The sequence below is a fragment of the Thermoleptolyngbya sp. PKUAC-SCTB121 genome (assembly GCF_016919485.1).
GTDB classification, from domain to species: Bacteria; Cyanobacteriota; Cyanobacteriia; order Elainellales; family Elainellaceae; genus Thermoleptolyngbya; species Thermoleptolyngbya sichuanensis.
Window position 1 is genome coordinate 1382065 of record NZ_CP070366.1, and the last position, 57671, is coordinate 1439735.

45 protein-coding genes, 1 tRNA gene and 1 pseudogene (2 of these 47 only partly in view) are annotated in these 57671 nt (G+C 55.1%); 14 read left to right on the forward strand and 33 right to left on the reverse strand.

Translation table 11 applies throughout. The features are described from left to right. Together psbB and JTM80_RS05745 are read left to right on the forward strand one after the other, a co-directional pair. A protein-coding gene (gene psbB, locus JTM80_RS05740; RefSeq protein ID WP_172357619.1) for a photosystem II chlorophyll-binding protein CP47 crosses the window boundary here: on the forward strand, positions 1-121 show its end. 1412 nt of this gene lie to the left of the window's left edge; the window shows 121 of its 1533 coding nt (coding positions 1413-1533); its start codon lies beyond the left edge, outside the window; it ends in the stop codon at positions 119-121. Positions 122-281: 160 nt separating this feature from the next. Continuing rightward, positions 282-386, forward strand: coding sequence for a photosystem II reaction center protein T (locus JTM80_RS05745; protein WP_172357618.1), 105 nt, complete (start codon positions 282-284; stop codon positions 384-386). Positions 387-608: 222 nt separating this feature from the next. Here JTM80_RS05745 and JTM80_RS05750 read toward each other — a convergent pair whose 3' ends face one another. Together JTM80_RS05750 and JTM80_RS05755 are read right to left on the reverse strand one after the other, a co-directional pair. Further along, positions 609-2255 carry a CTP synthase gene (locus JTM80_RS05750; protein WP_172357617.1) on the reverse strand — a complete coding sequence of 549 codons (1647 nt, stop codon included), beginning with the start codon at positions 2253-2255 and terminating at the stop codon, positions 609-611. Between the two features lie 409 nt (positions 2256-2664). Next, positions 2665-3078 (reverse strand): PPC domain-containing protein, encoded by a 414-nt coding sequence (locus JTM80_RS05755; protein ID WP_172357616.1) that lies wholly within the window; start codon positions 3076-3078, stop codon positions 2665-2667. A gap of 411 nt (positions 3079-3489) precedes the next feature. Between JTM80_RS05755 and JTM80_RS05760 the strand changes: the two genes are divergently transcribed. Continuing rightward, positions 3490-3861, forward strand: a complete 372-nt coding sequence (locus tag JTM80_RS05760) for a hypothetical protein (protein ID WP_172357615.1) — start codon at positions 3490-3492, stop codon at positions 3859-3861. A 69-nt stretch (positions 3862-3930) separates the two neighbouring features. Here JTM80_RS05760 and JTM80_RS22620 read toward each other — a convergent pair whose 3' ends face one another. Next, positions 3931-4779, reverse strand: a complete 849-nt coding sequence (locus JTM80_RS22620) for a D-alanyl-D-alanine carboxypeptidase family protein (RefSeq protein WP_225906768.1) — start codon at positions 4777-4779, stop codon at positions 3931-3933. A gap of 167 nt (positions 4780-4946) precedes the next feature. On the opposite strand from JTM80_RS22620, the gene JTM80_RS05770 reads away from it, so the two are divergent. Then, positions 4947-5921 (forward strand): AEC family transporter, encoded by a 975-nt coding sequence (locus JTM80_RS05770; protein ID WP_172357614.1) that lies wholly within the window; start codon positions 4947-4949, stop codon positions 5919-5921. A gap of 95 nt (positions 5922-6016) precedes the next feature. Here JTM80_RS05770 and JTM80_RS05775 read toward each other — a convergent pair whose 3' ends face one another. The 4 genes from JTM80_RS05775 to JTM80_RS05790 all read right to left on the reverse strand — a co-directional run bounded on the left by JTM80_RS05775 (position 6017) and on the right by JTM80_RS05790 (position 9240). Next, on the reverse strand, positions 6017-6454 hold the full coding sequence (locus tag JTM80_RS05775; RefSeq protein ID WP_205370764.1) for a hypothetical protein: 438 nt from the start codon (positions 6452-6454) through the stop codon (positions 6017-6019). A 463-nt stretch (positions 6455-6917) separates the two neighbouring features. Beyond that, positions 6918-7748, reverse strand: a complete 831-nt coding sequence (locus JTM80_RS05780; RefSeq protein WP_172357613.1) for a carbohydrate ABC transporter permease — start codon at positions 7746-7748, stop codon at positions 6918-6920. A 175-nt stretch (positions 7749-7923) separates the two neighbouring features. Further along, on the reverse strand, positions 7924-8727 hold the full coding sequence (locus JTM80_RS05785) for a transglutaminase family protein (protein ID WP_205370765.1): 804 nt from the start codon (positions 8725-8727) through the stop codon (positions 7924-7926). Between the two features lie 27 nt (positions 8728-8754). Next, the gene (locus tag JTM80_RS05790; protein WP_205370766.1) at positions 8755-9240 is read right to left on the reverse strand and encodes a hypothetical protein; all 486 of its coding nucleotides are present in this window, start codon (positions 9238-9240) and stop codon (positions 8755-8757) included. A 224-nt stretch (positions 9241-9464) separates the two neighbouring features. Between JTM80_RS05790 and aroA the strand changes: the two genes are divergently transcribed. Continuing rightward, positions 9465-10808 (forward strand): 3-phosphoshikimate 1-carboxyvinyltransferase, encoded by a 1344-nt coding sequence (gene aroA, locus JTM80_RS05795; RefSeq protein WP_172357608.1) that lies wholly within the window; start codon positions 9465-9467, stop codon positions 10806-10808. 99 nt (positions 10809-10907) lie between these two features. On the opposite strand, the gene JTM80_RS05800 is transcribed toward aroA, so the two are convergent. From JTM80_RS05800 to JTM80_RS05825, 6 genes are all read right to left on the reverse strand, one after another. Then, on the reverse strand, positions 10908-12176 hold the full coding sequence (locus JTM80_RS05800) for a glutamate-5-semialdehyde dehydrogenase (protein WP_172357606.1): 1269 nt from the start codon (positions 12174-12176) through the stop codon (positions 10908-10910). A 375-nt stretch (positions 12177-12551) separates the two neighbouring features. Next, complete coding sequence (locus JTM80_RS05805) at positions 12552-12959, reverse strand: hypothetical protein (protein WP_172357604.1); 408 nt, start codon at positions 12957-12959, stop codon at positions 12552-12554. Positions 12960-13650: 691 nt separating this feature from the next. After that, positions 13651-13722: transfer RNA gene (locus JTM80_RS05810), tRNA-Gly, on the reverse strand. Between the two features lie 129 nt (positions 13723-13851). Next, a complete protein-coding gene (locus JTM80_RS05815) occupies positions 13852-14247 on the reverse strand; it encodes a YidH family protein (protein WP_172357603.1) in 396 nt (131 codons plus the stop codon). 17 nt (positions 14248-14264) lie between these two features. Next, on the reverse strand, positions 14265-14927 hold the full coding sequence (locus JTM80_RS05820; RefSeq protein ID WP_172357602.1) for a zinc metallopeptidase: 663 nt from the start codon (positions 14925-14927) through the stop codon (positions 14265-14267). Between the two features lie 210 nt (positions 14928-15137). Next, positions 15138-15782, reverse strand: a complete 645-nt coding sequence (locus JTM80_RS05825; protein WP_205370767.1) for a DUF4203 domain-containing protein — start codon at positions 15780-15782, stop codon at positions 15138-15140. Positions 15783-15988: 206 nt separating this feature from the next. Between JTM80_RS05825 and JTM80_RS05830 the strand changes: the two genes are divergently transcribed. After that, positions 15989-17161: a transposase gene (locus JTM80_RS05830; RefSeq protein ID WP_172353422.1), complete on the forward strand. Its 1173-nt coding sequence runs from the start codon at positions 15989-15991 to the stop codon at positions 17159-17161. A gap of 93 nt (positions 17162-17254) precedes the next feature. Here the strand turns inward: JTM80_RS05830 and JTM80_RS05835 are convergent, their stop codons facing one another. From JTM80_RS05835 to JTM80_RS05885, 10 genes are all read right to left on the reverse strand, one after another. Further along, positions 17255-17836, reverse strand: coding sequence for a chemotaxis protein CheW (locus tag JTM80_RS05835; RefSeq protein ID WP_172357600.1), 582 nt, complete (start codon positions 17834-17836; stop codon positions 17255-17257). After that, complete coding sequence (locus tag JTM80_RS22625; RefSeq protein WP_225906770.1) at positions 17799-21212, reverse strand: hybrid sensor histidine kinase/response regulator; 3414 nt, start codon at positions 21210-21212, stop codon at positions 17799-17801. The genes JTM80_RS05835 and JTM80_RS22625 overlap by 38 nt, the downstream gene beginning before the upstream one ends. A gap of 67 nt (positions 21213-21279) precedes the next feature. Further along, on the reverse strand, positions 21280-24771 hold the full coding sequence (locus JTM80_RS05850; RefSeq protein ID WP_205370768.1) for a methyl-accepting chemotaxis protein: 3492 nt from the start codon (positions 24769-24771) through the stop codon (positions 21280-21282). A 72-nt stretch (positions 24772-24843) separates the two neighbouring features. Next, positions 24844-25353 (reverse strand): chemotaxis protein CheW, encoded by a 510-nt coding sequence (locus tag JTM80_RS05855; protein ID WP_172357597.1) that lies wholly within the window; start codon positions 25351-25353, stop codon positions 24844-24846. Beyond that, a complete protein-coding gene (locus JTM80_RS05860) occupies positions 25350-25736 on the reverse strand; it encodes a PleD family two-component system response regulator (RefSeq protein ID WP_172357595.1) in 387 nt (128 codons plus the stop codon). The genes JTM80_RS05855 and JTM80_RS05860 overlap by 4 nt, the downstream gene beginning before the upstream one ends. Before the next feature lie 95 nt (positions 25737-25831). After that, the gene (locus tag JTM80_RS05865) at positions 25832-26887 is read right to left on the reverse strand and encodes a response regulator (RefSeq protein WP_172357593.1); all 1056 of its coding nucleotides are present in this window, start codon (positions 26885-26887) and stop codon (positions 25832-25834) included. 516 nt (positions 26888-27403) lie between these two features. Then, entirely contained in the window at positions 27404-29986 is a 2583-nt protein-coding gene (gene bcsA / locus JTM80_RS05870; protein ID WP_225906771.1) for a UDP-forming cellulose synthase catalytic subunit, read from the reverse strand. A gap of 14 nt (positions 29987-30000) precedes the next feature. Next, positions 30001-32280, reverse strand: a complete 2280-nt coding sequence (locus tag JTM80_RS05875) for a cellulose biosynthesis cyclic di-GMP-binding regulatory protein BcsB (RefSeq protein ID WP_225906772.1) — start codon at positions 32278-32280, stop codon at positions 30001-30003. Between the two features lie 241 nt (positions 32281-32521). Then, positions 32522-34801 (reverse strand): tetratricopeptide repeat protein, encoded by a 2280-nt coding sequence (locus JTM80_RS05880; protein WP_172357591.1) that lies wholly within the window; start codon positions 34799-34801, stop codon positions 32522-32524. Positions 34802-35557: 756 nt separating this feature from the next. Continuing rightward, positions 35558-35872, reverse strand: coding sequence for an RNA-binding protein (locus JTM80_RS05885; RefSeq protein WP_068511627.1), 315 nt, complete (start codon positions 35870-35872; stop codon positions 35558-35560). Between the two features lie 279 nt (positions 35873-36151). Here JTM80_RS05885 and JTM80_RS05890 point away from each other — a divergent pair, with 279 nt between their 5' ends. Beyond that, complete coding sequence (locus JTM80_RS05890; RefSeq protein ID WP_172357590.1) at positions 36152-37462, forward strand: cell wall metabolism sensor histidine kinase WalK; 1311 nt, start codon at positions 36152-36154, stop codon at positions 37460-37462. Between the two features lie 397 nt (positions 37463-37859). Here the strand turns inward: JTM80_RS05890 and JTM80_RS05895 are convergent, their stop codons facing one another. The 3 genes from JTM80_RS05895 to JTM80_RS05905 all read right to left on the reverse strand — a co-directional run bounded on the left by JTM80_RS05895 (position 37860) and on the right by JTM80_RS05905 (position 39955). Continuing rightward, a complete protein-coding gene (locus JTM80_RS05895) occupies positions 37860-38387 on the reverse strand; it encodes a hypothetical protein (RefSeq protein ID WP_172357589.1) in 528 nt (175 codons plus the stop codon). Between the two features lies 1 nt (position 38388). Then, positions 38389-38817: a hypothetical protein gene (locus JTM80_RS05900; protein WP_172357588.1), complete on the reverse strand. Its 429-nt coding sequence runs from the start codon at positions 38815-38817 to the stop codon at positions 38389-38391. A gap of 77 nt (positions 38818-38894) precedes the next feature. Further along, positions 38895-39955 (reverse strand): ISKra4 family transposase gene (locus tag JTM80_RS05905; RefSeq protein ID WP_172353248.1). Its coding sequence is split into 2 segments (ribosomal slippage): positions 38895-39799 and positions 39799-39955, totalling 1062 coding nucleotides; the frame shifts between segments, so codons are not numbered across the junction. Between the two features lie 285 nt (positions 39956-40240). Between JTM80_RS05905 and JTM80_RS05910 the strand changes: the two are divergent. After that, positions 40241-41043, forward strand: a pseudogene (locus JTM80_RS05910) (IS630 family transposase); the annotation flags it as partial. Positions 41044-41053: 10 nt separating this feature from the next. Here the strand turns inward: JTM80_RS05910 and JTM80_RS05915 are convergent. From JTM80_RS05915 to JTM80_RS05930, 4 genes are all read right to left on the reverse strand, one after another. Beyond that, positions 41054-42008 (reverse strand): IS630 family transposase gene (locus JTM80_RS05915; protein ID WP_205370770.1). Its coding sequence is split into 2 segments (ribosomal slippage): positions 41054-41666 and positions 41665-42008, totalling 957 coding nucleotides; the frame shifts between segments, so codons are not numbered across the junction. Between the two features lie 256 nt (positions 42009-42264). Beyond that, positions 42265-43263, reverse strand: coding sequence for a transposase (locus JTM80_RS22630; RefSeq protein WP_225906773.1), 999 nt, complete (start codon positions 43261-43263; stop codon positions 42265-42267). A 334-nt stretch (positions 43264-43597) separates the two neighbouring features. After that, positions 43598-44401, reverse strand: a complete 804-nt coding sequence (locus JTM80_RS05925) for an S-adenosyl-l-methionine hydroxide adenosyltransferase family protein (RefSeq protein ID WP_205370771.1) — start codon at positions 44399-44401, stop codon at positions 43598-43600. Between the two features lie 716 nt (positions 44402-45117). Next, positions 45118-45507: a glyoxalase/bleomycin resistance/extradiol dioxygenase family protein gene (locus JTM80_RS05930; protein WP_068511313.1), complete on the reverse strand. Its 390-nt coding sequence runs from the start codon at positions 45505-45507 to the stop codon at positions 45118-45120. A 494-nt stretch (positions 45508-46001) separates the two neighbouring features. Here JTM80_RS05930 and JTM80_RS05935 point away from each other — a divergent pair, with 494 nt between their 5' ends. From JTM80_RS05935 to JTM80_RS05945, 3 genes are all read left to right on the forward strand, one after another. Next, the gene (locus JTM80_RS05935; protein WP_172357586.1) at positions 46002-46781 is read left to right on the forward strand and encodes a photosystem II S4 domain protein; all 780 of its coding nucleotides are present in this window, start codon (positions 46002-46004) and stop codon (positions 46779-46781) included. A gap of 467 nt (positions 46782-47248) precedes the next feature. Then, positions 47249-48037 carry a DUF1868 domain-containing protein gene (locus tag JTM80_RS05940; protein ID WP_172357585.1) on the forward strand — a complete coding sequence of 263 codons (789 nt, stop codon included), beginning with the start codon at positions 47249-47251 and terminating at the stop codon, positions 48035-48037. Between the two features lie 60 nt (positions 48038-48097). Continuing rightward, positions 48098-48733 (forward strand): cobalt-precorrin-8X methylmutase, encoded by a 636-nt coding sequence (locus JTM80_RS05945; protein WP_172357584.1) that lies wholly within the window; start codon positions 48098-48100, stop codon positions 48731-48733. Here the strand turns inward: JTM80_RS05945 and JTM80_RS05950 are convergent. The 3 genes from JTM80_RS05950 to purL all read right to left on the reverse strand — a co-directional run bounded on the left by JTM80_RS05950 (position 48730) and on the right by purL (position 53728). After that, positions 48730-49221, reverse strand: a complete 492-nt coding sequence (locus tag JTM80_RS05950) for a thiol-disulfide oxidoreductase DCC family protein (RefSeq protein ID WP_172357583.1) — start codon at positions 49219-49221, stop codon at positions 48730-48732. The genes JTM80_RS05945 and JTM80_RS05950 overlap by 4 nt on opposite strands. A gap of 274 nt (positions 49222-49495) precedes the next feature. Then, positions 49496-51133, reverse strand: coding sequence for an amidophosphoribosyltransferase (purF, locus tag JTM80_RS05955; RefSeq protein ID WP_172357581.1), 1638 nt, complete (start codon positions 51131-51133; stop codon positions 49496-49498). A gap of 216 nt (positions 51134-51349) precedes the next feature. Then, a complete protein-coding gene (gene purL / locus JTM80_RS05960) occupies positions 51350-53728 on the reverse strand; it encodes a phosphoribosylformylglycinamidine synthase subunit PurL (RefSeq protein WP_172359006.1) in 2379 nt (792 codons plus the stop codon). A 493-nt stretch (positions 53729-54221) separates the two neighbouring features. Here purL and psbA point away from each other — a divergent pair, with 493 nt between their 5' ends. The 3 genes from psbA to thrC all read left to right on the forward strand — a co-directional run. After that, positions 54222-55304, forward strand: a complete 1083-nt coding sequence (gene psbA / locus JTM80_RS05965; protein ID WP_205370772.1) for a photosystem II q(b) protein — start codon at positions 54222-54224, stop codon at positions 55302-55304. Between the two features lie 370 nt (positions 55305-55674). Continuing rightward, positions 55675-56664, forward strand: a complete 990-nt coding sequence (locus tag JTM80_RS05970; RefSeq protein WP_172357580.1) for a GNAT family N-acetyltransferase — start codon at positions 55675-55677, stop codon at positions 56662-56664. Positions 56665-56963: 299 nt separating this feature from the next. Beyond that, positions 56964-57671, forward strand: the 5' portion of a protein-coding gene (gene thrC / locus JTM80_RS05975) for a threonine synthase (protein ID WP_172357579.1). The gene runs 600 nt beyond the window's last position; 708 of the gene's 1308 nt are visible here — the first part of the coding sequence; it begins with the start codon at positions 56964-56966; its stop codon lies off the right edge, out of view.

Sequence of the window (57671 nt, forward strand, 5' to 3'; positions counted from 1 at the left end):
TCGGACGCTGTTCCGCGACGTGTTTGCGGGGATTGACCCTGACCTCTCAGAAGAGCAGGTGGAGTGGGGCTTGTTCCAGAAGGTGGGTGACAAGTCTACTCGCCGTAAGGAAGCCGTCTAGGCATCTGAATTGTGAATTGGAGGAGGGCTTGCTGACGAGTTTTGCTCTGTGAGCATTCCCTCCTTCAGGTTTGCAGGTTTGTATCTGCTGGATTCGTATCTGCTGTGCTGAGTTTTAGTCTGGTGCTACGTTTCCTTGAATAGCTTTAGGAGACTGTGTTATGGAGAGCCTGATTTACGTTTTTCTGCTGGTTTGCACGCTGGGACTGCTCTTTTTTGCGATCGCCTTCCGTGAGCCGCCTCGGATCACCCGCGACAAGGATTAGTTTTACGGATTAGGTTTTCGCTTTAATTTTGCGCTTGCAACTTTGCGCTTGCAACGATGCAAAATCGGCCGTCGAATGGGGTTCCTGCTGGGGACGACTTCGACGGCTAATTTTATAGGCTAATTTTATGGGCAGCTTTTCTCTTATAGGCAGCCCATTCTTTATAGGCAGCCCATTCTCTTTAGCTGTGGAGTAGGAGTGGAGCGCTTGGCACGCCCAGTCCTAATTCACCAGCGATTGGGGCTTGACCGGGGATTGCCCTGAAGATTGCTCTGAGTGGGCGATCGCCGCCTGCACAAACCCTCGAAATAGCGGGTGAGGCGCGTTTGGACGCGACTGAAATTCGGGGTGAAACTGGCTAGCGATGAAAAACGGATGGCTGGGTAGCTCGATAATTTCCACCAGGCGACCATCGGGGGAAGTGCCGCTAATCATATAGCCCGTTTCCAAAAACAGCGTGCGATAGGCATTGTTGAACTCATAGCGGTGGCGATGGCGCTCGTAGACCACCTCTTCGCCATAGAGCCGCTCGGCCAGCGTGTTGGGTTGCAGCCGACAGGGATATAGCCCCAAGCGCATCGTGCCGCCCAGATCCACCACATCCTGCTGTTCAGGCAACAGGTTAATGACGGGGTTGCGGGTCTGCGGGTCAAACTCGGAGCTATTGGCATGTTCCATGCCGGCCACATGCCGCGCCCACTCGATCACCGAACACTGCATCCCCAAACACAGCCCCAGAAACGGAATCTGGCGATCGCGCACGTATTGGATGGCGGTAATCTTGCCGTCGATGCCACGGCTGCCAAAACCACCGGGTACGACAACCCCGTGGATGCCTTGGAGTTGCTCGGCTACCGTTAGTGGCTCGATGTCTTCAGAGTTGATCCAGCGAATCCGCAGGTCGCCGCCCGTAGCCAACGACGCATGGCGCAGCGCCTCCACCACCGACAAATAAGCGTCGTTCAGCCGCACATACTTGCCTACGATGGCGATTTCCAGCGGACAGCCGGGGCGATGCAGCCGCTCTACCAGTTCTTCCCACTGGCGGAGGTCAGGATCTCGCTGCTCCAGTTGCAGCAGGTCGAGTGCTTGGTGTGCCAGGCCTTCTTTTTCCAGCGTCAGGGGCACTTCGTAAATGCTGCTGGCATCCTGTGACGTAATCACGCATTCCACAGGCACATCGCAAAATTCCGACAGCTTTTCTTTAATTCCCTTTGGCAGGGGACGATCGCACCGACAGACGAGAATATCCGGCTGAATCCCAATCGAGCGAAGTTCTTTGACCGAGTGCTGCGTCGGCTTGGTTTTCATTTCGCCAGCCGAAGCAATCCACGGCACCAGCGTCACATGCATATACAGCACATTGCGCCGCCCCACAGCTTTGCGAAACTGGCGAATCGCCTCCAGAAACGGCAGCGACTCGATATCGCCCACTGTGCCGCCAATTTCTGTGATCACCACGTCAGGGTGGGTATTGGTGGCAACACGCAAGATGCGTTCCTTAATTTCGTTGGTGATGTGGGGAATCACCTGCACCGTGCCGCCCTGATAGTCACCCCGCCGCTCTTTGTTCAGCACGGCTTGATAAATCGACCCCGTGGTGACGCTGTTCAACCGCGACATGGAGGTGTCGGTAAAGCGCTCATAGTGTCCCAAGTCTAGGTCGGTTTCTGCACCGTCTTCCGTTACAAAAACTTCCCCATGCTGAAACGGACTCATTGTGCCGGGATCGACATTGATGTAGGGGTCAAGTTTCAGGATCGAGACGGAGTAATCGCGCGACTTGAGCAGTCGCCCCAGGCTAGATGCCACAATGCCTTTGCCGATGCTGGAAACAACACCGCCCGTTACAAATACAAACTTTGTCATAGGTGGGGAGAGAGCGTGGGGGAAAGAGCGAGAAAACTGAAAAGCTGAGGGCGATCGCCAGACTGCCAATTTGACCGAATCCATTCTGACACAAGCTGCCCCCTTCAATTCGCTCTGAGCCGTTCCCCAGACGCTATAAACCAATCCCCGAAAACAAACGGCGCATCTCGATGAGGTGCGCCGCGCCAGAAGCGTTATAAAGAACTGTTCCAAAGAGCATCGCAGAGCAGCAATGCGCCAATCCTTCAGGAACGCCATTTCAGGTTGTGTCATGAGATTTTGGCCAACCTATGGGGCGATCGCCCTGTGCAGCTTTGCCTGCGTTTTGGACTGCCTCTGTTTGGGCTGCCTCCGTCGGCTCCTTGGAAGAATTTTGGAAGAATTCCAGAATTCCCCGGTGGGTTTTCTGCTATTCGGCAACCATGACCTCGACCGTGTAGCGGCCGCGGCTGCTGGCATCAAAACCGTTGGCAATCACGATGTAGGTGCCGTCGGTGGCCAACGTCAGTTCCAACTGCGAGTTCTGAGGGTTGCCGCCTGCGCTGTGGTTTTCGCCCAGCACCTCACCTTCTGGGCTGATGACCGCCAGATAGGGCTGAAATTCAGTGCTGAATAGTTTGATCGTCACCGTTTGTCCAGCTTTACCTTCAAAGGTGAACTGGTCGTACAGGCTGTTATCCGAAGGCAGCACCATGTCGCCGTTTTCCAGCACGCCTTCTTCACTTAGCAGCATTTCCTGAGCGCGGGCGATCGCCCCTGTCGCGCAGATTCCCACCGCTACTGCACCGGCCAGCACCCTGGCAAACCATTTCTGACCTGTCATAGCCCGTTCCTCAACTAAATCCAAATAGAACAAGTCGCGCTAGAGAATCCTGCGATGGTGCTTTAATGTCTCACCTGATACAGGGACTGCCAAACACAACACAACGATTCTTACACGCTCTGCTATTTGGCTTCAGGGAGAAAATGCGGAATTCACAAAAGCAAAATCATTCTCTTCTTGAAGATTACCCAGATTTGATCCCGGCCGTAACATCCATTAGGCGCACTGGATGGCGATCGCCCCTCGCCTGCGGCAAGTCTTGCAAGCCTTGTGGATGGGTCAATTTGGGGATTGGCCTCAGGAGGCGATCGCCCGCCTCAATTCGTTCACAAATCTCGCCTAACCGCTTGGAAATCCTGGGCAAAATTAACATAATGTTAATTAATGCAACGATATTTTTCAGAGGCACTCATGGCAGGACTATTCGGTTTGTTTGGCAAAAAGAATAATGCAGAGGCACCACCCTCCGCTAGCAATGGCGCAAAGCCAGGAGCCTATTTCCTGGACGCAGACGATGCCAAAACGATGGGCAACATCGAGTACATGCGCTCGAAAAAAGTCATCAAGCACAAGTTTCCCAAGACCGCAGGCAACGGTGGCGAGTTTGAAGTGGAGTACGAAGTGTCTTCTGACAATATGAAGTCGGGCAACAGTCTGCAAGTTCCAACCGAACCGACTTCCACGTCTTCTGAAGCGACACCCAAGCTAACGAACGAGCGCCGCACGGCCGACTCCAGTATGGATCTCTTCCGTAACATGGCTCGCGACATTCGCAAGCGCTAGAGCTGATCAAGAAGTCTAAGCGTGGGGGGTGGGTTCACCTGCCCCCTGACTGATTGCCAGTAGCCGAAACTACCGCTTATAAAACGTTTCGAGGCTGTGGCGATCGCCCACGAAGCGCCAGTGCCACGGTTCGTAGCTCACGCCCTGAGCGTTGTCCTGAGGGAAAGACAGCTCAAACCCAAAGCGGGCAGCATTGGCCGTCAGCCAGCGGTAGGCGGCTGTCTGATCGAAATCGGTTTCCAAGTCTGTATCTGGGCGATCGCCGTCCCCAATATCCACTGCATAGCCCGTGTGGTGTTCGCTGTAGCCGGGAGGAGCGCTGACCTGGGCCCGTTCCTGAGCCGAGAGCGATCGCTTCGCCTTCAGCGTGAAAAACAGGTAAGTCTGTTCTTCCACCGAGCGAAAGCCCGACAGCGGCACCAGCCTCACCCGCTCAGCGCGAGCCGCCCTCACCATTGCCAAAAAGCGCTCGGCAGCCGCATCACGCAGCAGGATGCTGCCATTGGGAAGCACTGGGCTGAGGGTGTCTGGAGGAGCTTCGGCGTAGGCGATATGGCCCAGCAGGCTATCGGCCGGGGTCAGCGACAGTTGAGACATCGCTGCGGACAAGCCGGCCTCGATCGGCTGATAGCCCTGTGCGGCAGAAACATTGCTAAAGAACAGGCTGCGGCTGACCAGCGCAAGCTGCACCGCCGCCACAAAGCCAATCAGCCCCCATAGCCAAACCCGCCCCCGAAAGAGCGATCGCAGCCTATCCGCCGCCGCTCGAAACCCAAACCCACCGGGGTTCAAATCGGCCTCTAAACGCGCCCCATCTCGCTGAGCAACCGGGATATCGTCGGTCAGCCCATATTGACTTTCCTGGCCAGAGACATCGGGCTGGGGCGCTGACGACTTGGGCAAACTGGCATCTTTCACGCAAACTCTCCCGCAGACTGGTTTAGTCCTGCGGGGTTATTATTGCATGGCCTTGGAAGAGCGTCATCCCCTTCGACACACGGCAAAGTAACTCAACGGTCTGCTGAACCCTTGCTCCGCAACGATAGCCTTAAAACCGTTCAAATTACTCCAACGATAATCAACCTATGGAATTTCCGAGTCTTCGCTTGCTGAGTCTCTATGTCCCGCTGATAGGGTGGAGCAGTTTGGGATTTTGGCTAGGACGGATTTGTCCGCTGTGGGTGGGCGATCGCCTCGGAAAGCTGCTGTTTTGGGTAGGGGTGCCGATTAGCGTGCTGGGGTTTCTGCGCCAGTCCGAACTCTCGGCAGCGGTGTGGCTTGCGCCCGTGGCAGCGTGGCTGGCGATCGCGCTGGGGGGGCTGCTGGGCTGGCTATGGCTGATGGCTACGCTAAAGCAAGGACAAAGACCAGAACAAAAACAACGACCTGTTTCTTCCCCCATGACTCAGAGCCGTCCTCAGCAAGGCAGCTTTTTGCTGGCGACCATGATGGGCAACACGGGCTATTTGGGGTTCCCCGTCAGTCTAGCGCTTATAGGCCCAAAGTACTTTGCCTGGGCTCTGTTTTACGACATGATTGGCACGACGCTCGGAGCCTACGGGCTGGGCGTAGTCATGGCCGCCCACTTTGGCGGCATGCAAAAGAGTCCACGGGATTTGCTGCGGGCGCTAGTGTGCAACCCGGTGCTGTGGAGCTTTGCGCTGGGGTTGGGCATCCACGACATACCGCTACCGCTCTGGCTAGACTCGTTCCTCAAAACAGTCGCTTGGACAAGCATTACCGTTGCCCTTGTGCTGATTGGAATGCGGCTCAGCCAGTTGCGTTCTTGGCGCAGTGTCCGCCTCGCCTCCGTCAGCCTGAGCGTGAAAATGCTCATTGTGCCGCTGCTAATCGGCGTGCTGCTCTCGTTCACCAGCCTTGGCTCAGCAGAAAAGCTAGCGATCGTCCTCCAGGTCAGTATGCCACCGGCCTTTGCAACCCTCGTACTGTGTGAAGCCTACGAGCTAGACCGAGAGCTAACAGTGACGGCGCTGGCCATGGGATCGATCGGGCTACTCGTCACGCTGCCCCTCTGGCTGCTGCTGTTTCCCACAAGTTAGACGCAAGTTAAATGCAAGTTAGAAATGCAAGTTATACGCAGCAGAAGCAGCCCAAATGCGGCTTCAATGTGGTCTTTTTCCTTAGACCAACGCTCCTAGCCGACCCAGCTTACGTCGCTATCTGACGAGTTCACCGGAGGCAGGGGCTTGGAAATGGGAACCTCGCGCCGGGTAGGAGTCTTTTGGGCGTTGGCCGGCGCTGCTGGCGGCACTGGCTCGACTCGTTGAGCAGGTGCAGGAATTGGGGTCAACGGCGGCTGCTGTTGGCGCTGCTTCTCTTCCCAATCTTGAAATGCTTTCTTCTCAGGCAGGATCACCTTTTTCATGATCCACTCAATCGTCTGTTCTTTGACCCAGCCGCGAGCCACCAGCACCTCGCCCAGACGCATCCCAGTTGCCTGCTGATCGTTCAGCGCCACCGTGACCTGATCCGGCGTGATCAGACCTGCATCTAGCAGGTAGCTGCCCAGGCGCTTGGGGCGCATCGGCATGGGAATAGATGTTACTCGATAGCGATCGCTCCTATCACGCATAGTCATACAACTCATAGCAGATCAGTACAGCGGTATCAAAAGCAAATCTCGGAAAATCCCGATGCTCTGCAACTTTGGAGCAGAAAACCTTTGTAAATTCACCTGTAAATCCACTATAAACCCGCATTTAAGCTCACATCTCAGCAAGTAATAACGGGCGTGTATCTTCAGAGAATTTACTGGCTCCCGATGAACAGACTGGTCTAGCGACGCTTTCCCTCCGGGATAATACGGAGATTAGCTCAAGGCGAAAGAGTTCTTTACAGTATAACAACGGAACACTGACTCTTTCTTTATCGAGCCTTTACAGGTTGTTTCAGAATATCTCACAGAGTATTTTTCGGCAATGGGGCGGAGTTAATTCTCCATAACCTAGAAAAATGAAACCCCTCAGCGCTAGGGGCTGAAACCCTTCAACAGCAAGACATTTCGCCGTTTAGCCCGGTTGAGCGGGCAGTTTTGATTATCCCTTGACCCCACTACTGGTATCCGTTGGCACGATGTAGCGCTGAAGCAGACCGAATACCAGCAAGATAGGCGCAATCGAAATCACAGACCCCGCTGCAATCAGTCTCCAGTCGAGGGAAAATGCACCCGCTAGTTTGGCAACGCCCAGGGGCAGCGTGTAATAGTCGGGCTGGTCGAGCAGGATGAGCGGCCAGAGAAAGTCGCTCCAAGCTCCGATGAAAACGAAAATCGCCAGCGTGATCAGGGCAGGGCGGACAGCGGGCAGCATCACATTCCACCAGATCCCCAGTTCCGAGCAGCCGTCGATGCGGGCGGCTTCTTCTAGCTCTTTGGGTACGCCTTGAAACGCCTGACGCAGGAGAAAAATCCCAAAGGCAGAGGCGATCGCCGGTAAGATCAGCCCTAAGTACGTATTACGCAGCCCCAGCTTCACCGCCAGGACATACAGCGGAATCATCACAATCTGAAACGGAATCAGAATTGTGGACACAATCAGCAGCAACAGCGCCTCGCGCCCGCGAAACTGGAGTCGCGCCAGGGGATAGGCCGCCAGCGAGCAAAACAGCAGATTTAGCACCACCGTTAGCACTGCGACCAGGGTGCTGTTGAACAGGTAGCGCCCGAAAGGATTGGTCTGCCATACTGTCACAAAATTTTGCAGCGTTGGAGACTGGGGCAAAAACCGGGGCGGAAACTCGAAGATATTTTCTGTGGGGGCTTTGAACGCCGTGCTGACTAGCCAGATCAGCGGCAGCAGCATGACGAGGGCGATCGCCCCCAGCAGGGCATACAAAGCGAGGGTCTTGAGCGATCGCGTCGAGGGCATTCGTCGAGGATGGGATAGAGGTTGGAGATCAGGCAAAACCCTTTCGGCGGGTTCACCCGCACCAAGGGGGAATTCTTTGAGTTTACCTGGTGAGTTTGCCTGGTGAGTTTGCCTGGTGAGTTTGCCTGGTGAGTTTACCTGGGGGCTGCACATTTCCTTGCCTAGCTGCTAACCCCTAGCCCTCCTTCACCCACACGCGCATTTCCTGAAGTGTCAGCGGGCCAAACTGGGTCGCTAGGGCCACATCGGCGGCATCACGACCATAGGCGATCGCAATTCGGTTTCCCCGTGGCTGTGGCTGCGTCGCGTCGAAGGTATACCAGCGGCCCTCGGCGGTTGACCCGTCGGGGCTGCTGAGGAATGCCTCAAACCAAGCGTGCAGATCCATCGGCTCCAGTTCGTACAAGTACCCCACCACCATCCGCGCCGGAATCGAGAGGCTGCGGCAGAGGGCGATCCCCAGATGGGCAAAGTCGCGGCAGACACCGATTTTGCTCTGGGCAGTGTCTACCGCAGATGTAGAGGAGTTGCTGGTGCCGTATTGATATTTCACCTGGGTATGAATCCAGTGGCGGATCGCCTCCACCTGGGCATAGCCCGGTTCCATGTCGCCCACGATGGCGATCGCCTCCTCATACAGCATGTCCGACTGGCAGTAGCGGCTGGGCAGCAAAAACTGCACCACGCTATCGGGCAGCAGTTCCACAGGCACATAGGCGGCATCGGGCGCAACGTCGATCTCGTCCGCTGTTTCTACACAAGCGGCGGTGTAAACCAGAAATCGTCCCTCTGGCGTAACCAAACGCTGGCAGAGATTGCCGTAGCTGTCGGTATATTCCACCACAGGCACCGACGGCTCCAGCCGATATTCCTCGCGCACCACCCACTGCCCTTCGCCGCTGCGGGGGCGCAACATCAGCAGCAGCGGACTTGGCGCTTCTGCCGAGAATAAAAGCTGACAGCCTGCTTCCAGCCGCATTTGAGAATCCTCAACCGATGGCTGGCGCTACAAGGACTGCATTTCTAAATTCAGCACATAATGCCCAAGCTGCAAGTTTTCTGTCCACAGTTCATACTCCACGCGCAGGTGACGGGGCTGGGGATCGGAAATCAGCTTCAGGTGGCGCGTATAGTTCCGCAGGCGCATCTGGTCGCTCATACCCAGGTCGCCCGACTGCGATCGCAGCCAGTAGCGGCTGATGCCGTAGACTCCTTGCTCCCAAAAGTGGCGATAGCTGATGCTGCCGTTGCCCTGCATGGTCATAATCACGCGGTAGGGGGAAATTTCGAGCCAGAGCAGGTGGGGCTGCTGGGCCTGGTCAGCCGAAGTTTCCCCTTCGGAATAGTCCATAAACAGCGGCTCCGTCAGCACGACGTGATAGCGGCCTGGCTCTTTTTCATATAGCGCGGCAGAGGCTTCCACCACCGACCAGAGCGGCGAATTCAGTGACATCCAGGACAGACAGACTGGCTGGCGATGTTCGGTGAGCATGGCTAAAAAGGGCTGGGACTAAAAAGGGCTGGGAAGATGATCTTTTTATCCAGTCAAACAGGTTCAATCTTGCCAGATCTGCGAAACAGGATGAAATAGAATCTGTCGGCAGAGAATGCAGTTCGACCAGTGATCCGGCCTTTGCACTGCTCTGGTAGCGTAGTAAACGCAGCGATGGCGCAGCACGCTCGACGAGGCAATTGCCCACCTACGGAACTATAGCAATGCAGACGGCTTCTATCACCCTCAAAACCACCGAACATCATCATGTGCTGACAATTTCGCCGCCTGTGGATTTGGCGCTGACAGGGGCGATCGCCATTCCCGGCGACAAGTCTATCTCCCACCGGGCGCTGATGCTGGGGGCACTGGCGGAGGGCACGACGGAAATTCGCGGGCTGCTGTTGGGGGAAGATCCCCTGAGTACCGCCGCCTGCTTTCGGGCAATGGGGGCAAACATTTCCGACCTGAATACGGAACGAGTGACCGTAGAGGGCATTGGACTGGGGCAACTCCAGGAACCTGCCGACGTGCTGAATGCGGGCAATTCTGGCACCACGATGCGGCTGATGCTGGGGATTTTGGCCTCCCACGCGGGGCGATTTTTCACGGTGACGGGTGACGGATCGCTGCGATCGCGCCCCATGTCTCGCGTGATTCGGCCGCTCCAGGACATGGGCGCACAGATCTGGAGTCGTGCTGGGGGCCTCGCGCCACTGGCGGTGCAGGGGCAGGCGCTTCGGCCGATTCACTACACCTCGCTCATTGCTTCGGCCCAGGTGAAATCCTGCATTTTGCTGGCGGGGCTGGCCACAGAGGGCAAAACGACCGTCAGCGAACCCGCCCTATCTCGCGACCACAGCGAACGGATGCTGCGGGCCTTTGGGGCAGAGGTTCTGGTTGATCCCGACACCTGTAGCGCAACGGTAGTCGGCCCGGCGCGGCTGATCGGGCAGCCCGTGGTGGTTCCCGGCGACATCAGTTCGGCGGCGTTTTGGCTGGTGGCCGGGGCGATCGCCCCCGGTTCTGATTTGCTCATCCAAAATGTCGGCGTGAACCCAACGCGCACGGGCATTCTCGACGCGCTGGCGCAGATGGAGGCAGACGTGACCCTGGAGAATGCTCGCGAGGTGGCAGGCGAACCCGTTGCCGATCTGCGCGTGCGCGGCCACAATCGGCTAAAGGCGGGGCACATCGGCGGCGACCTGATTCCCCGGCTGATTGACGAAATCCCCATTCTCGCGGTGGCAGCCGCCTTTGCCGAAGGGACGACCGTCATCTCCGATGCCGCCGAACTGCGGGTGAAAGAGAGCGATCGCCTCGCCGTCATGGCCACCCAGCTCAGCCGCCTGGGCGCAACCGTCACCGAGCGTCCTGATGGTTTGGAAATCACGGGCGGCAAACCCCTGCACGGAGCCGAGGTGGATAGCCACACCGACCACCGCATTGCCATGAGTCTGGCGATCGCCGCCCTCCGCGCCACAGGCCCCACCACGATCCACCGCGCCGAAGCCGCTGCGGTTTCCTATCCGGGGTTTGTGGACACGCTGAGGCAGGTGGTGAGGTGAGGGGGCGAGAGACGGAAAAAAGAAGAACGAAGAACGAAAAACGAAGAATGAAAAACAGAACCTCTTCTCTCTTCGTTCTTCTCTCTTCGTTCTTCCTCCTCAGCCGCTCCCCTGTACCACATACTTCAGCGTGGTCAGCGTTTCTAGCGTGATTAGCCCGCGCCGATGTCCTTTTTGGTTGGACATGCCGAGGGCGATGGGGCTGCCCTGCTTGGGGTTGCGATAGAACCGGGGCGAGGCGTTGATATAGGTCGTGGCGCTGTTGATATGCAGGGCAAACTGGTGGCTTTCCTGGTAGGATTCGGTCACCAGGCAGTCGGCGTGGCCGCTGCTGTAGCGATTCATCAGGGCGATCGCCTCTTCCAGTCCGCTGACCGAACGGAAGGCAATCGTGTTGTCCAGGTAGGGGCGCGGCCACTCGTCGTCTTCCGTCAGTACCAGATCCGGAAACTCCGCCACCAGCCCCGCATCGCCCCGCAGGTGAAAGCCTTTTTCGCGCAGGCTGCGCCACAGGGCTTGTAGCGTGTTGGGGTCGTGGTGAGTGCTGATCAGCACCTTCTCGATGGCGTTGACTGGATCAGGTTCGCTCTGGTGGCTGTCTAGAATCATGCTCCGGGCCAGATCCAGGCTGCCGGAGGGCGACCAGTAGAGATAGCAGTTGCCAATTGCCGTTTTTAGCACAGGCACAGTGGCCTGGCGGATCACTTGGTTCACCAGGCTCACGCGACCATAGGGAATGACTAGATTAACGTAGGCATCTTGGGTCACCAGTTCGCGGATTGAGTCGCCCTGGTCAGTCGGAATCCAGCCGAGGGCATCGGTGGGCAGGCCGGCTTCCTGGAGGGCGAGTTTCAGCGTGCTGGCGATCGCCTGGTTGGAGTTGCTGGCCTCGCTGCTGCCCCGCAGGACGATGCTGTTGCCCGTGCGAATACACAGCCCAGCGGCGATCGCCCCCAGTTCGGGAAACGCCTCATACACCAGCGCAATCACCCCCAGCGGCATCAGTTGGCAATAGGACTGAGAATGACTGAGGGAATAGGGAATCGTCAGCATTTGCTGCGTGGGGTCTGCCAGTTCCGAAAGGCGTTGCAAAATCTTGACCACCGCCTCGATCCGCTCCGGCGTGAGCTTCAGCCATTCCAGCACCAGATCGGGCACGGCCATTTCTCGGCTGGCTTCGAGATCTAGCGTGTTGGCCTCAAGAATATCGTCCTGCTGATCCTTCAGCACTTCCGCCATAATCTGGAGCGCCCGACTGCGATCGCCCCCTTTCATCGCAGCCAAATGTCCCGCCGCTGCATAAGCCCGATGAAGCGTGGTCAGCAAATCGGCTGGGGAATCTAAAGAATCCTGACTGTTAGAAAACACGGTAAAGAACTGTGAAAAACGCTGCCATTCACTGCATTAGACAATGAATTGCACAAGTATCGCCTCGATGACTCGATAATCTGTGTATTGCGCTAAATCTATTGCACTAATCTATTGCGCTAAATCCATTGCACTAATACAGCTTTAACCTGTAAGGCTCACGGCTGTAAAGCTCAAGACTGTAAAGCTTTTAGGGAATCGCTCAGTAGCACTTTGCAGTAGCACAGCGCGATCGCCCTATCCTAATCACATTTCAGTGACAGTTTGGTCAGTGACAGTTTGGTCAGTGACAGTTTGGTCAGTGACAGTTTGGTCAGTGACAGCTTGGTGACGTTGCAGCCCATGAGGGATTAGCAGGACTGGGTTTTCGGCGGACTATCGCCGACAGGCTAGCCACAGCATAAACGCCAGCATGACCGACAGCACCAGCGCCGCCACCACCCGAAACGCCACCTGAGAGGCAGCGGGTGCGCTCAGCGTGGTCAGCAGCAGCAGAAACACCAGCGCAAACATGAACAGCAGCGTCAGCGGCACATAGCCCTTTCCCAGGGATGGGTTCACCACAATCCACTGATGCCCGTTCCAGCGCCACGCCCGCTTGTAGGGATAGTTGGTCGAAAGCTGCTCAATCGTATGCCCGCTGTCTTGCACGACGAAAATTTGCTGACATCGGTCGCAGCCAAAGGCATCCGTCAGGGCGATGGGTGTCAGCTTGCCCCGACGACGACAGGGACAGGGGTAGTCGCCGTTTAGGTCGATTTTGTGGGGTTTCTGAGTTTGCACAAGCAGAGCAGCGGTGAGTGTGATGCAAGCGGTGCAGGGTCTAGCGCCTTGGGAGCCACGACCGTGAACCCAAAAGCCGCTGGGGGCGATCGCCCTTCCCGCGCAGCCGCAGACGAACCAGCGCTAAACCATGATTCATTGACTATCGTCAACCGGACTATCGTCAACCGACCCATCCTCCAACCCTCGTCAGAGAGGTTGGTTTGGGTGTGACTTGATGCGTGATCCTGGACAGGCTTCTAGGCAGCGACCCAGACTTTTCCCAGAGCTTCTGCCGGGAACTGGGGTTGCGAATACCCAGATTCAGCCCGATTCTAACATTCCTGTTTGCGGGAGTCAGTGACAGAGAACCGTGGACTGAGAAACGTGGAGTGAGCAACGTGGACAGGAGAAACACGAGCGCGATCGCCCGCTTCCCAGCCCATCCAACCCGTCGTGTCATCAGTACTGGTAAGACTCTCTAGACTCATCCTACAGGGGCAAGCTGAGAGATCAGTGGAAAATTCGCTTAAGCTTGGATAAAGCCTGCAAGCCCAGCGAAAACCGAGCAGAAAGGTGTCTTGATTCACGAAGATGCTAAAAGCGAACGCATCAGACACGCTGGTTCAGCAGCGCCTACTCAGCACAACCTTGCAGCAGATTGAACTCATTCCCAAACCACCACTGACTCTTAGCACTAGGTCGGAAACAAAGCGGGTAACGCGATTCGAACGCGCGACATTCACCTTGGCAAGGTGACGCTCTACCACTGAGCTATACCCGCAAAACACGCTCCAAAAAAGCGTAACTATTATTGTGTGTGAGAGGTCACCGTTTGTCAACCTGGGCCAAAGATTTTTGCAAATTTTTTGGGGGCGATATTCTAGTCTGCCGCGGCGAGCAAGGCAGGGGGCTAGTTCAGAGTGCTGATGATAATTCCCAGGAAGGCGAAGATGCCAATCACCATCAGGGCGATCGCCACGACCAGCGCGTTGGAGCGTCGCGGTGTGTAGAGGTAGTCGTCTCGCTGAATGCGCCGCAACTCCTGGCGATGTTCAATCGTCGCCGATAGCATGGCATACAGCCCGACCGCGATGAATGCCAGCCCAGTGATTCTCGCTAGGTACATTGTCCCCAGATAGTCAAGCCTGCGGGTTCGCTGAATCGCCGTCACAATCTGGTCAATGCCAAAGCCAAAGCCAATCAGCGAGAGCGAGGTACGAATCCATGCTAGCAGCGTGCGTTCGGCGGCGGCTCGGTTGCGCTCTTTCGCGAGTTCGTTGTTCAGGTTGCGGGGCGCGTCAGGCATGGGCGTGCGAATAGGATCTAGTAGCGGCGACGGCTGCGCTGGGTCAGGCTAACGTAGTAGAGTAGTTGCATGATAGAAGTGGCAGCAGCAGCGATGTAGGTCCAGCCTGCGGCACCGAGCATCTGTCTGGCTCCCTGACGCTCCTCTGGCGTATCCAGCAGCCCCGCATCCTCTAGCAGCTTTAGCCCCCGACGGCTAGCATCGATTTCAATCGGCACCGTCAGCAGGGAAAAGACCACCATCAGCCCAAACATGAGAACCCCAATCCACATTAGCCCCACCATGCCAAACATGAAGCCCAGCAAGAAGGCCATGTAGGAAATGGTCGGCGTGAATTGCAGCGCAGGCAGCAAGAAACTGCGGGCAGCGATCATCGGCGAACCCGTCTGGTATTGCTGTACATGCCCCAACTCATGGGCGGCGATCGCCATTGATGCAACCGACGGCTGGGCGCACACGGGTTCCGATAGCCGCACCACGTTGGTTCGCGGGTCGTAGTGGTCGGTCAGGGAGCCGCGCGTTGGCTCCAGCGGAATCGACTTCAGCGACGTGCGATTAAAAATGGTCTGAGCAACCTGCATTCCGGTGTAGCGTTCGCTGTTGGGCACTTGGCTCCACTTGGCAAAGGCGCTTTTGAGACGAGCCTGAACCAGCATGGAAATTAGTATCGTGGGTAGCATCACCCAAAGTAAGTAGATCGGATCATAAAAAAACATAGTTTCAGGGCAAGCTTAAGTAGATAAGACTTGAATCGTTTTAATCCAAATTTTTGACTTAATCCAACTTTTGAACAGTTTTGAACAGTTGGTTCCTCGACGTTCTACTTGCAGATAAGTACATGCTTGCAGATAAGCTCTCATACCTTAAGTAAACAGCCTAGCACCAGCCTCCTACATCCAAAAGCGGACAAACTCTTGCTTGGCAAACTCCACGCTGCGATAGCGCCGCAGTTGGTAGAGAAATCCGGCGATCGCCAGCCCGCTCCACAGCAGCAGCCAAAACCACGAATCCCGGAAAATGGGCAGCAGCGTGTTGCCTGCGTTCTTCAAATCCTCAATCGAGACGCGCCCATTCAGCAGCAGCAGCGACAGCACCAGCGCATTTGCTCCGCCCTGAGCAGACAGCAGCATGACAATATACTTCTGCCAGTTTCGCACGTAGGTCAAGACCCCCAGCACCAGCCCCGATCCGAGGGCCACCAGCGCGGGCAACGTCCCCTGCTGAAAGCCAAGAATAGCCATGATGCTTGATCCAAACAGCGCACCCGTAGCTCCGCCCATCAGCGCCACGCCCACTTCATAGAACTGCCAGCAAAAAATTGCCAGCAAAATTCCCAGCACCAGCCCGACCGTTAGCCCCGTCGTGGTAGCCAAAAAGCCGCCGCCTAGCAGCAGAAACACGGCCTTTGCGCCCAGCCACAGCCCCGCAAAAAACGACCAGACGGGCAGCATCACCATAAAAAAGCGGTAGCCCCCAAAGCAGAGCAGCACGCCGAAAACTGCTGAAAACAGCGCCAGCAAGATAGGTCTTAGCATAGATATCTAAAAAAGCGTATCTTAAAAACCTATCCAAACCTATCTAGAAAAGAGCGCAGGGCGCTGTTATCCAGCAAACCGAACTGCCCGTAGAAGGGGCTTAATCCCTGCTTGACTGACAAAACAGGTTAAAGCTGGAACGAAAGCCATGCGGGAAGCAGAGCATGATTTAGGCTGAGAAGTAACCACACAAACCAGTCAAATCAATGTCACCGACTTCCCGTCTTTATGATGCGTTGAATGATTTTCTGCGTCAATGCGACATTCAGTGGCAGGATGCTCGCCATCTGCAAACACTGTGCTGGATGATCATTGGCATGATTGGAAGCCAAAACGTTCATCTCAATGGATTTGGGGTGTATGTGAGGAGTCGCGCTCAAATGGCTCAATCCCACCAACGCCGGTTTCGCCGCTGGTTGTCGAATCGGCGGATCAATGTCGCGTCCGCTCATCATGCGCTGATTGGGCAGGCTCTGTCCAACTGGCAGACCCAACGACTCTACTTAAGCCTCGATACAACGGTCGTATGGAATTGTTTCTGCATCGTCTGGGTCGCAGTGGTGTACCGAGGAAGAACGGTTCCGGTCGCTTGGAAAGTGGTGGCGCAATCAAGCAGCACCGTCAGGTTGTGGACGATTCAACGGGTACTGCGGCAAGCGCAACGGCTGATGCCCGAGGGTGTCGCGATTGTCCTTTTGGCAGACCGAGGGTTTGCCGATGGCAAGTTGATGAAATACCTCCGGGAGAATCTGGGTTGGCATTTCCGCATCCGCATCAAACGCTCCTTCCAATTTCAGCACCAAGGGCAGTGGCGCCAGGTATCGTCGGTTCAATTGCAACCAGGACAAGCTTACTTTACGCCTGCAGTGTCGGTGGGTAGAACAAAGCCCTACGACAATGTTTACCTTGCCTTTGCCCACGACAAACTCAGCAGCGAGAATTGGACAATTGTGAGTGATGAGCCGACGAACTTGCAGACGTTTGCCCAATATCGACTGAGATTTCAGGTGGAGGAGTCGTTTTTGGATTTGAAGTCCAACGGGTTTAATCTCGAAGCCTCCAGACTCAGAGACAAGGTTGCCCTTTCCCAGTTGTGTGGGGTAATCGCCTTGACGATGCTGTTCTTAGTTCTCCAAGGGGTGCAAGTGGTCGCATCCGGCAAGCGTCGCCAAGTCGATGCTCACTGGAAGCGCGGCATGAGTTATCTCAAGCTGGGCTGGAATTGGATTCGGCTGGCTATCACTCACCAGTGGAAGATTCACGTTTATCAGTTCCTCTCCTGTTCACCTGACCCTCAACCTGCCATCGCATCAAGGCGACAACACGATGACTCCCTAAAGCGTGAATTCACTGTCCTCAGCCGTATTCCAGCTTCTTAGTTTTGTCAGTCAAGCAGGGCTTAATCCACAAGAATCAATAATTATTGCAGGATTGTTGCAGAAATGCAGATTTGATCCTGTTCTGCCCTCCGCTTATCCTGCGCCCAGCAGGGCTGACGGTGGCTGCAAAACCTGCGCCAAGTTGAGCAAAAAAATGGGCGGGCTGTCGTCTGTGGGCAGAATCAGTCCGCTGACGCAGCGAATTCCGCCTTCTTGCTGGTAAAGCACAGACAATGGCTTGAAGGCGGATTCTGTGAAGCGCTTGAGAGCGGGTGGCCCATCAATTTGTAGCCCAATGACATCCCCTTGCAGGCTGTAGACCAGAATTAGGTATTGGGTCGTAACAGTGTGGCTGAAGGTTTGCCCAAGCGTGGAATATTTTGTGACCTCTTGTGGGTCAATCTGCGTTCCGGGTTCTAAGCATTGAGTGGATGTTGGTGTGTTCGCAAAGATGCGCTGCTGGAGGTTTAAGACGGGAATATTTTGGTCATGATCGAGGGCGATCGCCGTCCCCGTTCCTTCTTGCTGGGCATAGAGACGGTCGATTTCGATGACCCGATGCACGATTGCTAATGGCAGGGCGAACAGTTCCTGCCGCAGTGGAAAAACCAGCAGTTGACGAGTGATCTCGACGGGTTTAGAGCGCAGCGCTCGCAGAGAGTTCAGAAGGGTCATGAATGTGTTGTGCCAAGGTGGTCAGGAGAGTTTGCTCGTTGTAGGGTTTTGAGAAATAGGCGATCGCCCCCAGGCTCAGCGCCAGTTGTCGATGTTTGGCGCTCGTGCGTGAGGTGAGCATGGTGACGGGCAAATGCTCAAACTGCGGGTCCGATTTCACTTTCGCCAAAAAGCCGTAGCCATCTAAACGCGGCATTTCGATATCGCACACAACCGCGTTCACCTGAAGCCCGGCCCGCAGCTTTTCGACCGCTTCCTGCCCGTCTTTTGCTTGCTCAACCTGATAGCCCGCTTTCTCCAGAGTGAGTGCCAAAAATCGGCGGACATTAATCGAATCGTCTACCACCAGAACGGCGGGCTGCTGCTCCACTGGGACAGAGCGACCTAGCAATCGGCGATCGGCATCCATGAGGCTGAACTGGCGATCGCCCAGTTGGGAAGACCTGGGCACCACTGGGCCGGCTGCCTCAGTGCTGGCAATCCAGTGCAGCAATTCTGGGACATTGACAAGCGGCACAACGCGCCCATCACCCAGAATGGTGCAGTTGCTAAAGCCAGCAGGAAGCGGAATGGTGCTATGGATACGGCGCACCGCAGTTTCCTGTTCGCCCCAACAAGACTCGATTTGGATGCCAAAGATTTGACTGTTGTGTTCCACCAGCAGCACGACTGGTTCGCTAATGCTAGGGGGTGTTTCTAGGCGATAGGGATGACGCGGCCCAGGAAATCGGAGCCAGCGTGATAGAACCACCAGCGGAATCAAGTTGCCTTGCACGTTCAGCATTTCGCTGTCGCCCACCCGAACAATATGCTCTGGCTCAAGCTTCAGCATTTCGCCAATCACGTCGCTCGGAAAGCCAATCAGCATGTCGTTGCTTTCGGCAATTAGCACGCGCACAACAGACATCGTGAACGGCACTGAGAGCGTAAACGTTGTGCCTTGCCCTGCTTTGGTTTCTACTTTAATATCGCCGCGAATTTGCTTGAGATGATCACGCACCACATCCATGCCTACGCCGCGACCCGATAGCGACGTGACCTGTTCCTTGGTACTGAAACCGGGTTCAAAAATGAGGGAGACGAGTTCCTCTTCGCTGGCCACCCCCAACAAGCTAGGGTCTAGCCCCATGGCGATCGCCTTGGCGCGGATTTTTTCAATCGGGATACCTCGTCCATCGTCTTGGATGGTGATAAATGTGCGATTGCCCCGATGAAAGGCTTGAATTTTAATCACGCCTTCTTCTGGTTTGCCCTGAGCCAGCCGGGTTTGCGGATCTTCGATGCCATGATCGAAAGCATTTCGCAGCAAATGCATCAGTGGATCATTGAGCGCTTCCAGGATGTTGCGATCAATCAGTGTGCCAGCGCCATTGACCTGAAGACGCACCTTCTTGCCATATTGCAAGCACAGTTCCCGCAGAGCGCGAGGGAAGCGGTCAACCAAGTCAGACAGCGGCCGCATCCGGATTTGAGTCAGTCGAGACTGGAGTTGGTTTGCTGTTTTGTCTAGGGTGCGAGATGCCTGCTCGACTTCCTCAAGGGTCAGATCGATGTCTGTGGTAACTTCTTGAACCTGGACGATGGTTTCTAGAATGTCCTGCGAGAGCGAGTGAACATCTTCATACCGATCTAGCTCCAGCGCATCAAACCCATTGCCCAACCCAGCGCCAAACCCACTCCCTGGACGATGCTCAGACCCAGGAGGAATAGCTGAGGATGGGATCTGCTGGAACAGATTGGTGGCTGGGGCTGGAGCTGGCTCGGTGCTGACGTCTGAGGGGCTGTTGTAGAGCTGGGCTATTTGGGGGCGATCGCCCGACTGGGCAGCACGCGCCTCACTGCTTGGGAGCAGGTTGAGGGCGGAGGAGAGGGGCGATCGCCCAACATCAGTCGCCAATCGATCGTAGGTCGTTCGCAGTTCGGAGCTAGCCTGTTCTAGCGTTTGCACCCGGTTGTTTAGCAGCCGCGTCAAATTCCGAAGACGTTTGAGGTAGAGGTTGAGCGCGTTGCGGTCAATCGTCAGCTCACCAAACAAGTCACTCAGTTGGTTCAACTGCTGCACCGACACCCGCACCGTATTCTCTTGGGTCGTCTCAGTGGCGGGTGCGTTGCTGCTCCAGCGGCTTTGCTGAGCCGGGGCTACGATGGGGCGATCAGCAGGACGATCAACGGGGCGATCGCCCGACTGGGAGCGACCCGCAACATCAGCACCGACCTGATCCTCTACCTGATCCTCTAACAAAGGAGGCTGTGCCGACGGCTCAGATAAGGAAGCCGAAAGCGTGAAATCGGCAATCTCTTCCCCATCCAACCCTTCAGAGATACCAGAGATTTCGGTCGTTGCCAGCTCTGTTGCAGGCGCTCCATAGTCCACCCCTGCGTATTCCAGATCGACATAGTCTGCAACCGCATGATCTGCCGCCGCAACTTCCTCTTGCACCCCAGAATGGTCTGCTGCCTGGGCAGCAATTGTTTCGAGAGGAAGTGTGATTTCATCATCAGAGGACGTTGCAAATGCCGACGCTCCGGCCATTTCAGCGCTCCAGGAAGGTGCAAAAGACCCGGCCCCGGAGGTTTCAAGCTGTATCGCCGTAGGAATGGCTGCCAGGTTGCCAGTCAAAACGAGCGCCTGCGCCCGCCGCCAAGCCTGCAACGCCGTCTGCGCCAAGGTAGAAATGGCAGTTGCATTGGTCGCTTCTGTTTGAGCCGTTTGGACACCAATGGACTGACACAGTTGGGAAAAGCTCTCGATCTGGAGCATCTCCCCCAAGCCCTCTAGCTCCTGGGCCAAAATTTCGACTTCTTCTTTTAGGCGGGGAGACTGTTCATGAATTGCCGATTCTAGCCGCTGCAAACAGCCCTCGACTTCGGTTTCAAACAGCAGGGGAATAATATCCTGTCCGTCTTCAGGAGATAGGAGCGAGTAGGCATCTTCATCCTGGGGCGTGCCTAGCCGCTCGTGAAGTTGCTGATAGGCGGGTTCAATCTGTTCCAACAGCCAAGCCGGGGCAATGGTTGGACGGGGGCGATCGCCCTCTGTAGACAGACTTTGGCGATCGCAGGCAATCACCCTCCCCAACCCATCCACACACTCCAACAAAAGCTGCTCCAGACTGCCATCTACTTCCAACGATTGGCGCTGCACCTTCAACACCTTCAGCCCATCTTCTAGGCGATGCGCCAAATCACTTAAGCTTTGAAAGCCCATTAGACCCGCTCCCCCCTTAATAGAGTGAGCAGCCCGCAGTGCCTCGTTGATCTTGTCTGCATCAATCGCTTGGGCCAGCCCGAGCAGTCGAGATTCTAACGTCCTCAAATATTCTTGAGCTTCCTCCAAGAATTGCAGTTGGATTTCAAGTTCCTTGTCGTAGACCATAATGACTCTCTATGAAAGGCGACAAGCGGTATCGCAAACCCAGGAAAACAAACCAAAACTCTGCAAACTAAACCTGTTCCCCTGTCTTAAAGGCACCGACCGAGGCTTGCAGTTCGCGGGCAACTTCGACTGTTTCTGCCAGCGCCCCAGAGATCTTGCGCGACGAATCAGAGGTCAACTCCGACACCTGAGCCACTTCCTGCATCAGCATCGACACAGCCGCAGACGTTTCCACCTGAGACACGGTTGCCTGCGAAATCGACTGCACCAGTTCGTCAATTTGACGCGACAGATCCAGAATTTGCATCAAGTTTCGCTTCGCATCTTCCACATAGTGGGTGCCCTCGACCACCTTGCTGGTGCTTTGCTCCATCGCTTCGACCACCTCGACCGTTTCCTGCTGGATGTTTTCTACAATGCGCTCAATTTCCTTTGTCGCATCCGCAGACCGAGCCGCCAGCTCGCCCACCTCTTCTGCCACCACTGCAAACCCCTGGCCTTCTTCGCCCGCGCGAGCCGCCTCAATCCCAGCGTTAATCGCCAGCAAGTTCGTTTGCATGGCAATTTGGTTAATCAGCGACACGGCCTTGGAAATTTGCTGCGACGATTCACCCAAACGCTTCACTTTCTTGGACGTTTCTCCGATGATTTCCCGCAGATTGAGAATGTTTTGCACCGTCAAGTCCATCGCACTGCCGCTGACCTCGGCGGTGGCGGAGGCTGTATGGGCCACCGTAGCCGCCTGCTGCGCCTGTTGCGAGACTTGCTGAACGGAGTGCGTCATAACTTCCACCGAGTTCATAATGCGCGTGGTTTCCTCGGCCTGCTTGAGGGCTGCATTTGCCAGCGCGGCAATGGCGCTCTCGTTTTGTCCGAGAGACTCATTCACTCGGTTGGCGGAACGCTTCACCTGGGTCACAATCTGGCGCAAGCTCTCAATAATGGAGTTGAAAAAGTCTGCAACCGTGCCAATTTCTCCAGCCGTCACGTCCGCCCGAACCGTGAGGTCGCCCGAAGCAGCTCCTTCCACGTCGTCTAGCAAAGACATCAGCTGACGTTGGAGCGTTTCTTGCTGCCGACGGCGTTCTTCAGAGAGCATGTTGGCTTGGTTAAACAGGCGAGCTTGCTCGATCGCATAGCCAAGCTGAATCGCGACTTGGCGGAAGAAGTTGATTTCAAGCTGATTCCAGACGCGGGGCGCATTACACTGGTGGGCAATCAGCAAGCCCATCAGATCTTCGCCAATCAGGATAGGCGCAACGAGGTTGGCCCGAACCTGGTAGGGTTTGAGCTGTTCGAGATGGCATTCGGTGAGTCCGGCTTGGGTAATGTCGGCAACCGCTTGTACACGCCCTTGGCGATATTGCTCTACATATTTCTCGGCAAAGCAGGGGTCATAAATCTTGTTAGACAGGGCGGCCGGATAACCCGATTCGACCGATTCGGCAATGAAGGTGCCTTGCCAGTTTTCGTCGAAGGCATAGACCGCAACCCGCTGGCAGTTGAGCGATCGCCGGGTCTCAGTCACCGCCACTCGCAGAATCCGCGGCTCCTCAAAGCTTTCCCGCATCCGTGCCACAATCTCGGCGAGTTGGCGTTCCTTCTCGGCGGCTGCTTGCTGTTTTTGCAAGAGCCTTGCCTGACTCAGGGCATAACCAATCTGCACGGAAATTTGTTGCAGCAGCTCAACTTCGGCCACTTCCCACTGCCGTGGGCTAGAGCATTGATGGGCACAGAGCAGCCCCACCAACTCATCACCCGCCAAAATGGGGGCTGCCATGTTGGCTTGCACCTCTAGGCGTTTCAGAATTTCGCAGTGGCAGTGGGTCAATTCGGCGGTTTCGCGATTGGTCATAAAGCTGACTCGACCCGTGTAGTAGCGCTCAATGGCTTCGGGGCTGAGGGGGTCCTCAATGATTTGCCCCATAGCTCGCTTCCATCCACGCCCGACGGCCTCAGCAGTGATTTCGCCACTTTTTAGGTCGGGAGCAAAGCGATAGATCAGCACCCGATCGACCTTGAGCACTTCCCGCACGCCCTCTACGGAGGTTGTCAGAATTGTCCTTTCGTCGAGGGATTGGCGAATTCGGCTAGTGACTTCTGCTAGCGTCATGGCGCGTTCGGTAGACTGCTTTTCGCGCTCACTTTGCATCCGCAAGACTGCTTCGGTTTGCACAACGCTGTCTGCCAGTTTGTTAAAGACTTGAGCCACTTCTCCGAGTTCGTCAGTGCCGTAGATCTCGGCGCGAGCCTGGCGATCGCCCTGAATAAAGCGCTGGGCGGTGGATTGCAGTTGCCGCGCTGGACGCAGGATAGACATCCCTAGTAGCTTGGCTAACACTAAATCGGCGGCGATCGCCACCAGCGCAATCAAAAATTGCAGTTTCAAGCTCTCGAAAATCAGTTGATTCAGTGCGGTTTCAGAACTCCCCCGCACCAGCACGGCCGTTGGCTCACCGTTGAAGTTGGGAATTGCCTTGGCAGCCAGCGTATGGGTCATTGAGCCAACTGGCCCGCGCCGGGTTACCACCTGACCGCGAGCGGCGATCGCATCGCGCAGCAGTTGCGGATCTTCTAGGGCGACATCTGGAATTGCTTGATTAATATCGGGGTTATCTCCCGCTGCCAGCGCGGTTGCCAGCGCTAAGCTGCCATCGGGCTGCACCTGATAAACTGCACCATACCCGTTTTCAAATGCAGACAACGGCTTTTCCGCGATTGGCAGCTTGCCATTGACAATATCCCCTGATACCAGCACCCCAATCACCTCTTCCGTGCCGGGTGCAAAAACCGGGGTCACTGTGTAGCGAATTAGCGCATCTTTCCCGCTAACGCCCTCAGGCAGTGGTGGCGCTTCGTTTTTTAACTCGTCCCAGGAAACCATTGCTGTCGCTCTGATCTGCCTTGGGTTTTTCAGCACCGTACCCACCAATCCATTGGGATCGAATCGTTGCCCAGTCCGTGTTGCATTGGCGCTGGCGATAATCCGCAAATCCTTACCCACGAGCGTTGCATATTCAATCTCACGAGCTTTAACCTCGTTTTGCAAAATCGTTTTCACCTCGGCCTCGGCCTGTGGCGAAAGGCGGCCACCTGCGGCATGAGTGGCTGCTGCAGAAATAATCGCTCGGTTGTCGGCCTGCCCTCGAAACCCAAAGGCCATTTGGTTGACTTTGATGTCATAGGCAAGTTCAATCACCGCCAGTTCAGATTCGGCTTGGTTCCGCAACTGATTGCGGCCGGATGTCACAATCAGCAACGCGCCAATTCCAACTAGACCAATAACCGAGATCGCTTCGGACGTTGCCAATCCCAAAATTTGCTTGTTGCGAACGCTCAGGTTATAAAACCACTGAACCCAGGGATAGGAACTCGGACGAGTCACCTTAATCGGTTCTTTTTGATTTTTGCCATAGTTGATACCCCGATAAATCATTTGATCATCAAAGTCGGGGGGCAAGGACACCCCTTCCTCATAGCCGTTTTGAGAAAATGAATGGGTTGGTGAAAGCGCAGTAGAGTCCGTCTTTTTGGGAGCTGGGCGAAATTCGGTGGTCATAGTTCAAAACCTAGCGCAAGAGAGGTTAAAGAATGGAATTGGGCGGCAAGGATAGATGATAAAGAGAGAACCTTAAGAAGATCGCAAGAGGGATGAGCGAGCGATCGCCTCTGCATTCAACACCAGCAGCAGCTCAGAATCTAGGGAAACACATCCGTCTAGGTAGGGCGTAATACCACTAGAAATATTGGCTGGTGCAGGTTGAATCAGATCAGAATGGATATTCAGAATGCCACTGACTTCCTGAACTCGAAACATGAGGGGCGTTGCCTCCGTTTGCACCAAAATCAAGTTGAATTGCTGCGAGTGATAGAAACTAGCTGACAATTCCAACATTTGTGCCAAATCGATAACCCAAATCACCTGACTCCGACGATTCATTAGGCCAGATAGGCAGGGATGCATATTCGGCATGGGAGTGATGCGCTGAGTTGGCACTGTGATGGCTTCCTGTACGCAAGACAACGGCAACACCGCAGGCGTTTGATGAGTTATGTTAAATCGAATGTGAGTGTGCGATCGCCCCACATAAGATACTGGAGCCAGGGAAGACGGCGGATTGGGAACTAGAGCCGCACTCATAGCCCAACTCCAACAACGCTCATCACTGCTCGTAGCAACTGTTCGCGGGTGTAGGGCTTAGTTAAATACGCATCCGCCCCTTGTTTCATGCCCCAAAGCCGATCAATTTCTTGATTCTTGGACGTGCAAATAACGATTGGCACCTTGGATGTCTCTGGCTGTTTTTTTAGGCTACGACACAATTCAAAGCCGCTCATTCCTGGCATGACAACATCAGTGACAATCACATCTGGACGGTGCTGAATGGCTTTTTCCATCGCTTCTTTAGCCGTGACCGCATTAATCACTGTGCAGCCGCTTTCGCGAAGATAATGGCTCATCAATTCCATTTCAGAAGGGGTATCTTCAACAACCAGGATTGTTTTCGTCAAGGTGAGAGTCATAGATTAGTTGCCTCTATAGATAAAAATTACACATGATGTCTGAGCAGCCATTGCAAGAGATGCCATGCTGCTCTTGATTAATTTGCGACCTTGCCCTAGCTCAAGTGCTTGAAGACAACTTTTAGCAAATCGGACTGATTGAATGGCTTGGTGAGATAGCCCGATGCGCCGACCAGTTTTGCCTTGGCACGATCAATCAAACCCGTGTTGCTAGTTACCATCACCACAGGAACATTCTTGAAACTCGGATGGCGGCGCAAAAGAGAACATAACTCATAGCCGTCTAAGTTGGGCATTGTTACATCTAGCAAAATCAGATCAGGTTTGGTACGCACAATTTGCATGAGCGCTTTTACCGGATCGCTAATCACCACCACCGAAAAAATAGTGTCGTCTAGAAATGCCTCAATCGACCGCAAAATTGTTGGACTGTCGTCAATACAGACGACGGTGTAGTGGTCTTTGGAAAGCTTTGGTGGATTGACCTCTATGGTTGAGCTATGCTCTGTAGGTGCTGTTTTTTCAAGCGTATCTTTGTGAGGTATGGCTGGCTGCGATCGCCCTCTTTCAATGGGAATTGTTTTGGAAGCTGGTGAGTGGGCGATCGCCATTTGCGGCTTTTGATGTGCAACATGCTGCTGGCAATATTCCACCAAATTTCGCAGATCGATCTTGCAGAAAGTCCGCCACTCCAAAAACCGCTCTCTTTCAAGCAGTTCATAGCTGCCCGCATGAACTAGCAAAAATCCCTCAATCACTTCCTTCGCCAAGCTGTCAATCAAATTAAAAATATGTTCATCCATCAGGTGATTTTGATCGACCAGCCAGCAGATGGCCTGATAATCTGGCACGAACTCTGATTGATAGATAGGACGGTTTTCAAACAAGAGCCGCAGTTGCACGCGCACTGCGCTGACCAAGCTAGGTAGGCGGCGGCTTACTTGACTGAGGTGACGATCCAGCCGTCCAAACGGATCAATCGAGCTAGACGCATATACTAAGTCACCCTCTTCAAGATAGATGAACCAGGTTGTGGAACCATCAGTGACGCGCAAGCAGCCAGTCGTTTTACGACTTTTAAGCTGGGCCAAAAGATTGAGTGGATATAACTTTTGAGGAAATCGATAGCCTGCAATTGAGGTGGTATTCATGAGTCGCTACTTGACCTTACTTCAACTGTTGACAGCCTTCATGAGGGGTTCCGCAAATGATTCAAGCGCTGAATCTGACTGGTTCAGTATCTTGGATGATGCAGCATAACCCGCAGAGGTAATAAGGGCGATCGCCCAATCTCTCTACTGGATTAGTGCTATGCGTTTGTCTCAGTGCCCAAATCTCTGGGCTGCTGGAGAAAAAACGCAGTTTTAGCCTTACGTGCTTGAACCTGTAAATTGAAATGCAAATTGAACTAAGTGCGCGGGTTCAAGGGAGGCTTGAATGGCTGATCAATGTCTGATCAAAGTCTGATCAACCTAGAGGGAGATGCAAGGGATCGAAACTGGTAGAAGAGTGGTAGATGATTCAGGCAGGCTCTCTTAAGGGCTGAATCATTTCAGCAATTCGGCTGATGCATATCACTAGACTAACAAACCAATGAGCAAATTTTGCAAATCTTGAATAAAGATGAAATGGCAAATAAAAAGACATAGTGGGGATGAGCCAAAAGATTAATTGAGCGATCGCAGCAGGCGGCGGATCTTATCTTTTTGCTGGCGATCGAGTTCGGGTGGAAAGCTGAGTTCCAAAATGGCGCGATCGCTCAGCCCAGCTAGCACCTCAACCCGCATAACTTGTACAACCAGGCTTTGCGGTTCTGGATCATCCGGCTGGCGCAACACCAGCAGACTCAGCAGCGGTTGGCTGATCTGCAATGCTTCAATGCTCTCTAGATCCATCGCTTCTATCTCCAGCCGCAGATCGCGCATCCCCATCTCGGTTAGCGTCGCCGGATACGATATGTCGCCCCAGCCTTCCCAAAACAGATAGGACGCAGCCTGTACCTGCTTTCGCACAGCAACGCTGGATTCGGGTCGAAACTCGCGAAAGACGCGCCCAATGCTGGCAGCGATGAACTTAAAGGAATCTACCGGATTGTCTCGCTGCTCACGCTTTTGGGAGTACCACTCTTTTACGTCCGAGTAAAGCACGAGAACCAAATCATCGGTTTGAGTGCGGCTGAGGTGGATGAACTGCACCGCAACCTGAACCTGCAAGCTGCTTGTCGCCTTGGCGCGAATGATTTTGGCATCCAGCAGCACTCGTGCGCCATAGTCTCCAATCAGTTCTACGCGGATTTCGTCTGGGACGTTCGGCCATTCATCCAGCAGCAGCAGCGCACCCGATTCGCTGACATTCTGCGTGGTTGCGGCCCACTGCTGATCGCCGCTGTGGATGATGGCAGCAATTCGTCGGGGCAAGCGATGAGCATCTCGCAACTGAGGTTGTTCAAAGGCCACCAGGCAGGCCGCCAGCAGCAAAAACAGGTTAAACACATTCCAAATTGCATTGATCAGCACAGCCTGCATGTCCTGCGGGCTGATGACTAACCAGAAGGGAATGGCCAATAGCGAAGCAGCGGCGATCGCACTCAAATACACCAGATATCGCACACTCTCAAAATCAAAGTTGCGCTCAGTCACCATCAGCCCTTTGTCCGTCACGTTGAACGATCCCAGCTTTGGATTGATCAACGCCAGCAGCGTCACAATGCCCGCCTGAAACGACATGGCAAATTCATACACTTCGTTCCAGAAAGAGAATCTAACGTGCTTATAGGGAATGTGGTTGGTTTGCATAGACAAAAGAATGTGCGGCAGTGCGTAAGCCATCGTCTCTAGACCCAGCCCACGCACCGACGAAATGCCCAGCAGCAGGTAAATCATCGGTGCAACCACATACATCAGTCGCGGAAAGCCAAAGAAGAAGTGTGACGTGGCGCTGAAATAGCACAATCGCTGCGCCAGCGTGAGCTTCAGCTTGCGGTTAAACAGGGGATTTTCGAGCCGCAGGATTTGCGCCATGCCCCTCGCCCAGCGCACCTGCTGACCCACATAGGACGAAAATTTTTCGGGAGCCAATCCCGCCACCATAATCTTGTCGTAGTAGACAGACTGGTAGCCGAGCGAATGTAGCCGCAGCGCCGTGTGACAATCCTCGGTTACAGTTTCGGTGGCGATACCGCCAATCTCCAGAATATACTCGCGCCGCACAACCGCAGCGGAACCGCAAAAGAACGCCGCATTCCAGTGGTCATTCCCCTTTTGCAGCACTTTGTAAAATAGCTCGTTGCCCACGGGAATTTGGCCACGAGTCAGCAGGTTGCGCTCGAAGGGGTCGGGATTGTAGAACCAGTGCGGCGTTTGCACGAGTGCGACTTTGGGCTTGAGGAAAAAGCCCACTGTTTCTTTGAGAAAGCAGCGGGCGGGGATATGGTCGCAGTCCAAAATCAGCACCAAATCGCCGTGGGTTTTCTCTAGCGCCGTGTTGATGTTGCCCGCTTTGGCGTGGTCGTTGTTGTCGCGCACCAGCATGATTGCGCCCACCTCGTCGCACATGGCCTGCAATTCGGCGCGGCGTTCGGGATACTTGCGGCCGTCGTCTAGAACGTACACGCACTTTTTGTCGGCGGGATAGTCGATGGCGAGGGCGGCGATCGCCGTTTTTCGCACAATTTCTACGTCTTCGTTATAGGTCGGAATGTATACATCGACACTGGGCCACTGCGTCTGGGGCACGGTGGATAAGTCAATCGGCTGGCGCTGACGGATGCGGAGCGTCTGAAAATAGGCCAGAAACAGCGTCAGAATGGCGTACATCTCTGCGGCATAGAGCAGCACGCTAAAGGCTGCATTCAGCCAGCCATTCAGCGAGAGGGTATAGAACGTGCGGTAGTAGAAATAGCGGAGAGTGGTCAGTCCGCTGAGGGCAACCAAGACCAGATGCAGCCGTTCGCTGAGCGCAGAGTCTTCTTGCTGCTCCTCCAGGCGCACCAGCCAGTTGCCCAAAAACACCAGCGACAGTCCAAAAACGCCCTGCTGCCAAATGCCAGGACGGGCCGTAATCATAGGTGTGGCCAGCCACAGCAGGGCGCTGAGAAGTACCAAAAATACGTAGCGATGGCGGCGAAAAGCCGTTTCAAAAAAATGCGGAATGCCATTCACCAGACGAAGTAAGATCCGTTTGGCAAGCGGAACTCTCGCCTGTTCCGATGCTGGCGTTGCAGCAGGGGCGATCGCACGAACCATAGACATCTCCTACTGCTTTTCTACTGCTTTTCTTGAGACGGATACCGATTCAGCCAGGCCTGACCCACGCCATACATCAGCAGCGCGATCAGAATCGTGCCAGGAACCAGCAGCAGCCAGTAGCCCCCCACCCGCTGCATCAGGCGATCGCGCCAGTTTGCTTCACTCAGGGTGGTGCGCTGTCGGGTCTGTTGCAGGAATTCCAGCGTGTAGGCATCTGGGCTATTGGCTTGCACTGCTGCATCATTGGCGCTGATCAACACTGTGTCTTCTCGCAGTTGATAAAATAGTGCATCCTGTTCAAATAAGGCTTGTAGCTGCTGAATTCCGGTGCTGGATTGCCCTGTCAGCGCCAGAAAAACGCGATCGCTATTCCAGGGCGACACTACCTGTTTGGCAACGCCTTCCACATCCGGCAGGGTGCGAATCGCTGCGCCATCTCGCCTGCGTTGAAACAGGGTTTCCAGGTTAAAGCCGCTGGATTGAAGCGCATCGGGCAGCGGGAAGCGCGATCGCTCGCCGAGGGCAATAAGATGATGAGTTTTTCGCACCTCGGCGGGCAGTTGATCCGCCCGATACACATTCAGCTTGATCGATTCAGCCTTACTCAGTCGCCCCAGCCGCTCGCTTACCTCCAACAGCAGCAGTAACTCTGCGGGGTTGGGGTTTTGGGGGAGGGCGATCGCCGTCTGTGACAAATCCTGGGGTGCCGCAAAAGGATAGCCGACTTGCAGCAGTTTCAGGTCGGGCAAGCGGGCCATGTTTTCTCGCTTCAGATCAAAGCTGGTGTCTGCATGAACCGTGCCCCAAAGCTGCTGATCGATGGCTCGGTTGCAGGAGCGACGTTCGCGGGGGTCTAGCCGAAAGCGGATTTGAAGTTTGGAATTGGGTTTGATCTTATCCTCAGGCAAATCCACCCTAAAGGTGCCGTTTCGCACACCATCCACCGCATCCAGCTTGCGCCCTGCCAGCGGCAAGCCATCCAACTGCACTTCCAACAGTGAGGTCAGGGGGTTAAGTTGCGGCCCGTAGCTATAGCGCAGATTCAACACATTGCCGACCAAAAACCGATCATCGGGCAGGGCGCGAAAGTCGATTTCGATGGGCGGTGCGTCGGAACCGCGAGTGGTGATGTCCTGGAATGGCTCGTTTGCCTGGGTCAGCAAGTCCTTGAGTTGGAAGGAATTTTCAACGGGTAGATAGCCCGGCCAGTCGCGGGGGTCTGGCGTGGGCACGTCGGCAAGGTCTTTCACCAAAATCACGCTGCCGGTGCCAATCTGGCGATCGCGGCTTTGCAGCAAAAATTGCACTGCTTTGCTGGCGGCGGCGGGCGTGTTGCCGGTGGCCACCAGCACCAGGCTCTTTGCATCTGGCGAAGGGGTCAACATCAGCACGCCCACATCATCGGCAATCGGCTTCTGGGTTTCATCTAGCCAGCGATCGCCCTGAAGTTTTAGCGGCAACTTCAGCGACTTCAGGATTGGCTGGGTCTGAGTTGTGCCAATCACCACTAGGCGCTCGCCGGGGCTGAGTTCGTTGACCTGTTTTACCAGTCGCGTGTCGATTGGGCGAAACTGTGCCAGTCGTCCCAGGCTGCTCTGAAAGCGGCTGGCAGCCGTCAACCAGGCTTCATCCACGGCGCTGGGCAGCAGATACGCCAACTCATTGGGGCTGAGGCTGAGTTCATCAAACAGCGGAAACGGATAGCGGCTAAAATCCAGCGTCACTGGCCTGGGCGCAAGGTCAAATACGATTTTGGAATCCGGTAAGATCTCTGTCCACAGGGAGGGATCGTAGGGATCTTGGGTGCAGGTGGGGGAGTTGTTTTGCAGCGCCGCAATCACCACTTCGTTATAGTCTTGCAGCAGGCTGATGGGCACGTCGTAGATGGCATTGCCGATTTCGCCCTGGGGCTTGTTGAGCGGCACACTGCCCACGCTAGCGCCGTTGACCAATACCGTCAGGTTTGACCGGGTGGCATAGAGCGCAGGCGAATGGCGAAACCGCAGCGACACTTTGACCGACTTGGTTTCCCAACTGCGCGGGCGGGTAAACCGCAGCCGCGACTCATCGTAGATGCCCCGCAATTGCAGCCGCGTTCCCACCACAGGGCTACGGTTAAATTCCAGGACATATTGCCCCGGCGATAGGGGCTTCAGTTGCACGGTCGCTGGTAGCGTCGCTTGGTTGGGGGTGCCTGTGGCGGGTCGGGTGTTGGGCTTGGTTTCCGGCGGGATGGCGTTTTGGCGAAAGTCGGGAAGCTCGCTCTGGGCGATCGCCCCACTGTTTGCCAGCAGCACCCCAAATAGCAACAACGAAAGGAAACTAGCAGCCCGCTTTTGTGAACGCAGTTTGGAACAAGAAAACAGCCTGAAGAAGAAGACAAGTGGACGAGCAGTATGACGCTTCATGGAAAGCCTGGAGGATGTTGGAGTGCAAGGGAGTGTTGGAAGGAAGAGGGACGGATTTTGGATTTTGAATTTTGGATTTTGAATTTTGGAAATAGGCGGTAATCCAAGACCCAAAATCCCCAGTCCAGAATCAATACCGCTCCCAGAAGGGTTGATAACCCCGGCGGCGCAGCAGGTTATGTTCGACTTGCTGGAGGCGATCGCCCACGGTCGGATTAATCACACCCTGAGCGTCCTGGGCTGCCCGCACCTGGCGCAGTTGTCGAATGCCACGCTGGATCTGATCCTGGGCGAGGTACAGTTCTGCCATGACGCGCTGGGTTTCCAGGTCGTCTGGGCGTAGGGTCAGGACTTGCTGATAAAGCCGCTGGGCGGCGGCGTATTGCCGTTGCTGGAACCGAACGCCTGCCAGGGCAGAGAGCGCGCCGACCTCGTTGGGCTGTGCTGCTAGGATGCGCTCATAGGCCTCACTCGCCAAGGCCAAATCGCCCAGCGTTTGCGCCAGTTCGCCCTGGATAAAATAGCCAGCAATCGGGTCATCTTGTCGAGCCAGGATTTCGGACAAGCGCGATCGCGCTGCTTCTGGGTCGCGCTGGGCAATGACTTGCAGTAGTCGCCGCTCAATGGATAAGTCATTGGGAGACATTTCCAGCAGGCTAAGATACAGCGGTTCTCGCTGCTCGGTGGGGGGCAATGCGCCAACCAGGGCATAGAGTTCGGGATAGGCAGGCTGGGGCGAGTGGTTCGCCAGCCATTGCGCTAGGGCTTGCTCGGCGGCGGCATCAGAGATTTCGCCCAATTCATACTGGTGACTCAGTTGGGCAATCTGGGCGCGGGGCTGGTCTGGTTCGCGGCGGCGGATGTCGTCATAAAAGCGGCTGACGGATGCTAGGTTCCCCTGCTGGCGGCGGATGTTGCTCAGGCCCAGCAGGGCATCCAGTTTTACGGTGCTTGGCACAGGTTGAGCCAGGATGCTTTCGTAGCGGCGGGCGCTGGCTTCCAGGTTTCCAGTCTGCCGCTCTAGATCTGCCAGCAGCAGGTCTGCACCAACGTCGCTCTGTCCCAGTTGGGTGTTTTGATAGGCTAGCAGCGATCGCCGTGCGTCGTCCCAGTTGCGCTGCTGGAGGTGGATTTGGGCGATGCGGAAGTGCAAAAACGGCACATCTACCCCAGATTGCAGCAGGTCCTCGTAGATTGGCAGCAGGGGAGCGGGCGGCGGGTCAAGCTGGGTGAGGGCGATCGCCACAGATTGCCGCTCGAACATCGCGTCGGGCAGGGGTTGCAGCGCGTTCTGTAATTGCGTTTGCAGTGCTGCCATGCCGATTTGCCCAAGCTGCTGCTCTAGCACCAGCCGCCGAACTTGCAAGCTGCGATCGCCCGGATATTGCTCGCTCAACTGCTGATAAATCCGCAACGCTTCGGCCCGTCCCGCGACCGATTCGCTCAGCACGTCCGCTGCCTCAAGCCGCACGCCTAGGGACGGCTCGGCGATAGTGCGGAGGGCCTGTCGGTACAACTCTGCTGCCTGCTGGAGCAGTTGGGGGTCGCGTTCGCGGCGGCCAAGGGTGCTGAGGGCGCGGGCCAGGGGCAGCGTGGCATTAGTCTGCTGGCGCAGTGGCTCCAGGGTTTGCAGCGCTTTGGGAAGTTGCTGATCAAGCTGGTAGGCGATCGCCAGCGTGCTGCGGGCATCCGGGATGAGCCAGTCAGGAACTCGCGGCCGCCGGAGCGTGGTTTCTAAAAGCTGAATCGCCTGCGCCGGGTCGCCCATTTCCGCCAGCGTGCGGGCATAGGCCGTCAGCGCTCCGTCAGGAATCGCCTGTCCCGTAGCGCGATAGCGAGCAAATAGGGTTTGCGACTGGGCATAGTCGCCGCTGTAGGCGTAGACCTGTGCCGCACCCAGCAGCGCCGTCGGCCGGGGATTGCTGGCCAGCAAGCGGTCATAATCCGCAAAGGCTTCGGCATAGCGGCCCTGATAGCCTAGGAGCAGGGCACGTTGGGTGCGGGCATCGGTGTCGTTGGGGGAGAGTTCCAGCAATCTGCTCAGCGCGTCGATGCCGCCCGCCTGCCATTCGGGTCGATAGCCACCCAGCAGGCCAATGGCGCTGAGGGCAGTTCGGTTCGTTGCATCTTGCGCCAATACTTGCTGATAAGCATTCCAGGCATCGGCATCGCGGCCCGCCCGCTGATAGGCGATCGCCAGTCCTAGTCTGGCATCCAGCGAGTTGGGCAACTGCCGCAGCGCTTGCTGAAATGCGGCGATCGCATCGTTCACCCAGCCGCGCTCCAGCAGCGCATAGCCATTTCGCACCGCCGCTGGACGGGATGTTTGCGTAGTTCCGGGCAGGGCGATCGCGCTGCAAAGACTGACGGCCAGCCCCACAATGCCCAGCCATCTTCCAATTCTCTTCATCTGAAATATGCCTCCTGGAAAGGTGTCAGGCTCTCTCAGTCAGGATTTTTGAACGATGTGAGTGGTATATGCGAAGGTTTATGCGAATTGTTCGTCGGATAGGGCTGCACCCAAAAAATGCATTCGATTCCTATCGAATCAGCATCTTAAAATCAAGCCTGATACGCTAAACCATGCATCATCTCATGCACCTGCCTGACACGCTTAGCTGCAAGGCAAAGTAATTCGAAAATCATGCCAGTTCGATAAGAATTCGCACACGATCTGGAATGCAATCGCACTCCAAATCCACCCCATCATTCAAGTTCCCGACTCGTTCCTGATCTAGCCATGTGGCATCAGCCAATCTGCCGCAGATTCATCCTTCATCAGCGAAAAACTAATCAGCGAAAACCCCTTAATGAAAACCCTGAGAATGTGCCTGAATCGAACCCTGAGTCTTGATTAAAACCTTGAAGCTCAGCAATATAGCTGAGTGATCTACTTACATCTACTTACATCTACTTATTTCGTAACCCACTCCTCTCCTACTTTGTACTGCGGGAATTTCTAAGATCCGCATAAAGATTGCGTAAATTCCCGGCAGAGGAGAGATCTAAAGGATCGCGAGCGTCTTTGGGAATGTCCAAGATGATGCACCAACAGAGCATAAAAAACCAACAGAGCATGAAAACCAACAGAGCATAAAAAAGCGAGGCGCTGACTGCTCAGACCTCGCTCGTTACAATGTTTTACAAATCTTGGGTACAGGCTTGCTTAGAAGCGGCGATCGCCCCGGCTATATTCGCCGCCGCCATTGCCGCCCCAGCTATTGGCCGGGCGCTTTTCTTCGCGGGGACGGGCTTTGTTCACCTTCAGATCGCGCCCCATCCAGGTCGCGCCATCCAGCGCCTCGATCGCCGCTTGCTCCTCACTTTCCGACGACATTTCCACAAAGCCGAACCCACGAATCCGACCTGTTTCCCGGTCTACCGGAAGCTGAACCCGCGTAACCGTACCATAATCCGAGAAGACGGTTTGCACCTCTTCCTGCGTAACCTTGTAGGAAAGGTTACCAACGTAAATCGACATGGAGTAACTCCGACAGTTAAAGCAATTGCAAAGGCTGGAGATTCAGAGCAGCGCCCGCCAACAAATTGATCCGGTTCGCTCGATCAGATTTGCTCTATCGAATATTTAAATTCGATGCGCTTAATCAGATGAACTCAGATGAAATTAAACCGATAAACTTGTAAACAAACTCGTCAACCGAAACTAAAGCCTCAACCGTCAGTCTAACACGGGCGCGGGGCGGAAGCGGCGATGAAAGCCCGCTGTCACGAATCCCTGCTCCTTTTCCCCGAACCCCTCATGTTTCAGGCTACTCGCCGTCGCCTTGCTCTGTGGTATACCGCTGTTACAGCCGTGCTGCTGATTGTGTTTGCCAGCGGTGTGTATCTCTATGTGCGGACGACCCTGATCGAGCGGATCGACGACACGCTGAGCCATGTGGTGGAGGTGGTAGGGCGATCGCTCGTGATTGAACCCGCCAACCCGGCCCGAGGGCTGCCGCCACGGGTCAACATTGAGGCCAGCTTTCGCGACGACTCCGACTCGGTAGAAGACGACCACATCGACCTGGAATGGTTCGACCCAGCGGGAACACTGCTCTGGTCTACGTTTTCCTCTACGCTAGAGATTCCGCTGCATCCCAACAGCAACGGCGAAACGGTTCATGTAACGGAAGATTTGCTGCTGCGACAGGTGACGCAGCGCATCGAGGCGGGCGGTCAACTGCTGGGCTATCTGCGCGTCAGCCACCCCTGGTTTGAAGTCACGAAGCCCACGCGACAGCTCATCCGCGATCTGGCGCTGGGAACGGCGCTGCTGGTGGGCACAGTGGCAGGCATCGGCTGGCTGCTGTCGGAGTTGGCGATGGCTCCAGTGCGCGAGTCTTACCAACGGCTGAAGCAGTTCACTGCCGATGCCTCACACGAATTGCGAAACCCCATCGCCGTGATCCAGACCAACGTGCAGGTGGCGCTGGCCGATGCGGAACCCGACCCCGCGATGCAGCAGCAGCAGCTTAAAGTGATCGAGCGGCTGACGCGGCGACTGGGGCGGCTGGTGGATGATCTGTTGTTTCTGGCGCGGCAAGACAGCGGTACAAAACTGGCCCGACGAGAGGCGATCGCCCTGCCTGTGCTGCTAGAAGAGGTGCTAGAGGAACAGGAGAGCATCGCTGCCGATAAGCCCGTATCGCTGAATTTAGAAATCAGTCCAGAGCTTCAGCAATTGCCTGATGCTGTGCAGATACAGGGCGATCGCGATCAGCTCATTCGCCTGTTTACGAACCTAATCGGCAACGCGATTCAGTACACGCCTGCGAACGGCAAAGTGACCGTTTCGGTGAGTCGAAATAAGCACAATCCAACGCATGTCCAGGTTCAAGTTCGTGACACCGGGACAGGCATTCCTGCGGAATCACTGCCGTACCTGTTTGATCGCTTCTATCGCGTGGACCCCGCCCGCACCTCTGATAGCCGCAGCAAGGCCAGCGGTGGCTCCGGCCTCGGACTGGCGATCGCCAAGGTGATTACCGAAAACCACCACGGACAAATCCAGGTAGATAGCGAACTAGGCAAGGGGACAGTATTTACGGTGACGCTGCCTGCGGGGTGAGCCAGGGTTGGCGTGTTGCGAATGAGAAGACTGGATCGCCCTTCATCTCCCAACACCCGTACCTCTGGGCGATCGCCCCCCGGATACCTTTTGAGACATCGCACACTGACCCAAGTCTGTCGCTACTCAACCTCTACGGCCGACCTGAAAGCTGTTGGGAGTGTTCGGCTTGACCCAGATCTTGAAGAACCGAGCCTTCGCAATTGGGGGGTGAATCGCCTACATACCGATAAGCTGACAGAACCAAGGCACTGAGGGCTAACGGTTGAGTTCAGCGGTGTCTAGTTACTTTGGCATCTCCGCCAACCATTTTTATCCCGCCGCTGCAACAATTTGTTAGCACGCACTGCAACCCTAGACCAGACCTAACTTTGCGCGATCGCCTAACCCATGAAACTCATTTAAGAACCAGCAGTTCACTTAACTTATTCTTCAAATCTGGGGATACCATCAGTGGCTGATAAACTTCGCCTTCATAAGGCTGCCAAACGTAGCCAGTGCTGAAAGGTCGAAATAAGGTCGAGGCTCCGAGCGATCGCCAAACTGTTTCACCCAAGACTAAACCTGGAAAACTGGGAATGGTCGCCTCTGAGGTCAACTCATGATAGGTTCTGAACTCATCGACTTCTACACCAACCAGGGCATACCGAAAAGGCGGAGCAGATTGTAACCGTTGATAGAGTAAGATGCCCAACTCCGTCATCTGGTAAGCAATGTCGGATCTATCAATCCCCATGTCACTGATGCCACTGGGACAAACCTGACACCACCAATTTTCTTCAATATCCTGAAAAACTGCTGTATGGCATTGGGACTGCTGACCGTTGGCAAGAACCCAGGAAAGACCGTCAAAATGCTGGGCAAATTGCTCAGCGGCAACCTGCTCTGCTCCACATTCAGCCGATAAACTAAATGCCCACACCATTTTAACTAACCCTCTCCCAGTCATTTTGGGTATTGGCTAAGGCAGTTTCGTACTTTTCTAAAAGCATCGTAACCCTTGGCCTAATGCTAACGTGTGTTGCGCTGTCTTGGACAGCCTCAAGAACACCACCGATTTTGCTGTCTTCAATTTGCAACAGGGGATCTCTCCCCATTCCTCCAAAAGCTGTAGGTCTGCGAAAGGCAGGTAAGCTCTCGATCGAGAGTGATGTGGACATCCCTTTTGTGCTTCTAACGGCTATAACCACCACCTCTCCTGTGGCTGTGGCTTTGCGCTCTGCTTCGGGTCGCAAGTATCCTTGGTCATCCAGCCAATCTTTTGGTATTTCTTCAATATCAATGTCAATGCCAAGTCTGACTCCCAAGAGTCGGGCACTACGCCCCACTTTAGGTTTACCGTTTGCTTCTGCCATGCCTCGATCCAGCAGACAGGCTTTGCAAGTCTTGATAAGGCATGGCATTTCCTGGGTGCATCCCAGTCTTACAAGACTCAGGATGAGAATTGACCATTGAGATAAGCGCAGCGATGGCGAAGGACTTGTGGAACGTTGTCTTCCTTCCACTGAGCGCCTGAAATTTTCACCCGCCTACCAATTTGCTTGATAGTCGACTCCACGGCACCCGAGCCAATTGAAATCCCCTCAGCTTGGTAGTAGCTGTAGTTAACGATACGGAGCCGATGCTTAGCCAGATAGCCGATAAACTGGTCTACCCGCTCATGGGACCAGTCGTCGAATAGCCTAACCGCCCCATCCACATCCCCTTGCCACAAGCAGGCTTCGACGGCATCAAGACGCTGTTGAGACCCACCCACGTTACCCAAATTCTCCATCAGGTGGTACCAGTCCAAGATCTCAAGGCGCTCGCTGCGATGCCCGATCTGTGAAAACAGGTTCCAGATGCCGTCGTGACCATCCCCAAGACAAACGAGGGGATGCGCTAAGGGCTGCTGGTTGAGCCAGTTGACCAAGCTGTCGTTGTCTTTGTAGAAGGCGCTAATGCTGCACTGATGCAGGTTTACCCCCTTGTAATCGCGCCACTGGCAGGGCTGCCCCTGAGGAGTCCGCAGACGGACTTTGCCCCCGTCTAAGCTCATTTCCTTAACCCCGCTGTCCACCGCTGGTGGCTCTAGGTCTTGACGATGCACCAGCCGTTGCTGGGTACTCCCTGACACGCACACCCCGGTGAGCACAGCGATATCGTCGGCAGCTCGCGCATAGGCTTCGTTGGCACTCAGCAGCAAGCAGCACGTCTCAACCTGAGGACTCCACTGGGTGCGGGCCTTGACCTTAAGCCGCTGGCTCTGGCGCTGACTCAGACTTAAGCGTCCGACGATACTCTGGATGTGCCGCTTTCGCCCAGAGCTTGTGCCGCTGCTTGTGCAGATAAAAAATTTCCGATCTCAGGCCCCACATACTCCAGTAGGTGGTCACGAACGGCGACTTCGATCCCGGCCAATGTTTTGACTTGTTCAGGGTCTGTCTCGTCGTAAAGCAACTCCGCTAACGCCAGTGCATGGGCTTTGATTTGGGCTTCCTTGGTGGCATCCATCGCTTCAACTATCCTTAGAGCAACTGCTCTGAGCCTACGGCGTCTGCCCTTAATCTGCACTAAGCACTTCTACTCATTGCATAACTGGGATGCACCCCATTTCCTCCTTGGATTTAGTTTTGCCATGCGCCTACCCATCTTTGCAAGCTTTTATCCCTAACTGACACATTCCCTCCCATTCATGCAGGAGGTCTACTATAGCACTACGTATTTGGGTTAGGACGTTATCATAGAGCCATCAGGAGAGTTTAGGAACACCTATGCCCGCCCCCTTACAGCTACGACTTGCGTTGCAAAGCGATTGAAGCCGTGAAACAAGGTCACCGCAAAGTTGATGTCTGTCGAATGTTCAACATCAGTCGCAATACCTTAGACCTGTGGTTGAAACGGGAAAAAGAAACGGGAGATTGCCGAGCGATGACTGGGTTTCAGCGAGGAAATCGGCATAAGATTACCGACTGGTCGCGCTTTCGTGAGTTTGTCAAGCAGCATGGGGATCAGACCCAAGCGAGACTGGCAACCCTGTGGGGGGATAATGTGACACAGCAGGACATCAGTCGAGCCTTGCGAAAGATTGGGTTTAGTCGAAAAAAAAGACCTATGGCTATCGGGAACGAGACGACCTGAAGCGACAAGAGTTTCAAGAGCGCTTGAGGAGTAAGCTGCCGCATCAGGTTGTCTATGTCGATGAAGCAGGCATTGATCATCGAGACGTGTATCCCTACGGCTACTGCGAGGTTGGAGACCGCTTCTATGGGCTTAAATCAGGAAAACGCACCGAACGAGTCAGTTGGATTGCGGCCTTACGAGAGAACAGCCTCTTTGCGCCAATGACCTTTGCTGGCTCGTGCAACCGGGATTTAGTGGAGAGGGGGTTGGAGGAGTGCTTAGTCCCCCAACTGCGAGCGGGAGATGTGATTGTGATTGACAATGCCAGTTTCCATCATTCTCAAACCATTGAAGAGATCGTGGCTCAAGCAGGGTGTGAGATTTGGTATTTACCCCCTTATTCCCCAGACTTGAACGAGATTGAGCATTGGTGGTTTGTGCTGAAGAATTGGATGCGGCAACGCTGGGATGAGTTTGATATAGCGTTTTTCATTCTGGCGAGGCATAGTAACAGCAATGGGAGAACCAATTCTGTAGGTCATTCAATGACACTTGGGAGAAGGACTCCTCAATGGCTTTGTCTAGATCAAGATAGCTCCGTGCCCCAAGGGAGCGCAGAATACTCTTAATCTTTGAAAAGCAATTCTCGATGGGTGAAAAGTCCGGCGAGTACGGCGGTAGAAACATCAGTTTAGCACCTGCATCCTCAATCAACCTCCTAACTTCTTCACCAAGATGAATCGAGCAGTTATCCATGATGACACATGCCCCTTTCCACAACTTAGGAACGAGTCTCTGGGAAATGAAGGCTTCAAAGGTAAGTCCATCGACTGAACCGATGAGATTGGAATAGGTAATTACCTTTTTAAGGCTAATTGCACCAAGAATCGAGACCCGTTTCCCTCGTTTGCTGGGACGCTTACCATGGGCTCGTTTTCCTTTCGGGGCACGTGCCCGGAGTCGAGTCAAAGCCAGGTTCACTCCTGATTCGTCAATAAAGATTAAGTCTTGAGCCAGGAATCCTCGAACCAGTTGCCAAAATTTGACTCGTTCGATTTGCACCCGTTCAGTTTCCTTTTTGTCGGGATACAGCGTTTTTTTTAAGGGTTAAGTTCAGTTTCTCTAACATACGAAACATCGTCGAAACGCCAATCCGAACACCGACCCTTTGTTCCAGCAAGTCACACAACTCTGCCAATGTCGCGTCATGATTTGATTCAGCAATCGTTTTTAGGATCTCTAGTTGCTCATTACTTAATTTGGTTGGCGTTTGCTCAGTGCGGCGTTTGGGGGCAATCTCACCTGTTTCCCGATATTGTTTGATCAGCTTTCGCACGAAACTGTAAGCAACTCGAAATTGTTGAGCGATTTGACGTTGCGACGTATTCCCTTCAATGTAGACATCAATAATTTTTTGTCTAAGATCTAGTGAGTAGGGTCGCATTTGAGTTAAGGGTAAAGTAAATTCACTGAATAGATTATATCAAAATACGCCTCACTAGGCTAGAAATTGCTATAACTTTCGCGATTGTGTTGATGCTGCTTTTAGAGAATGCCCTAACGTGACTGCGTAGGGCTATATCTGCCCAGTCATCTTGGGCCTGTGCATTGGCTCGTTTGCCAATGGTCAATCCATTAAACCGATTCGATAATTGGGGCGATTCTGTCTGGCGAGATAGAGACCTGGTTGACTGACAAAACTAATCGGCGACACAGCAGTACGTGTGTACTTTGAATTCGATTCGATAGGTGCGTTGCTCATGCTGTTTGCGAGATGCCATCGCGGGTTCAGGATCGCGGTTATGAGTGAAACAGACATGACGGATGAGTGGCCACCCGTTCTCTAGGGCGGCTTTCAGCCAATCCCATCCAATGCGGAAGTAGCTATTGCCACGAAACCAATGGGGGTCAACCCATCGCCGTTTGCCTGTTGCGACGACCTCGAGACCTTGAGCGGTGACGTAGAGCGTCGCGACGGCCAAAAGGAACCAAAGCCGGGATAGGGCGCAGAGGGAGCGAATTTCAGATTTCTGGAGATTCCAGCCGTTGGATTGGTCATCGAGAAACGCCTCCTCAATGTCGAAGCGCAAGCCGTATTCCTCGAAGGTGCGCAGGTGGGTGGGTTCATCGCTGACGATGGTCCAAAACTCGCCGTTGAGGCTGTTATGACCAAAGGCGATATGCACTGGCCCGTACCACTCGCCTTTGTGGAGCTTCACGGTGTGCCAACAGAGAGCCTCCCCGCGCTGAAGGTGAATGTCCTTCAATTGACACCATCCATGCCCCGCCGGCAAGCGATGGGCGGCTTGGTGGAGCATCTCCCGGTAGTCACTGAAGGCGACGGACGCACTGCGGTGCTGGAGCACCCGCCAGACCACAGGCAACGCCCGGCCTCGATGCACCACCGCTAGGCGAATCAAGCAATACTCATCCCAAAACAGCGAGGTGTCCAAGCTCAGGTACAAACAATCCTCATCCCAATGGGCTAATGCCGCTTGAATCAGGGGCTTGTACAGGCGATGGACGTTCAGGCGACTGTTGTGCAGCCAGCGGCTTAGCCGTCGTTGTTTGCTTTGTGCCTGCACCCCTCGACACGGCACATAGGGCAGCCAGCGAGTCAGGTTGATTTCTCCGCGCTGGAGCAAAGCCACCACCATCCACAGGCAGGTCGTCAGATGGCTACGATGAGCCCAGGGCACCGATTGACCCAGCCAAGCGTTCAAGGCATTGTAGAGGGGGGAGTTTTTTTCACAGCATCTACGCTTTTGAGTGGTATCTAAGCTTAGAACGCTGGCTCCCCACTTCTTCCTCCAATCCCTGAAACTACCGCGCCACAAGCTGTTCAGCAGATCTCAGGTAACTTTTGTCAGTCAACCAGCCTTGGGCGTGTTGAAGAATGGTTTCCATGACCGTCTTCTGATTTTTTGCTACGCCCTTTCTTTCAGATTTTGCTTCGTTTAGCAACCCTTACTGAGAATGGTGCAAGATCTCAGAAAACGCTCTAGCGGGCGATCGCCCCAGACTCTAGCCCGACTAGCCCAAAACGACCTGGACGGCATCTCCAACCGCTAATCCCAACTGCTGTTGAGCATTGCCTTGGTTGTAGGCAATCTCGACATAGCCGTGGCTGCCAATCAGCGCCAGCAGGCTACCGCGGGCCGAGTCGGCATAGGTTTTGCAGCCAGGAATCGGGCCATATTGCTCCGCAAGACTAGCGGCAACGCCCACGCGCAGATTCCAGATATATCCCAACACCGCGGAGCCGGGAATCGTGGTAATGGCGTTCCCAAAATGGTCGATTGCCTGGACATGTCCTGTCAGAACTTGGCCCTCTCGGTTCCAGGGCGGCAGGTCGAATTGAATCAGCGAATCGGGGGCGATCGCCCGTCCCAGTTCTGCCAAGGCCACACCGCTTGCTAGGTGAGCGCCCACGGGGGCAAACACATCGCGGCCGTGAAAGGTGGCGCTGGGGCTGGGCACACGCCAATAGGCGGGATGGGAGAGTTCCACCGCCGCCAGCACGGGACGATGCTCTAGCACGCCGCCAAACAGGCCATTGTCTGGCCCGACGAGATAGCCGTCTGACAACTGAAGCGCGATCGCCCGCCGCTGTCCACCCACCCCCGGATCGACTACTGCCACATGCACCGTGTCCGCCGGAAAATACGGGTAGGCCGTCATCAGATGAAAGCGAGCGGCGGCGATGTCCTGCGGCGGGATTTGATGCGTCAGGTCAATGACCGTCAGCGTGGGGTTAATTTGGGCGATCGCCCCTTTCATCACCCCAACGTAGGTATCCGTCAGCCCAAAGTCGGTGAGTAACGTGAGAACTCCCATCAGAATGAGGAATTACATAACGTTTTGCAGGAAGACAGAAATGCGTTTAAGAAAATACATTTAAGAATTTTTTAGTGTCTTTCGCGAGAACGATTGTAGGAATTTCAAGTGGGGGATTTCAAGTGGGAGTTTTTAAGTGGGGGCTTTCAAAGGAAAAGGGGCTTTCAAACTAAAGGGCACCTCGATTAATTGCCTTATTGATAATTGCCTTATTGAGAATTTTAGGAGCCTGAAAATCTCGTTTTCTCGTAGCCATTCTCAAGAGAATCTGAATTTTTCGAGGTGCCCTAAAGCTTGAATTCGCTTAGATGACTTAAAGCTTAAGAGGTTAACAAAAACGTGGCAACTCTTGTGAAAACTTTTAGATGATAACTCTCAAAATGTTGCCTTTTCAAAGGCTGATGAAAGGTTGATATGAAGGCGCTTGATCAAAGGGGGATGAATTTCAGAGCTAATTTATGAAGCAAATCTTAAGAAGCCTGAAACTCTTGGCATGTGTGGCTTTGAGGTCATGTTTGCCCAGGAAAAGCGGTTTCTCGGAAATCCTTGATTAACAAGGCTTTCATGCTCCTTTACAAATTAGCTCTCAGATGCGAATTATAACTTGGGCAAAAATTGGTTGCAGATGGGTTGCAGCCTGGGTACAAGTTGGTGGGAGCTGACTTCTCGACTTGGGCAAAAATTGGTTGCAGATGGGTTGCAGCCCAATCCCGAATTTAGGCTTCTTGGAGTTGGGCATTTTCGCCAAAACACAGTTCGTAGCCGTCCGGATCGGTAATGCGAATCTCGTTCATGCCATAAAACGTGACCACCGTTTTGCCGACCACCATGCCGCTGTCGATCAGGTGGGCGCGGACTCGCTCCACGCTCTCTGGGTAGAAATAAAGCACCACATCCCGAAACTCGCCCTCTGCGCGGTCATCATTCGCATCGCGAGTCGTCACCATTAGCTCCACATCCTCATCTGCCTTAAAGCGGGCCCAAAAGGGCTTGCCGCCATTTTCCAGCAGCCCCATCAACTGAAATCCGAGCGTTTGCGTATAGAAATGGATGCTGCGACCGACATCGGCGACCGCCAGCATGGGCACCATGGACTGAAATTTCATACTTGTGTACACAAGCTCAACCTTTTCATCGTACAGAAGCACTAATTTAACTGTGGATAAAACTTCGTAAAGTAGTGTAAACGAATGCGAAGGTCTTTGTTACGACGAAATTTGTTCGTTGTGTTAATGCCTTAGTCGCTCCAACAGCGTGGGCTAAACGCAATTTTTCAGCGGGCCGCCTGCTGTGATTTATTACTTCAATACATCCCCCAATTTCCGCAACAGATTGGGGGAGTGATGGGAGCGTTTTACGTCAAGCTGCTATGCAGAAATATATGCAGAAACAGTAGTTTATTCTCTCTGCTGCACGATCAATTCTCCTGTGTGGCGCGACGAATGAAATTGCCAGAAGCCTTGAAACCAGTTGACTGGCAATCCAAAATCCAAAATCGCGAATCTCTCCAAGCCGAGCGATCGCCCCTTTCCCTGCCTCCATCATCCCCAGATAGAATGAAGCTTTAGGGCGTTTGCCCCGTCCTCCTCGCTGCCTGCCTATGTTGCCCAGAGATGAATTGCTGAAGGGAATCGAAAACCGCGAAGTAGCGGTGCGCGTACTAGATCAGGCGGAGCAGGCGATCAAGACCTGGGAGGTGGTGTGTACGGATTTTCTGTCTCCCCCAGAACTGGCCGAGGCGCGGCAAATACTGGGGCGCTTGGCGGAGGTGCATCTGCTGGCGTGGGGCGGCTATCCGCAGGCCGAGCGACAGCGCGTGGCGATCGCCCGTCCCGAAATTCCCCTCGACGAAAGCCAGGTGGCACTGGCGGCGCTGGATATTAACGGCAACTTCTTGTTTGACCCGGCGACCCACCGCGATTTCTTGGGGGCGCTGCTGGGCACGGGCATCGTGCGCGAAAAGGTGGGCGATATTCTGGTGCTGGGCGAACGCGGGGCGCAGGCGGTGGTCGTCCCCGACTTGGTGGAGTTTTTGGAAATGGGGCTGACGCAGGTGCGCTCGGTGCCTGTGAAAACGCGCCGACTGGACTTTGCTGAGCTAAAAGTCCGCGAACCCAAGAAAAAAGAAATCACTACCGTAGAAGCGTCGCTGCGGCTGGATGCGATCGCCTCAGCAGGCTTTGGCATGTCGCGCAGCAAAATGGTGGATCTGATCAACGCGGGCGACGTGCGGGTGAACTGGAAAGAAATTACCCAGCCCAGCCACCCACTCAAGTCGGGCGATCTGGTGGCGATTCGCGGCAAAGGGCGGCTGGAGGTGGGAGAAATCGCCGTCACGAAGAAGGATCGCTATCGTGTACAGATGACCCGGTTTATGTAGCGTTCATGTAGCGATTTGGCGGGCATGGTGCGGCGTGTGGGGGGGCGCGCCGGGTTAATTAGCGCTTTCAGGATGGGTCTGAGGCGGGTCTGGAGCAATTCCGGGCGGGCGATCACCCTGCAAGATTATCCCCCCTGCCTCATTTCCCGCTACATTAAGAAAATGCCCCCAAGTCACGGATTCCTGAACTGTTCTTGAAGAGGATATTTGTTGAGATACTTGCAGAGATATTTGCAGAGATATTTGCAGAGATATTTGCGGATATAGGGTTCCTGTGAATTTGTCCAAGGCTGTTTTGGTGCAGTTTCCAGCCCTGTATTCCCGACTTTAGACAGAGCTAAGGCTCTCACGATAGGTTCTGTCGGATCTATACACCTGTTTTACGTTAGTAGTTATTAGTAGTTATTTGGTATTCCTTGGTCAGGTACCGATCGGCAACACCGTTTAGTAAACGAGGCGATTGAGCGTTGGACGAGACTTTTCAGATTCACATTAACCGGATTGCCCGGATGACGCTGCCCGAAGCTCGCAAGACCCAGGTGCAGCACATTCAATCCTCTCCCAAGTTTTCGCTAAAGGACGGACAGGTGCAGCCGTCGCCGTTCCCTGGCTACAGCATCATCACGCCGCCCTGGGTCGATGAGACAGAAAACGGCGTGTTTTATGAACAATTGCAGGCGCTTCAGCAGCAGGTGTTGCAGCAGCTTGAGCCGGGGCTGCTGGTGCCTGTGCCGTCCGCCAGCTTTCACATGACGCTGGCGGATCTGATCTGGGATAGTGCCTTTCACCATGCGGTTGAGGAAGATGCCGAGTTTGAGCCAAAATTGCGCGATCGCCTCCGCGTCCTGTTTGAACAGTTCCAGACCTCCATCGACGGCAGCCATCCTGTTTATTGGCAGGTGTTGGGGCTGATCGTCATGCCTCGTGCCGTGGGCGTGTGTCTGCTGCCCAAAGATGAAGCATCCTACCAGCGAGTAGTGGCGCTGCGCCGCTTAATTTATCAAGACCACGATCTGATCGCGCTGGGCATCGAGCAGCAGTATCATCTGACGGCTCACGTCACGCTGGGCTATTTTGGCAGTTTGCCCGATGCGCTCGACCGTGAAGCCCTGAGCGATCGCCTCAGCAAGATTAATCATGAATGGCTCGACGCGACCGATCCACAGCCGCTCTGGGTTCACCGCGCCGAACTGCGGAAGTTTGACGATATGACGCGCTACTATCGAGAGCCAGACTGGGCAGCCGTGAGTTTGTAATGAGTTTTTGATTTGTCATCAGTTTTTTGAAAGGATGAAGGATTGTTGAAAGGATGAAGGATGAGCCTTGAGCCTTCTCCGTCCCCGCTAAATCATCCCATTGTGGAGCAGAGTTTTGCGGTCATCGACCGGGAAATAGGGCCCCACCGCTTCGACCCGGCGGAATATGCGATCGCCCGTCGGGTGATCCATAGCACGGCGGATTTTGAGTTCAAAGATTTGCTGCGGTTTAGTGAGGGGGCAATTTCGGGGGCGATCGCCGCTTTGCAGCGCCAGATCCCGATTGTGGTAGACGTGAGCATGGTGCGTCAGGGCATTGCCACAATGGTCGCCAAGACGTTTTGCAATCCAATCGTGACGGCTGTAGAGGCGGCCGGTGCCGCCTTGCCCGGAAAGACCCTCACAGAAACGGGGATGCTGCGCTGTTGGGAGCAATATCCAGATGCGATATACGCCATCGGCAATGCTCCAACGGCGCTGCTCGCCCTCTGCCAAGCTGCACCAATGGCGACCGTGCAGCCCGCCCTAGTCATTGGCGCACCCGTCGGCTTTATCTCGGTGCTAGAAGCCAAGGCAACCCTCGCCCAAACCCCGCTCTCCCAGATCCGGGTAGAGGGGCGCAAGGGGGGGTCTTCCGTGGCCGCTGCCATTGTCAATGCGCTGCTGGTGCTGGCGTGGGAGGAGCATGGCAGCTAGACCTGGCAGCGATCGCCCTCATTGCACGCCAGCCGTTCTTGCCGCTGGCGCACCAGTTCCGCCAAATCTGGGCGACCCGTCAGCCGCAAGCGCCATGCAGCCCAGATGCCGTACAGCCCGTCGGCGAGCGCCCCAACCACAGGCACTCTGGTAATGGCATAAATCCAGCCCATGCCCAGCACTTCATAGACCCGGCGAAACACTTCCACGTTTTTAATCACGCTGCCGTCTGCCAGGACTGCGTGAATCCGCCCCATGGCCGTTTCAAAGTCCACGCCGCCATGCTGAGCTGGGTCGTAGTCCGCTGCGGCAATATCCACAAATTCCACCAGACCACGCCCTGCATCTTTTGCCCGCAAAAAGTTGACTTCTTTCACGCAGAGCGGGCACTCGCCATCGTAAAGCAGCTTGACCTGCCAGGTGGGGATAGCGGAGGCTCCTGGCGCGGGCACGGATGAAGACTCGGAAATTGTTGGAGATGAAGCCATACAAATTAAAAATTAATAAAAATTAAAACGCAGCGTAAACCAGAGCAAAATGCTTCAGAGAGATGCTCTTATTTTAAGAAAAATGAAGCGGCTGGGGAAATGGCTAAATCGAGGCACCAATATACTTTACGCAGCAATTTCATCCCTCGCCCTAAATTCCTCCCCCAGAGCGGGAGAGGGACTTCAAACCTTTGTCTGGCTCCCCTTCTCCCAAGCAGGGAGAAGGGGTTGGGGAATGAGGGCGGTAAGTTTGCTGTCTCAAGTATGTCAGTGCCTAAACCGACGCGGGCTGCGACAGTGGAGACTCGACCTTTGTTTGGGCGACCTTTTCTCTCTCCAGTTTTTCCTTTTCTAGCTTTTCTTTCTCCAACTTCTCAAACATCAGCTTCGAGCGCTTCACCTGTTCTGGCACGGGCACCGGATAGTTGCCCGTAAAGCAGGCTGAGCAAAAGCTTTCGGGATCGGTCTGCGTGGCCTGGAGCATTCCCTCCCAACTCAGATAGGCGAGGGAATCAACGCCAATCTGGTGGGCGATCTCTTCAACGGTTTTGGTGGCAGCGATCAGCTGATCCTGCGAATCGGTGTCGATGCCGTAGAAGCAGGGGTGCGTCACCGGGGGCGAGGAAATCCGCATGTGGACTTCTGTTGCGCCCGCATCCCGGAGGGCTTTCACGATCTTGCGGCTGGTGTTGCCCCGCACCAGCGAATCGTCCACGATTAGAATCCGCTTGCCCACCAGCACATCGCGCAGCGGGTTTAGCTTCATGCGGATGCCAGCCTCGCGCATACTCTGGGTCGGCTGAATAAAGGTGCGCCCGACATAGCGGTTTTTGATCAGCCCCTCGGCGTAGGGCACTTTGGATTCGCGGGAGTAGCCGATCGCAGCGGGAACCCCCGAATCGGGCACGCCCATCACCAGATCCACATCGGCAGGATTTTCCAGCGCCAGTTGTTTGCCTAGCCGCAGCCGATAGCTATAGAGGCTTTCCTCATGCATGAGGCTGTCAGGGCGGGCGAAGTAAATCATCTCGAAGATGCACAGCTTGCGGGTTTCGGGTTCGGCCCAGCGGACGGAGTGCAAGCCTTGCTCGTTGATCCAGACCAGTTCACCTGGCTCTACGTCGCGCAGATAATCGGCATTGATAATGTCTAGTCCGCAGGTTTCTGAGGCAACGACGTAGCGAGAGGTGCGATCGCGCTCGTCGTCCGGCAGCGTGCCAATGACCAGGGGACGGATGCCGTTGGGGTCACGGGTGACGAGTAGCCCAGCGGGTGTGCCGATGACCAGGCTAAAGGCTCCCTGACAGCGCTTGAAGGCGGCGATCGCCCCGTCGATCCAGTCCATGCCGCTGTTCACTGCTTCGGCCACGGCAAAGGCGATCGATTCAGAATCGGTCGTGGTTTGAAGCTGGGCGTTTTGTTGCAGCAGTTCCTCTCGCAGGATTCCGGCGTTGACCAGGTTGCCGTTGTGGGCCAGCGCCAGCGGGCCGAGCCGAGTTTGCACCACTGCGGGCTGGGCGTTGACCACGCGGCTCGATCCCGTCGTGGAATAGCGCGTGTGCCCCACTGCCAGGCCGCCTTTGAGCGTTGCGAGGATCTGTTCGCTGAAGACCTGCGTCACCAGCCCCATCTCTTTACATAGATGCACTTGCAGATCTAGCGGCGCGACGTTGCGGTAGCGGCTCACCTCTGAAACAGACGTGCCCTCGTAGGTGGCGATGCCGGCCGACTCTTGCCCGCGATGCTGGAGCGCAAACAGCCCAAAATAGGTTAGCTTGGCGACATCTTCGCCGGGTGCGTATACGCCAAACACACCGCAGGCTTCTTCGGGCTTGTCGGGGCGATCGCCCTCCTCTTGCTCATGCGGCTCAAACCTAGCAGACGGCAGGCAATCGTCATCATCGGGCATCATAGCGTGTCTCCAAAGGATTTGGGGTTTGGAATGGGGGATTAGGCGGAGTCCAAAGGGAAAGGCTTAACTGGTTCGCAACTTGTTTGTAACAATCCCTTAATCCTCTCATAGGCTTGCAGCGAGGCAAGGGGGAATCTTACGGACATTCGGCATGGTTTGCGGGTGGATGTCCTTTTCGGGTGGATGTCCCTTGCAGGCGGATGTCTACAGACAACATCAGTCAGCGGTGAGGCGACGCTCAATGGCATTCAACCAGCGATCGCCCATCTCGGCCATGCTAGCGTTTATCAGGCAGCGACCGTCGGCGGTAGAAATTTGCAGGGGTGCGGTTGCATCTGCGACCTGTCCCAACTTTTGCCAGCGATCGCCCAAATGCTCCCTCAAATAGGCTTCCCAGGCTGTGGTTTGCTCCGGCGCGACTGAAACTAAAATCCGCGCGCCTGCTTCCCCAAACAAAAGCAAGTCTAGCCGTTGGGACGTTGACAGCCCGCCGGACTCGCCCATCCCCAGACCCACCGTTGCACCCAAGCTGCCGCCGATGCAGCATTCTGCCAGTGCCACCGCCAGTCCGCCCTCGGCGCAGTCGTGGGCAGACTCCACCCAGCCGCGCCGGATTCCCTCCCGACAGGCTGCCTGCACCCGCCGCTCTAGGTCAAAATTCACCTCCGGCGGCCGCCCTGCCACGGTTTGGTGAACCACTGCCAGGTATTCCGAAGCGCCCAAGGTGGGCACAGCATCTGCTCCTAATAAGTAGATAACCGCACCGGGCGTTTTCCAGCCCAGCCCACATACCCGGCGCAAATCTTCGACCAAGCCCACCATGCCAACGACGGGGGTGGGGTAAATGGGCTGCGGCTTGCCCTCTGCGTCCAGCGTCTCGTTATACAGCGACACGTTACCGCCCGTGACGGGTGTTTGCAGTTCTCGACAAGCTTCCGCCAACCCCCGACAGGACTCGGCCAGTTGCCAGTAGCCAATGGGCTTTTCGGGACTGCCAAAGTTAAGATTATCCGTCACCGCCAGCGGCTCTGCCCCGACACAACTCAAGTTCCGCGCTGCCTCTGCCACAGCCATCTTTGCGCCCTCGTAGGGATGCAGGTAGACATAGCGGGCGTTGCAATCGACGGTGGCGGCAACAGCTTTGATAAAGGCAGAGGTGAGTGGGGGACTCCCTGCGGCTGTCTCCTTGCTGTCAGGTTCCTGCGGCCGCAGGCGCACCACGGCGGCATCGGCTCCACCGGGCAACAGAACCGTGTTGTTTTGCACCTGATGGTCGTATTGGCGATAGACCCAGCGCTTGGAAGCGATAGTGGGGCTATCGAGCAGGCGCAGTAGCAGGTCGTTCCAGGTGGAGAGTGTGCCGTTTATCGTGATGCCGTCGGGGGCGCTGGGGGGAAGCTGGTCTTCCGTCCAGGCCCAGGCGGTGCGGGCGTAGTCAGGCGGTTCGGGCAACAGTTCGCGATGATAAATCGGTGTGTTGTCGGAAAGGGCGGTGGCGGGCACTTCAGCGGCGATCGCCCCCTGATAGAAAATCCGCACCACGGGTTCTTCAATGACGCGCCCGGCCACCACCGCGTGCAGCCCCCAACGATGGAAGATATCGATTAGCTCTTGTTCGCGGCCAGCATGGGCCACAAACAGCATCCGCTCCTGCGATTCCGACAGCAGAAACTCGTAGGGAACCATGCCCGTCTCGCGGACGGGGATTTTGTCCAGGTCCAGCTCGATACCCACACCGCCTTTCGCCGCCATTTCCGAGGTAGAACAGGTAATTCCCGCTGCGCCCATATCCTGGGCGGCGGCAACGGCTCCGGTTTTGAAGGCTTCTAGACAGGCTTCGATCAGGGATTTTTCCAGAAACGGATCACCCACTTGAACCGCCGGGCGATCGTCCATCGACTCGTCGCTCAGTTCGGCGCTGGCAAAGCTGGCTCCGCCCATGCCGTCTCGTCCGGTCGTCGAGCCGACATACAGCACCGGATTGCCAATCCCAAACGCGCCAGACTTCACAATTTCGGGCGTTTCCATCAGCCCAATTGCCATCGCGTTCACCAGCGGATTCTCTGCATAGGCGGGGTCAAAGTAGACTTCACCCCCCACTGTCGGCACGCCCACACAGTTGCCATAGTGGGCAATGCCCGCCACCACCCCGTTCACCAGTCGTCGGGTACGCGGATCTTCCAAATTGCCAAAGCGGAGTGAGTTCAGCACCGCAATGGGGCGAGCGCCCATTGTGAAAATGTCTCGCAGGATGCCGCCTACACCCGTCGCTGCGCCCTGAAACGGCTCCACGGCCGAGGGGTGATTGTGCGACTCGATTTTGAAGGCCAGTTGCAACCCGTCGCCCATGTCCACCACACCTGCATTTTCGCCTGGGCCGACCAGGATGCGCTCTCCCGCAGTGGGGAACTGCTTCAGCAGAGGGCGCGAGTTTTTGTAGCAGCAGTGTTCCGACCACATGACACCAAACATGCCCAGTTCTGCTTTGTTGGGATGGCGACCCAGGCGGCGGACGATCTCTTCGTATTCTTCAGGCTTCAGCCCTTCGGCGGCGATTTCTTCGGGCGAAAAAGGGGGAGAGGCAGCGGCAGTCATGGAGAGGTTTGGGCGAATCGCGCAGTCGGCGCTTTGGACAAGCTTCATTGTATAGCTGCGGGTCAAGTTGCTGGGGCGATCGCCCCTCACCTGCCGCACTAGATATTTCGGCCGACGGCAGGGCAACCGTACTGAATGCGTGGCTATACGCAGCTTTTGAGGGCGATCGCAATATTTCGTTACATTTCACCCGATGGCCCGTTGATGCTCTTACTCTGTCACCCGCTTCTAAGTTGTCGAACATTAACGGTACTGAGACATACACGTAACTGAGCGTTACACAGTAGGGAACGCTCATTGCTATGGGTCTGTCTTATGCATCTCCGGCTTTTCAGAGGTTTAGAGCAAGAGATTCATGTACGAATTCTTAGAAAAATCAAAAGATCATCGCGAAGTGCTTTACAAGTCGAAACAGTATCGCTAAATTAGTTAACACAGGGAGGCAAAAGCACTGACCTGTACCGAATACATACCTTTCAAGCACTTATCTATCATGACAACGACCCTACAACGCACCGAACGTGCAAGCGTATGGGAACAGTTTTGCAACTGGGTAACCAGCACCGAGAACCGCCTGTACGTAGGCTGGTTCGGCGTACTGATGATCCCCACCCTGCTGACTGCCACCGCTTGCTTCATCATCGCCTTCATCGCTGCTCCCCCCGTGGACATCGACGGCATCCGTGAACCCGTCGCAGGCTCCCTGCTGTACGGCAACAACATCATCACCGGCGCAGTGGTTCCCTCCAGCAACGCCATCGGTCTGCACTTCTACCCCATCTGGGAAGCCGCCTCTCTAGACGAGTGGCTGTACAACGGTGGTCCCTACCAGCTCATCGTCTTGCACTTCCTGATCGGCGTATTCTGCTACATGGGACGTGAATGGGAACTGTCCTACCGACTCGGTATGCGCCCCTGGATCTGCGTGGCCTACAGCGCCCCCGTAGCCGCTGCGACCGCAGTGTTCCTGATCTACCCGATCGGACAAGGCTCCTTCTCCGATGGTATGCCCCTGGGGATCTCTGGTACCTTCAACTTCATGTTCGTGTTCCAAGCAGAGCACAACATCCTGATGCACCCCTTCCACATGCTGGGCGTTGCTGGGGTGTTTGGCGGCAGCTTGTTCAGTGCGATGCACGGTTCTTTGGTGACCTCCAGTCTGGTGCGTGAGACCACCGAAGTTGAATCGCAGAACTACGGCTACAAGTTCGGACAAGAAGAAGAAACCTACAACATCGTTGCTGCCCACGGCTACTTTGGTCGGTTGATCTTCCAATACGCCAGCTTCAACAACAGCCGCTCGCTGCACTTCTTCCTGGGTGCATGGCCTGTGATCGGCATCTGGTTCACGGCGCTGGGCATCAGCACGATGGCATTCAACCTGAACGGGTTCAACTTCAACCAGTCCATCATCGACTCTCAGGGTCGCGTGGTGAACACCTGGGCAGACATCCTGAACCGCGCCAACCTGGGTATGGAAGTGATGCACGAGCGCAACGCTCACAACTTCCCCCTCGACTTGGCTGCTGGCGAAGCTGCTCCTGTGGCTCTGGTTGCGCCCCAAATCAATGGCTAATTCTGGCTGTGCCTTGGCGTCTGCTTAGCGTTTGCTGAGTCTGTCTGATTAGCTAGTCTCTGAGCGCCTCCTGCGGGGGGCGCTTTTTCGCGTGGGGAGGGTTTGAATATCGGCTTTTATCGGCTTTCCTGAGTGATGCTACCCATGAAATGACTAGAAGCCTCCCAAACGCTGAGACATCCAAAGTCGCAAATCCAAAACCCAAAATCTAAAATCCAAAATGAATCAGCCTTTTCCGTCCAGGCTTGCAGCGTGGTTATTGCAAACCTTTGTTGACCTGTGGATCGGGGCGATCGCCCTCTGGCTACTATTGAGCTGCTGCTGCTGAAAATGAGCAACGCTTAAACGCTACCCAGACCCACCCAGACTCATGGCCATTACGATTCGGGCAATGCAGGAAGCGGATTTGGCGATCGCCGATCATCTCTTCCGTCTGGCGTTTGGCACCTTTATCGGCCTGCCCGACCCGCAAGACTTTGCCAGAACGATGAACTACATGAATCGGTGGTATCTCGACCCATCCGCCGCGTTTGTCGCAGAAGATAATGGTCAGATCGTTGGCTCAAATATTGCGGTGAACTGGGGCAGCTTTGGCGGGTTTGGCCCACTCACTGTCCATCCCGACTACTGGAATCAGAAGGTAGGGCAGCAACTCGTCAGCGCTGCAATGGACTATTTTGCTCAGCATCAAATATCTCAGCTTGGCATCTTTACGTTTTCCAACAGCCCTAAACACCTCGCACTCTACGAGCGGTTCAGGTTTCACCCCCGCTGTTTGACGGCGGTCATGAGCAAGCCCGTTCAGCCTCAGAATTCCCAGCCCCCTCTTCAGCCCGGCCTGAGATATTCAGAGTTGGCGGCGGCCACGCAAGCAGACAGTTTGGCTCGCTGTGCTGAGCTGACCAATACAGTGTTCGAGGGACTCGACTTGAGCAACGAAATTCGCACCGTTGCCGCTCGCCACTGGGGCGAGACCGTACTGCTGGAAAGCCAGGGTTCCCCTGTCGAAAATCAACATCTGGAGGGGTTTGCGATTTGCCATTGTGGAGAAGGTACTGAAGCAGGCAAAGACGCTTGTTACGTGAAATTTGGTGCGGTGCGGTCGGGCGATTCCCGTGGGGATCGCTTCGCGAATCGCGCGTCCGAATCCCTCGCCTCTCTGTTGCAAGCCTGCGAAGGTCTGGCGGCTCAGCGCGGACTCTCAACCCTGATCTGCGGGGTCAATACGGAGCGGCAGGGTGCGTACCAGCTTTTGCGGAGCCTGGGGTTTCGCATCGACATCCTGGGCGTGGCGATGCTCTGCCCAAACCAGCCTGCGTTTAACCATCCCGGTGCGTTCGTGTTGGATGATTGGCGCTGAGGACTAGAGTCAACGATGAAACCCCTGCTGAAATCTTCCTTACCTTGAATGCGGCAGGACTTACGCAGCAAGAAATTGTCCAAAACCCCAAAAGCTTATTGCAAGTGCGTAAGTCCTGTGCGGTTCAAATGCAGTGAAATTCGGGATCGAGTCAAATCCCGACAAAAAAAGTCGGGTATGTTTGACGCTGTTTGTTGCCCATGCTACGATTCCTTGCATTGGGTGAAGGAAACCTGCAACCCTTTCCCAGGCTTCATTTCACGCAAAACGAACGAGATATCACAGGACGAGACCCCTCCATGACGCTGGCAACCCACCCCACCCAAACCCGTTCCACCGCTGCTGCTTTTTCTGGCTTGAAGTGTAAAGAGTGCGGTGCAGAGTATGAAGCAAAGGCAATTCACGTTTGCGAATTGTGCTTTGGGCCACTGGAAGTGACCTACGACTACGCCCACCTGAGCAAAGTCGTGACCCGTCAAACCATCGAAGCCGGCCCCAAGTCTATCTGGCGCTATCGCTCTTTCTTGCCCGTTGCAACGGATAACCTGATTGACGTGGGCACAGGCTTTACGCCGCTGCTGAAGGCAAACCGTCTGGCGCGTCGCCTGGGTATCAAAAATCTCTACATCAAGAACGACGCAGTGAACATGCCCACCCTCAGCTTCAAAGACCGGGTGGTGTCCGTGGCGCTGACTCGCGCACGGGAACTGGGCTTTACGACGGTTTCCTGCGCTAGCACTGGGAACTTGGCAAACTCGACAGCGGCGATCGCCGCCCACGCAGGGCTAGACTGCTGTGTGTTTATTCCCTCTGACCTGGAAGCAGGCAAAGTCCTGGGTACGCTGATCTACGGGCCCACCGTCATGGCCGTTCATGGCAACTATGACCAAGTGAACCGCCTCTGCTCGGAAGTCGCCAACACCCACGGCTGGGGCTTTGTGAATATCAACCTGCGCCCCTACTATTCCGAAGGTTCCAAAACCCTGGGCTACGAAGTCATCGAGCAG

What these genes read in the sequence shown, in the direction of transcription:
- JTM80_RS05745 (WP_172357618.1), top strand. Translation starts at nt 282, where the DNA reads ATGGAGAGCCTGATTTACGTTTTTCTGCTGGTTTGCACGCTGGGACTG.
- JTM80_RS05750 (WP_172357617.1), bottom strand. Translation starts at nt 2,255, where the DNA reads ATGACAAAGTTTGTATTTGTAACGGGCGGTGTTGTTTCCAGCATCGGC.
- JTM80_RS05755 (WP_172357616.1), bottom strand. Translation starts at nt 3,078, where the DNA reads ATGACAGGTCAGAAATGGTTTGCCAGGGTGCTGGCCGGTGCAGTAGCG.
- JTM80_RS05760 (WP_172357615.1), top strand. Translation starts at nt 3,490, where the DNA reads ATGGCAGGACTATTCGGTTTGTTTGGCAAAAAGAATAATGCAGAGGCA.
- JTM80_RS05770 (WP_172357614.1), top strand. Translation starts at nt 4,947, where the DNA reads ATGGAATTTCCGAGTCTTCGCTTGCTGAGTCTCTATGTCCCGCTGATA.
- JTM80_RS05775 (WP_205370764.1), bottom strand. Translation starts at nt 6,454, where the DNA reads ATGCGTGATAGGAGCGATCGCTATCGAGTAACATCTATTCCCATGCCG.
- JTM80_RS05780 (WP_172357613.1), bottom strand. Translation starts at nt 7,748, where the DNA reads ATGCCCTCGACGCGATCGCTCAAGACCCTCGCTTTGTATGCCCTGCTG.
- JTM80_RS05785 (WP_205370765.1), bottom strand. Translation starts at nt 8,727, where the DNA reads ATGCGGCTGGAAGCAGGCTGTCAGCTTTTATTCTCGGCAGAAGCGCCA.
- JTM80_RS05790 (WP_205370766.1), bottom strand. Translation starts at nt 9,240, where the DNA reads ATGCTCACCGAACATCGCCAGCCAGTCTGTCTGTCCTGGATGTCACTG.
- aroA (WP_172357608.1), top strand. Translation starts at nt 9,465, where the DNA reads ATGCAGACGGCTTCTATCACCCTCAAAACCACCGAACATCATCATGTG.
- JTM80_RS05815 (WP_172357603.1), bottom strand. Translation starts at nt 14,247, where the DNA reads ATGCCTGACGCGCCCCGCAACCTGAACAACGAACTCGCGAAAGAGCGC.
- JTM80_RS05820 (WP_172357602.1), bottom strand. Translation starts at nt 14,927, where the DNA reads ATGCTACCCACGATACTAATTTCCATGCTGGTTCAGGCTCGTCTCAAA.
- JTM80_RS05825 (WP_205370767.1), bottom strand. Translation starts at nt 15,782, where the DNA reads ATGCTAAGACCTATCTTGCTGGCGCTGTTTTCAGCAGTTTTCGGCGTG.
- JTM80_RS05830 (WP_172353422.1), top strand. Translation starts at nt 15,989, where the DNA reads ATGTCACCGACTTCCCGTCTTTATGATGCGTTGAATGATTTTCTGCGT.
- JTM80_RS05835 (WP_172357600.1), bottom strand. Translation starts at nt 17,836, where the DNA reads ATGACCCTTCTGAACTCTCTGCGAGCGCTGCGCTCTAAACCCGTCGAG.
- JTM80_RS22625 (WP_225906770.1), bottom strand. Translation starts at nt 21,212, where the DNA reads ATGGTCTACGACAAGGAACTTGAAATCCAACTGCAATTCTTGGAGGAA.
- JTM80_RS05850 (WP_205370768.1), bottom strand. Translation starts at nt 24,771, where the DNA reads ATGACCACCGAATTTCGCCCAGCTCCCAAAAAGACGGACTCTACTGCG.
- JTM80_RS05855 (WP_172357597.1), bottom strand. Translation starts at nt 25,353, where the DNA reads ATGAGTGCGGCTCTAGTTCCCAATCCGCCGTCTTCCCTGGCTCCAGTA.
- JTM80_RS05860 (WP_172357595.1), bottom strand. Translation starts at nt 25,736, where the DNA reads ATGACTCTCACCTTGACGAAAACAATCCTGGTTGTTGAAGATACCCCT.
- JTM80_RS05865 (WP_172357593.1), bottom strand. Translation starts at nt 26,887, where the DNA reads ATGAATACCACCTCAATTGCAGGCTATCGATTTCCTCAAAAGTTATAT.
- bcsA (WP_225906771.1), bottom strand. Translation starts at nt 29,986, where the DNA reads ATGTCTATGGTTCGTGCGATCGCCCCTGCTGCAACGCCAGCATCGGAA.
- JTM80_RS05880 (WP_172357591.1), bottom strand. Translation starts at nt 34,801, where the DNA reads ATGAAGAGAATTGGAAGATGGCTGGGCATTGTGGGGCTGGCCGTCAGT.
- JTM80_RS05885 (WP_068511627.1), bottom strand. Translation starts at nt 35,872, where the DNA reads ATGTCGATTTACGTTGGTAACCTTTCCTACAAGGTTACGCAGGAAGAG.
- JTM80_RS05890 (WP_172357590.1), top strand. Translation starts at nt 36,152, where the DNA reads ATGTTTCAGGCTACTCGCCGTCGCCTTGCTCTGTGGTATACCGCTGTT.
- JTM80_RS05895 (WP_172357589.1), bottom strand. Translation starts at nt 38,387, where the DNA reads ATGGTGTGGGCATTTAGTTTATCGGCTGAATGTGGAGCAGAGCAGGTT.
- JTM80_RS05900 (WP_172357588.1), bottom strand. Translation starts at nt 38,817, where the DNA reads ATGGCAGAAGCAAACGGTAAACCTAAAGTGGGGCGTAGTGCCCGACTC.
- JTM80_RS05925 (WP_205370771.1), bottom strand. Translation starts at nt 44,401, where the DNA reads ATGGGAGTTCTCACGTTACTCACCGACTTTGGGCTGACGGATACCTAC.
- JTM80_RS05930 (WP_068511313.1), bottom strand. Translation starts at nt 45,507, where the DNA reads ATGAAATTTCAGTCCATGGTGCCCATGCTGGCGGTCGCCGATGTCGGT.
- JTM80_RS05935 (WP_172357586.1), top strand. Translation starts at nt 46,002, where the DNA reads ATGTTGCCCAGAGATGAATTGCTGAAGGGAATCGAAAACCGCGAAGTA.
- JTM80_RS05945 (WP_172357584.1), top strand. Translation starts at nt 48,098, where the DNA reads ATGAGCCTTGAGCCTTCTCCGTCCCCGCTAAATCATCCCATTGTGGAG.
- JTM80_RS05950 (WP_172357583.1), bottom strand. Translation starts at nt 49,221, where the DNA reads ATGGCTTCATCTCCAACAATTTCCGAGTCTTCATCCGTGCCCGCGCCA.
- purF (WP_172357581.1), bottom strand. Translation starts at nt 51,133, where the DNA reads ATGATGCCCGATGATGACGATTGCCTGCCGTCTGCTAGGTTTGAGCCG.
- purL (WP_172359006.1), bottom strand. Translation starts at nt 53,728, where the DNA reads ATGACTGCCGCTGCCTCTCCCCCTTTTTCGCCCGAAGAAATCGCCGCC.
- psbA (WP_205370772.1), top strand. Translation starts at nt 54,222, where the DNA reads ATGACAACGACCCTACAACGCACCGAACGTGCAAGCGTATGGGAACAG.
- JTM80_RS05970 (WP_172357580.1), top strand. Translation starts at nt 55,675, where the DNA reads ATGGCCATTACGATTCGGGCAATGCAGGAAGCGGATTTGGCGATCGCC.